45 protein-coding genes and 2 pseudogenes are annotated in these 57,546 nt (G+C 71.0%); 16 read left to right on the top strand and 31 right to left on the bottom strand.

Features of this window, described 5'->3' with window-relative positions; all coding sequences use genetic code 11:
- Positions 1-38: 38 nt before the first annotated feature.
- On the bottom strand, positions 39-1,049 hold the full coding sequence (argF, locus tag ACFV0T_RS31805; RefSeq protein ID WP_385786671.1) for an ornithine carbamoyltransferase: 1,011 nt from the start codon (positions 1,047-1,049) through the stop codon (positions 39-41).
- 299 nt (positions 1,050-1,348) lie between these two features.
- Complete coding sequence (locus tag ACFV0T_RS31800; RefSeq protein ID WP_385786668.1) at positions 1,349-2,572, bottom strand: arginine deiminase; 1,224 nt, start codon at positions 2,570-2,572, stop codon at positions 1,349-1,351.
- 178 nt (positions 2,573-2,750) lie between these two features.
- Here ACFV0T_RS31800 and ACFV0T_RS31795 point away from each other — a divergent pair, with 178 nt between their 5' ends.
- Together ACFV0T_RS31795 and ACFV0T_RS31790 are read left to right on the top strand one after the other, a co-directional pair.
- Positions 2,751-3,821, top strand: a complete 1,071-nt coding sequence (locus ACFV0T_RS31795; RefSeq protein WP_385786665.1) for an SPFH domain-containing protein — start codon at positions 2,751-2,753, stop codon at positions 3,819-3,821.
- Positions 3,818-4,717 (top strand): hypothetical protein, encoded by a 900-nt coding sequence (locus ACFV0T_RS31790; protein WP_385786662.1) that lies wholly within the window; start codon positions 3,818-3,820, stop codon positions 4,715-4,717. Before ACFV0T_RS31795 ends, ACFV0T_RS31790 begins: the two co-directional genes overlap by 4 nt.
- Positions 4,718-4,806: 89 nt before the next feature.
- Here ACFV0T_RS31790 and ACFV0T_RS31785 read toward each other — a convergent pair whose 3' ends face one another.
- The 3 genes from ACFV0T_RS31785 to ACFV0T_RS31775 all read right to left on the bottom strand — a co-directional run bounded on the left by ACFV0T_RS31785 (position 4,807) and on the right by ACFV0T_RS31775 (position 9,288).
- Positions 4,807-6,597 (bottom strand): HEXXH motif domain-containing protein, encoded by a 1,791-nt coding sequence (locus tag ACFV0T_RS31785; protein WP_385786659.1) that lies wholly within the window; start codon positions 6,595-6,597, stop codon positions 4,807-4,809.
- Between the two features lie 451 nt (positions 6,598-7,048).
- Positions 7,049-8,185, bottom strand: a complete 1,137-nt coding sequence (locus ACFV0T_RS31780) for a caspase family protein (RefSeq protein WP_385786656.1) — start codon at positions 8,183-8,185, stop codon at positions 7,049-7,051.
- Entirely contained in the window at positions 8,182-9,288 is a 1,107-nt protein-coding gene (locus tag ACFV0T_RS31775) for an alpha/beta fold hydrolase (protein WP_385786653.1), read from the bottom strand. The genes ACFV0T_RS31780 and ACFV0T_RS31775 overlap by 4 nt, the downstream gene beginning before the upstream one ends.
- A 220-nt stretch (positions 9,289-9,508) precedes the next feature.
- Between ACFV0T_RS31775 and ACFV0T_RS31770 the strand changes: the two genes are divergently transcribed.
- On the top strand, positions 9,509-10,840 hold the full coding sequence (locus ACFV0T_RS31770; RefSeq protein ID WP_385786650.1) for a cation:proton antiporter: 1,332 nt from the start codon (positions 9,509-9,511) through the stop codon (positions 10,838-10,840).
- A 51-nt stretch (positions 10,841-10,891) separates the two neighbouring features.
- On the opposite strand, the gene fxsT is transcribed toward ACFV0T_RS31770, so the two are convergent.
- The 7 genes and pseudogenes from fxsT to ACFV0T_RS31735 all read right to left on the bottom strand — a co-directional run.
- Positions 10,892-15,514, bottom strand: a complete 4,623-nt coding sequence (gene fxsT / locus ACFV0T_RS31765) for an FxSxx-COOH system tetratricopeptide repeat protein (protein WP_385786647.1) — start codon at positions 15,512-15,514, stop codon at positions 10,892-10,894.
- Positions 15,515-16,594, bottom strand: coding sequence for an AAA family ATPase (locus ACFV0T_RS31760; RefSeq protein WP_385786644.1), 1,080 nt, complete (start codon positions 16,592-16,594; stop codon positions 15,515-15,517).
- Complete coding sequence (locus tag ACFV0T_RS31755; protein ID WP_385786642.1) at positions 16,591-18,138, bottom strand: hypothetical protein; 1,548 nt, start codon at positions 18,136-18,138, stop codon at positions 16,591-16,593. Before ACFV0T_RS31755 ends, ACFV0T_RS31760 begins: the two co-directional genes overlap by 4 nt.
- Positions 18,139-18,306: 168 nt before the next feature.
- Positions 18,307-20,850, bottom strand: a complete 2,544-nt coding sequence (locus tag ACFV0T_RS31750; protein WP_385786639.1) for a polynucleotide kinase-phosphatase — start codon at positions 20,848-20,850, stop codon at positions 18,307-18,309.
- Complete coding sequence (locus ACFV0T_RS31745; protein WP_385786636.1) at positions 20,847-22,382, bottom strand: 3' terminal RNA ribose 2'-O-methyltransferase Hen1; 1,536 nt, start codon at positions 22,380-22,382, stop codon at positions 20,847-20,849. The genes ACFV0T_RS31750 and ACFV0T_RS31745 overlap by 4 nt, the downstream gene beginning before the upstream one ends.
- A gap of 236 nt (positions 22,383-22,618) precedes the next feature.
- Positions 22,619-23,500 carry a DUF4232 domain-containing protein gene (locus tag ACFV0T_RS31740; RefSeq protein WP_385786634.1) on the bottom strand — a complete coding sequence of 294 codons (882 nt, stop codon included), beginning with the start codon at positions 23,498-23,500 and terminating at the stop codon, positions 22,619-22,621.
- Between the two features lie 193 nt (positions 23,501-23,693).
- Positions 23,694-24,407: pseudogene (locus ACFV0T_RS31735) on the bottom strand (TIGR03560 family F420-dependent LLM class oxidoreductase); the annotation flags it as partial.
- Between the two features lie 523 nt (positions 24,408-24,930).
- On the opposite strand from ACFV0T_RS31735, the gene ACFV0T_RS31730 reads away from it, so the two are divergent.
- The gene (locus ACFV0T_RS31730) at positions 24,931-26,976 is read left to right on the top strand and encodes a restriction endonuclease (RefSeq protein ID WP_385786630.1); all 2,046 of its coding nucleotides are present in this window, start codon (positions 24,931-24,933) and stop codon (positions 26,974-26,976) included.
- 874 nt (positions 26,977-27,850) lie between these two features.
- Here ACFV0T_RS31730 and ACFV0T_RS31725 read toward each other — a convergent pair.
- The 3 genes from ACFV0T_RS31725 to ACFV0T_RS31715 all read right to left on the bottom strand — a co-directional run bounded on the left by ACFV0T_RS31725 (position 27,851) and on the right by ACFV0T_RS31715 (position 30,129).
- Positions 27,851-28,312 (bottom strand): DUF6099 family protein, encoded by a 462-nt coding sequence (locus ACFV0T_RS31725; RefSeq protein WP_385786721.1) that lies wholly within the window; start codon positions 28,310-28,312, stop codon positions 27,851-27,853.
- 324 nt (positions 28,313-28,636) lie between these two features.
- Positions 28,637-28,996, bottom strand: coding sequence for a nucleotide pyrophosphohydrolase (locus tag ACFV0T_RS31720; protein ID WP_385786627.1), 360 nt, complete (start codon positions 28,994-28,996; stop codon positions 28,637-28,639).
- Complete coding sequence (locus ACFV0T_RS31715; RefSeq protein ID WP_385786624.1) at positions 28,993-30,129, bottom strand: ATP-binding protein; 1,137 nt, start codon at positions 30,127-30,129, stop codon at positions 28,993-28,995. Before ACFV0T_RS31715 ends, ACFV0T_RS31720 begins: the two co-directional genes overlap by 4 nt.
- A gap of 28 nt (positions 30,130-30,157) precedes the next feature.
- Here ACFV0T_RS31715 and ACFV0T_RS31710 point away from each other — a divergent pair, with 28 nt between their 5' ends.
- Positions 30,158-30,418 carry a hypothetical protein gene (locus tag ACFV0T_RS31710; RefSeq protein ID WP_385786621.1) on the top strand — a complete coding sequence of 87 codons (261 nt, stop codon included), beginning with the start codon at positions 30,158-30,160 and terminating at the stop codon, positions 30,416-30,418.
- Positions 30,419-30,492: 74 nt separating this feature from the next.
- On the opposite strand, the gene ACFV0T_RS31705 is transcribed toward ACFV0T_RS31710, so the two are convergent.
- Entirely contained in the window at positions 30,493-30,882 is a 390-nt protein-coding gene (locus ACFV0T_RS31705; protein WP_385786618.1) for a cell division protein SepF, read from the bottom strand.
- 192 nt (positions 30,883-31,074) lie between these two features.
- Here ACFV0T_RS31705 and ACFV0T_RS31700 point away from each other — a divergent pair, with 192 nt between their 5' ends.
- On the top strand, positions 31,075-32,802 hold the full coding sequence (locus ACFV0T_RS31700) for a hypothetical protein (RefSeq protein ID WP_385786616.1): 1,728 nt from the start codon (positions 31,075-31,077) through the stop codon (positions 32,800-32,802).
- Here the strand turns inward: ACFV0T_RS31700 and ACFV0T_RS31695 are convergent.
- Positions 32,786-33,298: a YceI family protein gene (locus tag ACFV0T_RS31695; protein WP_385786613.1), complete on the bottom strand. Its 513-nt coding sequence runs from the start codon at positions 33,296-33,298 to the stop codon at positions 32,786-32,788. The two genes, ACFV0T_RS31700 and ACFV0T_RS31695, sit on opposite strands and share 17 nt — an antisense overlap.
- A 113-nt stretch (positions 33,299-33,411) precedes the next feature.
- Here ACFV0T_RS31695 and ACFV0T_RS31690 point away from each other — a divergent pair, with 113 nt between their 5' ends.
- Positions 33,412-33,924, top strand: coding sequence for a MarR family winged helix-turn-helix transcriptional regulator (locus ACFV0T_RS31690; RefSeq protein ID WP_385786610.1), 513 nt, complete (start codon positions 33,412-33,414; stop codon positions 33,922-33,924).
- A 211-nt stretch (positions 33,925-34,135) separates the two neighbouring features.
- Here ACFV0T_RS31690 and ACFV0T_RS31685 read toward each other — a convergent pair whose 3' ends face one another.
- The 4 genes from ACFV0T_RS31685 to ACFV0T_RS31670 all read right to left on the bottom strand — a co-directional run bounded on the left by ACFV0T_RS31685 (position 34,136) and on the right by ACFV0T_RS31670 (position 37,382).
- Complete coding sequence (locus ACFV0T_RS31685) at positions 34,136-34,750, bottom strand: sigma-70 family RNA polymerase sigma factor (protein WP_385786607.1); 615 nt, start codon at positions 34,748-34,750, stop codon at positions 34,136-34,138.
- 177 nt (positions 34,751-34,927) lie between these two features.
- Positions 34,928-35,683, bottom strand: a complete 756-nt coding sequence (locus ACFV0T_RS31680; protein ID WP_385786604.1) for a hypothetical protein — start codon at positions 35,681-35,683, stop codon at positions 34,928-34,930.
- A gap of 254 nt (positions 35,684-35,937) precedes the next feature.
- A complete protein-coding gene (locus ACFV0T_RS31675; protein WP_385786601.1) occupies positions 35,938-36,360 on the bottom strand; it encodes a PPOX class F420-dependent oxidoreductase in 423 nt (140 codons plus the stop codon).
- Positions 36,361-36,491: 131 nt separating this feature from the next.
- On the bottom strand, positions 36,492-37,382 hold the full coding sequence (locus ACFV0T_RS31670) for an NAD(P)-dependent oxidoreductase (protein WP_385786598.1): 891 nt from the start codon (positions 37,380-37,382) through the stop codon (positions 36,492-36,494).
- Positions 37,383-37,729: 347 nt separating this feature from the next.
- On the opposite strand from ACFV0T_RS31670, the gene ACFV0T_RS31665 reads away from it, so the two are divergent.
- The 4 genes from ACFV0T_RS31665 to ACFV0T_RS31650 all read left to right on the top strand — a co-directional run bounded on the left by ACFV0T_RS31665 (position 37,730) and on the right by ACFV0T_RS31650 (position 40,627).
- A complete protein-coding gene (locus ACFV0T_RS31665; protein WP_385786596.1) occupies positions 37,730-38,206 on the top strand; it encodes an SRPBCC family protein in 477 nt (158 codons plus the stop codon).
- A gap of 190 nt (positions 38,207-38,396) precedes the next feature.
- Entirely contained in the window at positions 38,397-38,606 is a 210-nt protein-coding gene (locus ACFV0T_RS31660; protein WP_385786593.1) for a hypothetical protein, read from the top strand.
- A 254-nt stretch (positions 38,607-38,860) separates the two neighbouring features.
- The gene (locus tag ACFV0T_RS31655; RefSeq protein ID WP_385786590.1) at positions 38,861-39,253 is read left to right on the top strand and encodes a hypothetical protein; all 393 of its coding nucleotides are present in this window, start codon (positions 38,861-38,863) and stop codon (positions 39,251-39,253) included.
- Positions 39,254-39,496: 243 nt separating this feature from the next.
- Entirely contained in the window at positions 39,497-40,627 is a 1,131-nt protein-coding gene (locus ACFV0T_RS31650) for a phosphatidylinositol-specific phospholipase C1-like protein (RefSeq protein WP_385786588.1), read from the top strand.
- A gap of 264 nt (positions 40,628-40,891) precedes the next feature.
- Here the strand turns inward: ACFV0T_RS31650 and ACFV0T_RS31645 are convergent, their stop codons facing one another.
- Positions 40,892-41,077, bottom strand: coding sequence for a hypothetical protein (locus tag ACFV0T_RS31645; RefSeq protein WP_385786586.1), 186 nt, complete (start codon positions 41,075-41,077; stop codon positions 40,892-40,894).
- 280 nt (positions 41,078-41,357) lie between these two features.
- Here ACFV0T_RS31645 and ACFV0T_RS31640 point away from each other — a divergent pair.
- Positions 41,358-41,447, top strand: a pseudogene (locus ACFV0T_RS31640) (DNA mismatch repair protein MutT); the annotation flags it as partial.
- Between the two features lie 158 nt (positions 41,448-41,605).
- On the opposite strand, the gene ACFV0T_RS31635 reads toward ACFV0T_RS31640, so the two are convergent.
- Positions 41,606-42,100 (bottom strand): DUF5994 family protein, encoded by a 495-nt coding sequence (locus ACFV0T_RS31635; protein ID WP_385786584.1) that lies wholly within the window; start codon positions 42,098-42,100, stop codon positions 41,606-41,608.
- Between the two features lie 274 nt (positions 42,101-42,374).
- On the opposite strand from ACFV0T_RS31635, the gene ACFV0T_RS31630 reads away from it, so the two are divergent.
- Both ACFV0T_RS31630 and ACFV0T_RS31625 read left to right on the top strand, forming a co-directional pair.
- The gene (locus tag ACFV0T_RS31630; protein ID WP_385786581.1) at positions 42,375-42,953 is read left to right on the top strand and encodes a DUF5994 family protein; all 579 of its coding nucleotides are present in this window, start codon (positions 42,375-42,377) and stop codon (positions 42,951-42,953) included.
- A 179-nt stretch (positions 42,954-43,132) separates the two neighbouring features.
- Positions 43,133-43,405 (top strand): hypothetical protein, encoded by a 273-nt coding sequence (locus ACFV0T_RS31625; RefSeq protein ID WP_385786578.1) that lies wholly within the window; start codon positions 43,133-43,135, stop codon positions 43,403-43,405.
- A gap of 41 nt (positions 43,406-43,446) precedes the next feature.
- Here ACFV0T_RS31625 and ACFV0T_RS31620 read toward each other — a convergent pair whose 3' ends face one another.
- The 4 genes from ACFV0T_RS31620 to ACFV0T_RS31605 form a co-directional block, all read right to left on the bottom strand.
- A complete protein-coding gene (locus ACFV0T_RS31620; RefSeq protein WP_385786718.1) occupies positions 43,447-43,779 on the bottom strand; it encodes a DUF2399 domain-containing protein in 333 nt (110 codons plus the stop codon).
- A gap of 484 nt (positions 43,780-44,263) precedes the next feature.
- Entirely contained in the window at positions 44,264-48,391 is a 4,128-nt protein-coding gene (locus tag ACFV0T_RS31615; protein WP_385786575.1) for a carboxypeptidase regulatory-like domain-containing protein, read from the bottom strand.
- A gap of 1,427 nt (positions 48,392-49,818) precedes the next feature.
- The gene (locus ACFV0T_RS31610; protein ID WP_385786573.1) at positions 49,819-51,147 is read right to left on the bottom strand and encodes a class I SAM-dependent RNA methyltransferase; all 1,329 of its coding nucleotides are present in this window, start codon (positions 51,145-51,147) and stop codon (positions 49,819-49,821) included.
- Positions 51,148-51,248: 101 nt separating this feature from the next.
- A complete protein-coding gene (locus tag ACFV0T_RS31605) occupies positions 51,249-53,312 on the bottom strand; it encodes an APC family permease (protein WP_385786571.1) in 2,064 nt (687 codons plus the stop codon).
- Between the two features lie 431 nt (positions 53,313-53,743).
- Between ACFV0T_RS31605 and ACFV0T_RS31600 the strand changes: the two genes are divergently transcribed.
- Together ACFV0T_RS31600 and ACFV0T_RS31595 are read left to right on the top strand one after the other, a co-directional pair.
- Positions 53,744-54,412, top strand: a complete 669-nt coding sequence (locus ACFV0T_RS31600) for a potassium channel family protein (RefSeq protein ID WP_385786568.1) — start codon at positions 53,744-53,746, stop codon at positions 54,410-54,412.
- The gene (locus ACFV0T_RS31595) at positions 54,412-55,089 is read left to right on the top strand and encodes a potassium channel family protein (RefSeq protein WP_385786565.1); all 678 of its coding nucleotides are present in this window, start codon (positions 54,412-54,414) and stop codon (positions 55,087-55,089) included. Before ACFV0T_RS31600 ends, ACFV0T_RS31595 begins: the two co-directional genes overlap by 1 nt.
- 188 nt (positions 55,090-55,277) lie before the next feature.
- On the opposite strand, the gene ACFV0T_RS31590 is transcribed toward ACFV0T_RS31595, so the two are convergent.
- From ACFV0T_RS31590 to ACFV0T_RS31575, 4 genes are all read right to left on the bottom strand, one after another.
- Complete coding sequence (locus tag ACFV0T_RS31590; RefSeq protein WP_385786562.1) at positions 55,278-56,033, bottom strand: DUF3159 domain-containing protein; 756 nt, start codon at positions 56,031-56,033, stop codon at positions 55,278-55,280.
- A gap of 3 nt (positions 56,034-56,036) precedes the next feature.
- Positions 56,037-56,435 (bottom strand): OB-fold nucleic acid binding domain-containing protein, encoded by a 399-nt coding sequence (locus ACFV0T_RS31585; protein WP_385786559.1) that lies wholly within the window; start codon positions 56,433-56,435, stop codon positions 56,037-56,039.
- Positions 56,436-56,652: 217 nt separating this feature from the next.
- Entirely contained in the window at positions 56,653-57,336 is a 684-nt protein-coding gene (locus tag ACFV0T_RS31580) for a response regulator (RefSeq protein WP_385786556.1), read from the bottom strand.
- A partial coding sequence (locus ACFV0T_RS31575) for an ATP-binding protein (protein ID WP_385786554.1) occupies positions 57,333-57,546 on the bottom strand: 214 nt, incomplete at its 5' end. The genes ACFV0T_RS31580 and ACFV0T_RS31575, both read right to left, overlap by 4 nt.

Here is a 57,546-nt window from a genome sequence, read left to right as displayed (position 1 = left end):
ACCAGCCGGGATCGAGATCGACTGAGGGATGACCGGGTCTATCGGGCGAGCGTCGCGACCAGGATCGCCTTGATCGTGTGCAGCCGGTTCTCGGCCTCGTCGAAGACGACGGAGTGGGCCGACTCGAAGACCTCGTCGGTCACTTCGAGGGACTCCAGGCCGTGCGCCTCGTGGATGTCGCGGCCGACCTTCGTGCCCAGGTCGTGGAACGCGGGCAGGCAGTGCAGGAACTTCACGTCCGGGTTGCCGGTGGCGCGCAGGACGTCCATGGTCACCGCGTACGGGGCGAGGGCCGCGATCCGCTCGTCCCAGACGTCCTTGGGCTCGCCCATCGAGACCCAGACGTCGGTGGCGACGAAGTCGGCGCCCAGCACACCCTCGGCGATGTCCTCGGTGAGGGTGATGCGGGCGCCGCTGGTCCCGGCGAGCGCGCGGGCCCGGTCGACGATCTCCTGGGCGGGCCAGTACGACTTCGGCGCGACGATGCGCACGTCCATGCCGAGCAGCGCGCCGGTGACCAGATAGGAGTTGCCCATGTTGAAGCGGGCGTCGCCGAGGTAGGCGAAGGCGAGCTCGCTGAGGGGCTTGTCACTGTGCTCGGTCATCGTCAGCACGTCGGCGAGCATCTGGGTGGGGTGCCAGTCGTCGGTGAGACCGTTGTAGACGGGGACTCCGGCGTACGCGGCGAGCTCTTCGGCGGCGGCCTGACTGTCGCCGCGGAACTCGATCGCGTCGAACATCCGGCCGAGGACGCGCGCGGTGTCCCGTACGGACTCCTTGTGTCCGATCTGTGAGCCGGAGGGGTCGAGGTACGTCGTCGAGGCGCCCTGGTCGGCGGCCGCGACCTCGAACGCGCAGCGGGTGCGCGTCGAGGTCTTCTCGAAGATCAGCGCGATGTTCCTGCCCCGCAGGTACCGTGTCTCGGCCCCGGCCTTCTTGGCGGCCTTCAGCTCGGCGGCCAGCTCGATCAGACCGCGGAACTCGTCCCCGGTGAAGTCCAACTCCTTGAGGAAGTGGCGGCCGGCGAGGGCGGTCGGGACTGTCGCCATGGGGGCGCTCCAACGGGGGGTACGGGGTGCAGGGGCAGAGACGCCTGGAATTCTATACGACGTTCAGCATTTCTATACACGCACCCCTCCCCCGCCCGCCCCCCGCCCCGCCGCACAAGGCCCCCCGCCCCGCCGGACGGACAGCCGCCCGGCACGCCCAGCCGACACAAAGCGGCCGTCCAGCCGACCGAACGACCGACCGCCCGCCCCGCCGCACCAGGCACCAGGCACCAGGCACCAGGCACCCACGATGCACGCCAGCCGACACAAAGCGGCTGTCTAGTCGGCCGAATGGCCGACTAGACAGCGTCCCGTTCCACCGGGCAGCTCATGCAGCGCGGCCCGCCCCTGCCCCGGCCCAGTTCGCTGCCCGGGATCTCGATCACCTCGATGCCCTGTTTGCGCAGATGCGTGTTGGTGGTGGCGTTGCGCTCGTAGGCGACGACGACACCCGGCTCGACGGCGAGGACGTTGCAGCCGTCGTCCCATTGCTCGCGTTCGGCCGCGTGCACGTCCTGGGTGGCGGTCAGGACGCGGATCTCGCTCAGCCCGAGGGCGGCGGCGATCGCGCGGTGCATGTGCTCCGGCGGGTGGTCGGTGACCTTCAGCTCCTTGTCGCCGACGCCCGGTTCGATGGTGTACGAGCGGAGCATGCCGAGCCCGGCGTACTGGGTGAAGGTGTCGCCGCCGACCATCGTCATGACGGTGTCGAGATGCATGAAGGCGCGCCGCTTCGGCATGTCCAGGGCCACGATCGTGCGGGCGGAGCCGGCCGCGAACAGCTTGTGCGCGAGCATCTCCACGGCCTGGGGCGTGGTGCGCTCACTCATGCCGATGAGGACGGCGCCGCTGCCGATGACGAGGACGTCCCCGCCCTCGATGGTGGAGGGGTAGTCGGCCTGCCCCTCGGACCAGACGTGGAACGGCTCGTCGCGGAAGAGCGGGTGGTGCCGGTAGATCGCCTCGAAGTGGACGGTCTCGCGCTGCCGCGCCGGCCAGCGCATGGCGTTGATGGCCACACCGTCGTAGATCCAGGCGGAGGTGTCCCGGGTGAAGAGGTGGTTGGGCAGGGGCCCGAGGAGGAAGTCGTCGAGTTCCATCGCGTGGAAGCGCACGGAGGTCGGCTCCTCGTGCGCCTCCAGGAACTCGCGCTTGGTCATTCCGCCGACGAGGGCCTCGGCCAGTTCGTCCGCGGGCAGGGTCTCGTAGGCGGCGCGCAGGTGGTCGGTCGCGAGCGGGCCGTACTCCTTCTCGTCGAAGACGCGGTCCAGGACCAGCGCCCGGGCCCCCGGGATCGCCAGGGTCTCGGTCAGCAGGTCGCCGAAGAGGTGGACGACGACCCCGCGGTCGCGCAGCACGTCCGCGAACCCGTCGTGCTCGGCGCGCGCCCGGCGCACCCACAGCACGTCGTCGAAGAGAAGGGCGTCCTTGTTGCTGGGGGTGAGCCTTTTGAGCTCCAGGTCCGGCCGGTGCAGGATGACGCGGCGCAGCCGCCCGGTCTCGGAGTCGACGTGGAATCCCATGCCTCCATCCTGACCATCGAGGGGCGCGTTGACCCGTCGCTCGCACATTTACCCGCCCCCTCTCCTTCTCTCGCGCCTCGTCTCACCCGGTTTCCCGAACCCCTTTCGTCCCCTTGACGATAAGCAGGTCTCCCTATTATCGTCGCAGTGACGAGAAAAATGGGGATGGGGAGCAGAGATGGCCGACATCACGCGGCGCCTGGGCTGGCGCCACCTGCGCGGCGCGCCGACGGCGCACATCCGGCACCACCGCTCGGGGCAGACCGTGCACGACGGGCCCGGACTCAGCTTCTGGTTCCGCCCGTTGAGCGCCGCGCTGTCCGAGATCCCGGTGGACGACCGGGAACTGGCCATGACGTTCCACGCCCGCACCTCCGACTTCCAGGACGTGTCGGTGCAGGCCACGGTCACCTACCGGATCGGTGACCCGGCCGTCGCCGCCGCCCGCCTGGACTTCTCGATCGACCCGGACACGGGCGTGTGGCGGGGCGCGCCGCTGGAACAGCTGGGGACGCTGCTCACCGAGACGGCCCAGCAGCACGCGCTGGACGTGCTGGCCCGCACCTCGCTGTCGTCGGCGCTGGTGGACGGGGTGGCGGCGGTACGCGAACGGATCGCGGCGGGCCTCGGCGCGGAGCCGCGGCTGCCGGCCACCGGCATCGAGGTGGTGGCCGTCCGGGTGATGGCCCTGCGCCCGGAGCCGGAGGTCGAGCGGGCGCTGCGCACCCCGGCCCGTGAACAGATCCAGCAGGAGGCCGACCGGGCGACCTACGAGCGACGGGCCGTCGCGGTCGAACGGGAACGCGCCATCGCCGAGAACGAGCTCGCCAGCCAGATCGAACTCGCCCGGAGAGAAGAGCAGTTGGTCGACCAGCGCGGGACGAACGCCCGGCGCGAGGCGGAGGAGCACGCGGCGGCCGACGCGGTACGGGCAGGGGCGGAGGCCGCCCGGGCGGTACGGCTGGCGGAGGCCGAGGCGACCCGGACGGTCAAGCTGGCGGAGGCGGAGGCGGCCCGTTCCGTACGGCTCGCCCGCGCCGAGGCCGAGGGCGCGCGCGAGGTCGGCGAGGCGCGGGCGCAGGCTCAGGCGGCCTGGCTGCGGGTGCACGCCGACGTGGACGTCGCCACGCTGCACGCGCTCACCGGGACGCGGCTGGCCGAGAACCTGCCGCGCATCGACAGCGTGACGGTGTCGCCGGACGTGCTGACGGGGCTGCTGGCCCGGCTGGGTTCGCAGGAGCGGGCGTGAGCCTCGCACCGCGCGCCGTGCTCGTCCACCGCACCACGGAGTACGAGGAACTGGTGGCCCGGCACGGCACGCACGGCCAGGCCGCCTTCTTCCTCGCCTCCCGGGGCCGCGACCTCGAGGAGGTCGCCGAGCGGCACCGCAGGACCCGGCGGGCCCTGGCCGAGGTCGCCTCGGCGGTACCGCTGACCTGGCGTCAGACCCGGGTGGAACGCGGCGACCTGGACCGCTTCCTGTTCGGCCCCGAGGACGTCGTCGTGGTGGTCGGACAGGACGGGCTGGTGGCGAACGTGGCCAAGTACCTCGCGGGGCAGCCGGTGCTGGGCATCGACACCGACCCCGGGCGCAATCCCGGCGTGCTGGTACGGCACCGGGCGCGGGACGCGGCCACGCTGCTGGCGGCCGCCCTCGCCCGGGACACCGGCACCGAGGAACTCACCATGGTCGAGGCCGTCGCGGACGACACGCAGCGCCTGGTGGCCCTGAACGAGATCTACCTGGGCGCCCCCGGTCACCAGACCGCCCGCTACCGCCTGGGCCTCGACGACGACGGGGGTGTCGTCGAGGCCCAGGCCTCCTCCGGCGTGCTCGTCGGGACGGGAACGGGGGCGACCGGATGGCTCCGCTCGGTGTGGCAGCAGCGCGGCGCGGACCTGCGCCTGCCCGGCCCCACCGAGGAACGGCTCCTGTGGTTCGTCCGCGAGGCGTGGCCCTCACCGGCCACCGGAACGTCGTTGGTCGCGGGCGAACTCACGGCCGACGGCCGGCTGCGCGTCACCGTCGAGTCCGAACGCCTGATCGCCTTCGGCGACGGAATGGAGTCGGACGCGGTGCAACTGACGTGGGGGCAGTCGGTGCGGGTGGGGGTGTGCGGGGAGCGGCTGCGGTTGGTGGGGTAGCGGCCGGCTGGGCGTGGGCCTGGAGGCGGCGGACCCGGGAGGCCTGGGGCCGAAAGCCCGGGGCGGCGGGGGCGCCTTCGTCCGCTGGGCTACGGCTGCGTCGCCGGACCCTGTTCACCAACCGGCGGGGGCCACCTGCCGGGCAATGTCTGCAGCAGTTCCGGTCGAGCCAACATTCGGCGGGTCGTGCCGCCCGGGGTGAGGGCGGCCCGGGCGACTATCCAGCCCGCCAGGGCGTGCGGTTCCGCCGGGGCGGCGGCGAGGACGTCGGCGTACTGGGCCAGGGCGGCTGCCGGATCGCCGGCGGCGAGGTGCTCGTCGGCGGTGAGAGGGGCGGCCGGGCGGGTGGCGAAGGCGTGGGTGCTGAGGTCGGGCCAGGGAGTGCGGTCGGGGCGGAACCGGGGGGCGGCGTCCGGCACGGTCGCATTGGACGGTGCGGGTGGGGCGACGTTGCGCAGCCGCCACTCCGTGCGGTGCAGGGTGGCGGCGGTGCGGGCACGGGTGAGGGCCGACGCGGGGACAGGTTCGCGCAGCCAGGTGTCCAGCGTGCTGGCGAGACCCGAGACGAGGGCGTGGCCCTGGCCGGTGAGGCGGCCGCAGGTCAGCAGGGTGCGCGCCACCAGGCGGCACTGCAGACGGCGCAGCGCGAAGTGATAGCCGGCCTGCTCAGCGGCCTCGGAGTGCGCCGCGTGGACCATGCGATCTCGCCAGAAACCCGCAACACCGGTGAACGCGTAAGCGCCGTGCAGGAGTCCGGTGAGATGGCGCGGATCAGCCCGCCAAGGGGCGTAGTAGCGCTCCGCGCGGTCGTCCTCGATGAGAGGGAAGAGGTGGAGGAGGGAGGCCAGTTTGCTGTGCTGGAACTCGTGGACGAGCGTCTCGGCGAGGGCGAGCGCGGAGCTGGGACGGGCGATCACCATCGCGCCGAAGGAGTCGCCACTGGACGCCGACATCCGGACCGTCGCCGGGGCGGGTGGCAGGACTGAGGTGCGACCCCACGGCACCACGGACCGTATCGCCGCCGGATCCAGCCGCCCGGGACCGGTCCCGCCCGGCACGCCGAGCACCGCGACAGCCTCGTCGAACAGCCGCTGCCACGCCTCGGCCTCGGCGCCGTCCAGCCGGGCGGGTGCCACGGGGTCGTCGAGGTCGCGGTAGGGGTCCAGGTCGTCGAGGGTTATCGCGACGGCTCCCGCGGGGCCGACGTGGGTGAGGCTGCGCAGCGGCAGCCACCCGGACGAGTCGTCAGGACCGGCCTCCGGCAGGGGCCACCGGGACAGCGTCTGCCTGTCGCCGACGGCCGCGGCGACCGGCGCCGCTCCCCTGCCGCGCGGCGCTGCCATGGCCAGACGGAGCGTCAAGGTCGCCGGCCTGCCGCAGCGTCCGGGGCCGGTGAGGGCCAGCTCCCCGCTGCTCGTGCGGGCCCGGCCGACCGCCAGCCCCGGTGCCGTGTCCGGAAGCCGGGCCGTGCCCAGGCCGGGGAGATACAGGTCGCCGCCGGTGAGGGGCACCCGCAGGACCGTCTCCGTCCCAGCGCGGAGACAGGCGGCGATCGCCAAGGCGCCCAGGTGGCCCGCTTCCGCCCACACGGGCGGACCCGTAGCGGCGCCGTGCACCCGGCGCAGCATATGGGCGATCCAGCCACCGGTCGCCGGGGCGAGCAGCAGCCGCTCGACCGCGCCGGGGGCCCGCTCGGCGGCGTTCTTGAGAGCGCTCCACGCCTCGGCGGGCGGGCTCAGCGGTGTGGGCAGCTCGTCCAGGCGGTCCAGCAGCGCGCGCAGGAGCAGGAGCCGGCGAGCCCGCTCCCCGCGTTCGAGGAACGCGACGGCCTCCGCCGAGCCTCCTCCGGCAGCCAGGTCGGCGAAGAGCCGATCAGGCATGCGGAGCGGAGTGAGGCGCGGCTCGCTGGACATGGCGGGGACCTCCGGGTCACGGGTGCGGGCGTACGGGGCTCCCGACGAGCCCTCGGGGACCTCGTCCGGACCGTGCCGTCGGGGCGGGGTCTATTCGGCCCGGGCGGTCCCCTCGCTGCCACCCCTGATGCTGCCGCGTGGACGCAGTACCTCTTCGAGGAGGCGGGTGGGGGGACCGGACGGAACGAGATCGTCCAGGGCAGTCAAAGTCAGCCTCGTGAGATCGGCCAGATCCGACTCCCAGCCGTTGGTACCCACAGCGGCGGCCGGTTCATTGACAGCGACTTCGGCGTGGTGCGGAGCGGGCGGCTGGTCCAAGACGTTCCCCCTTCTCACACGGTGGCACGCGATGCCCCGTGTCCCTTTCCATCATGGCCATTCCTGCCCAGGTCGAAAACCGTACGATCGCGCCACTCGATCATTTCTGATCGCGCGGCCGTCTCCCCGTGGCTTCGAACTCCCGCAGGGCCTGCGCGAGTTCCTGCCCGAGGTCGGGATCGTCGTCCACCGAAACCACGGCGTCGAACAGCTCCCACAGCGCCTCCGGACGGCGCCGGGCGAGCCCGGTGAGGATGTTGGCGATGTCCGTGCGGGCCTTGGTGTGGCGGGCCAGCATGCCGACGTCACGAGGGGCCAGTGCGCCGACCACCGTCTGCCGTTCGGCGGGGTCGCCCATCAGCGGATACGCGAGCAGGGCCTCCACGGCCCGCTGCAACGGCGAAGCCTGACGCGGTGCGGCCGGCTGTCCCGCGGGCGGAAGGACCTCGGTGCGTTCGGGGCTCTGCAGGCGGATCTCGGGATGCTGCAGAGTACGGCCCGCGTCCCTGAGGGCCGCGATGCGTGTTCGCACGGCGGGAAACAGTTCCTCCGGATCGGGCAGTTCAGGCAGTACGGCGGCACGGTCCGAGAGGAGACCCAGCAGGACGTCGGAGAAGAGACCCGTGCCGCGTGCGGGATCGTTGGCGGCGGCCCGGCCCCGGCCGGCAGCACGCAGCACGGTCTGCTGGTGGGCGAGGTTGGGCCGCCCCACGGGCAGGGCGTCCGGCGGCAGCGGCTCCCGGAAGCCGAGGACCTCCTCAAAGGTCTCGCAGGCGTCCACGATCCACAGCTGCCGGGTGAGGGCGGGCACGGCGTCGCCGGCGTACCGGGCGAGCGCAGAGTCCAGGTCGATGCTCAGCTTGTCGGCGGTGGTGGCATCCTCGCAGAACAGACGCAGCCGGCCGTCCCGGTCGAGGACGCCGTGGCCGCCCCACCACACCCACAGGATCTCGCCCTGTGCCGTGGGCAGTTCGCGGACGAGCGCGCGGCGCAGCGTGGCCTGGTCGGCGGGCGCGTAAGGGACGTCCGGGGTGTAGGGCGCCAAGGGGGCGAGGTGAAGACGGAGCCGGTCGTCCGACACACCGCTGTCGCGCAGCATCCGGTGGAAGCGCACGGCGTCCCGGGCCGGTCCCGGCAGGTCCCAGGCGGGGCCGGCGTCGTAGGCCTCGACGCCGACGATCAGGGCGTGCACACGGGCCGGGTCGACGCGGGCCGGAAGCGGCTCCGGACCCTTCACGGCAGCCGGTCCACAATGTGCCGGTAAACCGCCGGATTGGTCCAGTAGGCGCTGTGCGCGGCCGGGAACGGCTGGCGGTTGTCGACGGCCACGTCCGTGACGCGGCCCAGGAACAGGCCCGCGCCAAGGTAGCCGAGCAGGTCACGGGGGTCGTACACATTCAGCCAGTCGGGAACGTGTGGCGGCAGGAGCGCAGGGTGTTCGAGGGAGGGCAGGGAGCCCGACTCGTACAGGAATGGCCCTTGGGAGCCGACGGTCACCAGCAGCCGGACCTGGGGCAGCGGGGCGGACACCAGGGTGTCAAGGGCGATGATGCCGCCCAGGCTGTGCCCGACGAGCGCGACGGGCGGCTCCAGGCCCGCGACGATGCCGCGCAGGTCGGCGCGGACGGCCGCGCCGCGGCTGAGGTAGCGCAGGATGTCCCCGGCAGCAGGGTGGGCGGACTCGGTGAGAGCGCGGCGGCGGCGTATGACGGCACGGGAGGCGGCCGAACCCGCGGCGCGCAGCAGCAGGGAGCGCAGCCCGCGCTCCGTGCCCCGGCCCGATGCGCCGAGGGCTTCGGCGAGCTGCTCGGTGACGGCGTCCCGGGTGTCTCCGTCCGGCATGAGCGGGGCGTCCGCAGCGAGGGCGTCGGCGATCAGACGGGCGGTCAGGCTGCGGGCGGCGACGGCCGCGAGGTCGTCCGCGTCCAGGACGCCGGCGGCGAGGCCGAGCAGCGGATGGGCGGCCAGGTCGGTGGCGGCGCGAGCCAGCCCTGGGCCCAGGTCCGCAGCGGGTGTCTCGCCCCGGGCGGCGAGAGCGGCGAGCTGTGCCTGGAGCTTCTGCTGCGGCGGCACGAAGCCGGGCGGCCGCTCGGTCATCGATTCCGCGCGGGCGGCCGCGAGGGCGAGTTCGGCGTACGGGTCGGCATACAGGGCGGCCCAGGCGGCGGTCGTGTCGTCGTCGGTGCCCGGTGCCGCCGGGGTCTCGGCCAGGCCGCGGGAGGTGCCCGTCTCCGGGGGCAGGCTGGCTCCCCCAGCAGCGAGCGTGGCGCCGTGCGTGCCGCCCCAGTAATAGGGCACGATGCGAAGTCCGTCACGCAGCGTGGTCAGTCCGGACGCCACGCGCCCCGCCAGCGCAGAGAAGCCCGGTTCCCGAACCCCGGTCCCATGGATGAAGACGACCGCCGTCATATGCCCCCCGTGACACTGGTGCCGCGCCTTGTACGACTGTCGTTGCGACGTCAAGTTACCAGTATCGTAAGAAAGTTGTGGTCGAGCAAAGGTGCGAGACCACCCGTGGCCGGACGACCGGCCCCCGTCAACCGGACAACAGGGGGACACCGTGAGCCCTGATGCAATGGTCATGCATTTCGTGGGCGCCTCAGCCCTGATCCTGGTGGTCGCGCACGCTGCGGGTCATCTGGCCCGGCGGCTGAAACAGCCCTATATCGTGGGACAGTTGATGGCGGGCATAGCGCTCGGCCCCTCACTCCTGGGCGCGGTGGCACCCGGCGCCTACGAGGCGCTCTTCCCTACGGGGATCGGCCCGGCGATGACCGGTTTCGCCCAGTTCGCCCTGGTGGTGTTCCTGTTCGCGGTGGGCTACGAGCTCGATCTGAAGGTCCTGGGCGACCGGGCTCGTTCGGCGGTGACCGTGGCGGCGGCGGCGTTCGCCGTCCCGATGGCCGTGGGCTGCGGCTGTGCGCTGCTGTTCCAGGACCAGTTGCGGCACTTGGACATGCCGCGGCATCTTTCCACCCCCATGGTGGTGTTCGCCGGTGTCGCGCTGTCGATCACGGCGGTCCCGGTACTGACGGCGATAGTCCGGGAGAACGACCTGTCCCGCTCGGTGCCCGGCGTGGTAGCGGTGTCCGCGGCCGGTCTGCTCGACGTGATCGGCTGGACGGTGCTGGCCGGAACGCTGTTGGAGAGCGGTGGTGAGCAGTCGCTGAGCTGGCGGTGGCGGGCGCTGCTTGCGATCGCCTTCATCACGCTCATGCTCGTGGCGGCGCGGCCGCTGCTGCGCAGGCTGCTGTGGGGCACACGGATGGAACCCTCACTCCGGTTCGCGCTGCTCATCGGCTTCGCACTCGGTTCGGCCTGGGTGACGCACTTCCTCGGCCTGCACGTGATCTTCGGCGCGCTGCTCGCGGGTGCGGTGGTGCCGCGGGAGAAGGGCGGAACCCTCGATCCGGACCTGGTACGGCCTCTGCACGACGTCGGCTCCCTGCTGCTGCCCTTCTTCTTCGTCGTCTCGGGCCAATCCGTCGCGTTCGACAGCATGGAGGCCACGGGGTGGGTCGCCCTGCTGCTGGTGACGGTGCTGGCGGTCGCGACGAAGATCGGCAGCAGTGCGGTGGGGGCGCGGCTGAGCGGCCTGGAGCGGAACGACGCATGGACGGTCGGCATCCTGATGAGCACTCGCGGCCTCACCGAGCTGATCGCCCTCAACGCGGGGTACCAGGCACACCTGCTGAGCAAACCCCTCTATACGGTCCTGGTCTTCATGGCTCTGGCCACCACGCTCCTCACCCAGCCGTTCCTCCTGCTGGTCCAGCGACGGTCACGCCCCGGCACCGTCTCGCCGTCCCGGGACACCGAAGCCCCCCTGGTACTCCGGCACCCGCAGGACGAGGGCGGCACCGCCGCGCAGCCGGCGGCGGACGTCGGGTGACGTAGGACCGCGGCAGGAGCCACGCCCGAGCCGGGCGTGGCTCCTCGGGCACTACAGCGGCATCGGGGCCATGTCGCACTCGATGCGCCGACGCTGGCGGGCGGCCAGGAGCCAGGGGTGGTCGGCGCGGACCACCTGGGTGAAGCCGTCCACCGCCTTGCGTTGCAGCTCGTCCGCCTCGATCCCACGGCCCAGGCCGCGCAGGTCGAGGGAGAGGTTCGCGGTGCAGGACAGGGTCAGTGGATGCTGCTCGCCCGCGACCTCGGTGAGCACCCGCAGGTTGGCCTGGTCGATCTCGTGCGCCCGCTCGAAGTCCAGGCGGGCGTAAGCCGTGTTGGCCTGGCCGATCACGACGGTCAGCGCGGTGATGTGGCGCGGGCCCAGCGTGCCGGTCAACCGGCGGACCGCATCGTCCTCCAGTTCCTGCGCGGTGTCGAGGGCGCCGAGCGCGCGCAGGTTGGCGGCCAGATTGGCCTTGGTCAGCAGGGTATACGCGTGGTTCTCGCCGAGGCGCTGCACGAATCGCCGCAGGGTCGCCTCCGCAAGCTCGCGGGCCCCCTCGAGGTCTCCGGCCAGGCGCATGTCGACGGACACGTTGGCCGCCGTGGCAACGGAGTCGAAATGGTCGAGGCCGTAGCGGGCGACGAAGCGCCGCAGCGTCTCCTCGGAGAGCTTGGCGGCCTCGGAGAGTGCCCCGTCACGGCGCCGGCACACCGCGAGGTTGCGGGCGATGCGCAGGGTGAGCGGGTGCTCCTCACCCAGCGCGCTGCGCGCCCGGCGGTAAGCGTCCTCCTGGAAGTCACGGGCGTTGGGGTAGTCGCCGCTCTCCCGCATGTCGATGGCGAGGGCGTTGAGGGTGTTGAGGGTGAAAAAGCTGGCGGGGCCGAACAACAGCTCGCGTTGCCGGGCGTTCTCCTGGTCCAGCGGCAGCGCCTCCTTGAACTGCCCGCACAGCCGCAGGTCGACGCCCAGGGCGTGGGTGGCACGCAACGTCATGGGGTCGTCGGAGCCGAACAGCGACCGGGCCAGCTCGGCGGCCTCCCGGGTCAGGTCACGGGCCTCCTCGAACCGGCCCTGATAGCCGCGGGCGTCGGCCATCTCGCACAGAGAGTCGATCAGGTCCTCGGGGTCGACCTCGATCCGCCGGGAGACGTCCAGGGCCTTCTCGGTGAGCGGGATGGACTCCGGGACCTGCCCGATCTGGCGCAGCAGGAACCCCAGGCTCTTCGTCATCCGGATGACATGGAGGTTCTCCTCGCCGGAGGCAGCTAGCCAGGCGCTCCAGGCCTGCCGGGCAAAGTCCGCGGCACCTTCGTGGTCGCCCCAGTAGTAGAGGAACCACACGGTATCGAAGACCAGTTCGCGCACATAGGTGTCGGTGCTGGTCACGGCCTGCGAGGTGAGTACATGAGGCAGCAACGCCTGGTAGGCGCGCCACTCCAGCGAGGACCCGGAGGGGCCCGGCTTGGCCGCCGACAGCAATTGGTGTGCCGCGTCCCGCATGCGCTCCCGCTCCCCCGGTCCCAGCTTGGCCAGGAGCACGGTCTGGAGCAGACGGTGCATCTGCAGGGTGTCGGAACGCGGGTCCACCCTGATCAGGGAGAACTGGCTCAGGTCGCGGACAGCACGGTTCAGTTTGATCGACTCGCGCAACAGCGGATCGACCTCGGGCGTGACGTTGACGCCCCGGCTGCCCCGCAGCATGGACCGTGGGATGGGCTCAGGCGCCATGCTGGCGCAGATGTCCAGCAACTGCCGGGCGCCCGGGTTGTTCTGCTGGATCCGCTCCAGTGAGATGTCCCAGGCGGCGGCGACGGAGACCGGGTAGTCGACGTTCGGCTCGAGGTCGAGGATTTCCGGGCTTCGCTCGGTGAGCAGCTCGAGGTACTCGTCGACGAGCATGCCCGTGACGGCGTGCCAGGCGCCCGCCTGCTCCACCGCGAGCGGCAGGTCACCGAGTGCCTCGGCGAGCCGGTCGGCGTCCTCGGTCGTCAGATCGGGTGAGCGCTTCTGGAGCAGCTCGATGGACTCCTCACGGTCGAAGACGTTCACCGGCAGCGGGGTGGCGACCCGCTCCCAGGCGCGGTTCCGAGAGGTGACCATGACCTTCCCCGGCCCGTTGGTGGGGAAGTAGCTGCGTACCGCCTCGACGTCCTCGGCGTTGTCGAAGACGAGCAACCAGTTGTCGTACGGCGCTCCGGAGCGCAAGGCGTCGAGGACGGCGGGCACGGCCGTGTTGGCGGCGGGCGCGCCCAGGCTGTCCTGACCGGCCGGGGCGACGCCCAGCTGGGCGGCCAGCTGGGCCAGGGCGGCCAGGATGAGACTCTCCCGTTCAGCGGGGATCCAGCAGATCACCTTGAAATCACGCTGGTGGGTGTAGATGTACTCCAGGGCCAGCTGGGACTTGCCGACACCGCCGAGTCCGTGCAGGGCATGCGGCAGCACGGCCGCCGTGTCCTGAGATCCGAGCTGCTCCTCCACGGCCCTCAGCAACGTCTGGCGGCCGACGAACGACGTGTTCCTTAGGGGAACGTTCACCAGAAGGGCCGGCGTTGCGGTCGTGGTGCTCTGCATGAGCGGCTCAGCCTCCGGGGCTTCGTGTTGGATCTCGTCGGTTGCCAGGCTCGGCACGGGTTCTCCAGGTTTGTCGGGGACGTTCGACGGTGGGAGGCTTTCCCCTCCGCTGGGCGCGTCCCCGTTGTTCACCCCACCGGGCGTACCGGCGGGGAAACCCGCCGCCACCCGTTCGGGCCTGCGCGGCACCTGGGGAGTCGGCCCGGAGATATTCGGTTCGATGCGCTTGGCGCGTTCGGAGTACGGCCCCGAAAGCGCGCGCATCACGGCAAGTTCGCTGCGTGCCCAGCCGCGCTCGGCCGGGTCGGGCAGCGTGGCGCCCATCGGGTCGCGCAGGGCGGCGCGCAGCGCGACTCCCCGCTCGCCCGCAGCAGGCAGTTCACCCACCAGGCTGACAGTGCGAGCGAGTTGACTGCGAGTGGTGGTGGCGAGCAGCGCCTCGCGCACGCCGTCGGCAAATTCGGGTCGGCCCTCGCCTCCGCTGTCCCAGTCGATCAGGCCGCCCATGAGGATCTCGGCGAGGTGGTCGGGGCCGGTCTCCGGCATGGTGCGCCGCCGCAGTTGTTCCACGAGGTCGAACTCGAACGGGACGGCGGCGAGCTGGGTGGCGAGGCGGCGGGCGGCCGGGGTGGCGAGGGTGAAGAAGCGGCGTACGGCGGCGGTGGCGGCGCGCGGGAAGCGCGGGGCGCGCAAGCCGGGCGCGGGCGCACCCTTGGTGAGGGTGCCGGCAAGGACGACGGGCAGCGCACGCCGTACTCCGCGTTCGCCGGTGACGAGGTCGGCCCAGGCGGCGAGGGAGCCTGGCTTCAGGGACAGCACGGGCACCACGACGGCGCCGTCGTCGGTGTCGGGCAGCGGCCGCAGGGGGTCGGGACCGCCGGGCGGGGCCCAGTGTCCCAGGCCGTCGTTCGGAGCGCCGAAACCGCCGGCCTCCAGGACCGCCTGGTAGGGGTACAGCGAGGATCGGTGGCGCAGGTGGGGCGGGAGCAGGTGGACGAGAGCGGTAGGACCGGCGTGGGCAAGCCGTCCTAGCAGTTCGTCGGCGGCGGGAGCGGCCCAGCCGTGGGCGAGTCCGTCTGTGACGACCAGGAAGACACGGCCGCCGCGCCCGTCGAGCAGCTCGGCGGGGTCCGCGGCAACCTGTCCGGTGCCGCGGCGCAGGGTCGCCCGGCCGGTGCGGGGGACGTTGACCGCGACGGTGCGCACGCCGCGGAAGGCACCGCTGTGCTCGGCGGCCTGGGCAAGGCGGGCGGCGGTGTCCTCCCAGATCCGCATGGTGGGAGCGTCGTCGGTGAGCAGCACCAGATCGAAGGCGGAGGTGCGGGCGGGACGTAGGAAGGGCATCCATAGGCCGTCCGCGACGCCCTGCTCGGCGGTGGCCTCCTCGTCGAGTTCCAGGATGTCGCGGGACGGGATGCGGCGGGCGAGCTGGTGCAGGGCACGCGCGAGCAGGGCGGTACGGCGGCCGGGCCCGGGCCGCTCCGGTTCGGCGGCGGGCAGCAGCGGCGGCCCGACGTGCAGCCTGAGCCGGCCCTCGGGGTCGGGTAACAGCCGGGGCGCCGGGGCCGGTGGCACTGCGGGGGTGCGCGGTCCGGGCCGGGTGGTGTGCGTCTCGGGCGTCTCCGACGGGAACTGCACACCGGGCGGGCGCGGGTCGTCGAGCGGGGCAGGAGTGCGTACGCCCCCGGCGCTCGCGGGCGCGTCCGGCTGCCGTACGTCCTCGGTGTCCTGGATGTTCTCGGCACCCTCGGGCGCCTCGAGGCGCACGGGCCGCGGTCGGGCACGTCCGCCTCCGGGGCCCTGGGACGGGGCCTGCCGCCGGTCGCTCTGCGGGCCACCGTGGCGGGCCCAGTAGGCGGCCAACCAGACCGCGTCGGCGACCTCCTGCCAGCGGGGGCCGGCCTGTTCCCCGGAGAACTCCCGCGCACGGAAGTGGGCATCGGAGTCGGGGGCGACCGAAAGGCCCTCGGCAGGCTGCAGCGGGGCTGCGTGCTCGCTCGCGTACAGGGCGGACGCAGCGAACGCCGAAGGAGGCGACGACCCCGATACGGGATCCCCGTCGCCGAGTCCGGATGCGTGCTCCCGGGGGAAGCCGGTCATTCAGCGGCCCTTCGCGAGGTCGCGGAGGAGCATTTCCACGAGCTTACGCCCGTCACCGTCGGCCTGGAAACCACCCACGGTAGTCATCTGGACAGCGTTGAGTAGCTGATCGAGGGAGTGGGTGCCGCCGGCCTGGACGCGTTGCACGAACAGGTCCACCAGGTCTTCCGTGCCCTGCGGCCGGGCGCCGAGGTGCCCCTCCACCATGGCCAGAAGCTGCTCCCGGGTGGGGGTACGCATCTCCAGCGGCAGGCAGCGCCGCCGGAAGGCCGCGGGAAATTCGCGTTCCCCGTTACTGGTGATCACCACGACCGGGAACTCCCGGCACTCGATCCGGCCGCCCTGGACGAAGGCACGACCCCCGGGGTCGCTGGTGTGGACAAGCGCCTCGTCGGCGGCGTCGCGCACCAGTTCCGGGACGTCATAGGTTCCGTTCTCCAGGACGTGCAACAAGTCGTTCGGCAGGTCGATGTCACTCTTGTCGAGCTCGTCGACAAGAAGCACCCGGGGACGATCGTAGGGCAGCAGCGCGGTACCCAAGGGACCCAGGGTGATGAACTCACCGAGAACTGGGGATAGTTGACGACCCCGCAGAGAAACCGCCGGGTTGACGTCGGCGTCGGCGGCCCCGTCGGTCCCGTTGCGCAGCCCGGCCTGCCAGGCAGCGATGGCCTGGGCGCGCCCCATGGCGTCATGGACGTACAAGCCGTCCCGCAGGGCCGTCCGGCTGACGATGTTCCATTCCAGGACGCGGCCGAGACCCAGTTCCCGCGAGACGAGGTAGGCGAGGGTCGACTTGCCGACGCCCGGCGGGCCGGTGATCAGCAGGGGCCTGCGCAGCAGCAGGGCCGCGTTCACCGTGTCGATCTCGTCGGCGCCGAGCTGGGGGGTGATGACGTGGGGGCCCAGGCGGCGCACCGCGGCCTGCGGGTCGTCCGGCGGCGCGGACTCCGGCGGGCCGCCTCGGAACCGGCGCCAGGGCGGCGGCTCCGGCAGAGGCGGTGGGGCGCCGTCCGGTACGCGGCCGGTGGCGTGGAACACCCGCCAGCCGTTCGGGGCCGTCTGCTCCTGCGCACTCATACCGGTGCCTCCTCGCTGGCGAGATCGCCGGGGTCAGTGGTCTGGATGTCGACGAGCCGAGTTGGATCGTCCCAGAAAAAGCCGATATGTCGACCGAGTAGGAGGTGAGGGCCCCGCGCGTTGAGCTCGGCCTGGCGGCGCAGCCTGTGGATGGCCATCGGGATCTGCGCCGGAACGGGAGCGGCCGCGAACACCGCGGTCACCACTTCGCGCACTTCCTCGACGAAGATCCCTCTGCGGTCCCAGATGGCGAGCCCTATCCCTTCCGCGATGGCGGCCTTGAAGGCCTCCAGGGCGAAATCGCCCACCGGGGCGTCCAGCACCACTGCCGTATGACTTGATTCCCCGGCGAGCTCGGTAAGCCACGTGTCCAGTCGTTCGGCGTCGGTCTCGCTCCAGCCATGCACCGCGACGCCGTGCTGCCGCAGGGTGCGCCAGCGCTCCTGCCACTGGCTGCGGGCCAGTGCGTCCTTGGTGCGCATCCGCTCCAGACTGCGTAGGTGCACCCCGTACTTGAGACCGAGCGGTAATGGACGTCCGTCGCCGATTCTGAACGTCAGACCCGCCACATCGTGGTTGAGGAGTTCATATGGAAGAACGAACTCGACGTACGGCGGTTGCTGTCCGTCGCTCCTCGCCGTGTCGTGCTGATCCGCCCAGAGCCGGGCGCCCTGCCGTAACGCGCTCTCAACGGCCGGTCCGAGTCCGTCCAGAGTGGTGGTGACCGGTTCGCCGGGCTGTGGATCCCAGTGACCGGGTGCGCTGTTGAGCCAGGAGCGGACGACGACCTCGCCGGTTCCGTCGTGGGCGGGCTCGACCGCGACGATGAGGGAGCGTGGAATGTCCGAATCGCCCGCCGCAGTGGTCCGTAATGTGCGGCGCTTGCCCAACTCAAGGAGCACGTCCGCCCGTTGGGCCCAGTCGTCGACCCAGTCGGCCAGGGCCACGCGATGCCCGGGCGCCGAGGCGAGCCGGGCCGCCAGGTCGAGGAGGAGCACCGCCGGCGGCAGGCCGTCCGGCTGGGTGTTCCACTCCAGGACATGGGTGAAGAGCTGGTCGACGGAGAGCCCGGCGGGGAGGTCGAGGCCGTTGAGCTCGTCGACCAAGGCGTCCCGCAGCCGAGCTGTGGGCAGTTCGCCCCGGGCGAGCGCGATCCGAGCGTTCTTCTCGTCGTCCCTCGACAGCGGTCCCGGCGGTGTCCCCGGGCCGGCCTGCGGGGCCGCGGGGGTGATCAGCCGGTCGAGGTCGTCACCGGCCGGGGCTCCTTCGAGAATGCGAACCACGCCGATGAGTACGTGCTCCCCGCCCGCCACGCTCAGCGCCGCGCGGACCACGGCCACCACGTCCTCGCGCAGCCGCACACCGCGCACATCCACCTGGCGGTTGAGCTGATCCCCCAGCACCGCGGCGAACTGCACGCGCCCCTGAGCATCCTCCATGCAGCCCAGCTCGCACAGGGCGTCGGTCAGCTGTGACAGCAGCAGAAGGCCTCGGGTGCGCCCTGAAGCGTCCTCGGGCTCGCCGAACCCCGTGCCTGTCCCCACCGACCTTCCCCCTGAGCCGGTACATCTGCCTGACCGACCAGCGAAGTTAGCACGGCAACCAGCGGTTAACCAGGGACCAATGGGACCGGAATCATGCCGTCCGGCCAGGTTCGTCGGATGAGGGACGAACCTGGCCGGAGCTGATCGACGATCCGTCGTGACGGTGTCTCACAGACGCGGGTCCACCGGCTCCGACTCCAGTGCCAGCACCCCGAACACCGCCTCGTGCACCCGCCACAGCGGCTCGCCCTCCGCCAGCCGGTCCAGGGCTTCCAGGCCGAGCGCGTACTCACGGATCGCGAGGGAGCGCTTGTGGTTCAGGAAGCGCTGCCGCAGCCGGGCCAGGTTGTCGGGACGCGTGTACTCCGGACCGTAGATGATCCGCAGGTACTCGCGGCCCCGGCACTTGATGCCGGGCTGTACCAGACGCCCCTCCGCCGAGCGCACCACCGCGCCCAGCGGCTTGACCACCATGCCCTCGCCGCCCCGGCCCGTCATCTCCAGCCACCAGTCGACGCCGGCCCGCACCGACTCCGGGTCGCCGGTGTCGACGTACAGCCGCCGGGTCGTCCCCAGCAACCCGGTGCCGTCGTGCTCGACGAGCCGGTCGAGCAGCCCGAGCTGTTCGTCGTGGGGCAGTCCGGCAAGGCTGCGGCCCTGGACGGCGAGGATCTGGAACGGCGCCAGGCGCACGCCGTCCAGGCCGTCCGTCGGCCAGCAGTAGCGCCGGTACGCCTGGGTGAACGCGGCCGCGTCGACGGCCCGTTCACTCTGGCGGGCGAGCAGGTCCCGCACCTCCACACCCCGGGCCGCCGCGCCCTCCAGCGCGGCCAGCACGCCCGGGAACACCGCCCCGGAAGCGGCGCCCACCGCCGCGTACTGGCTGCGCAGCAGTCCCTGCGCCTTCAGCGACCACGGCATGAGTTCGGCGTCGAGCAGCAGCCAGTCGGTGTCGAGTTCCGTCCACAGCCCGGCCGCGTCGATCGCCGACCGCAGCCGGCCGAGGACCGCCTCGGTGACCGACGGGTCGTCGAAGAACGGGCGGCCGGTACGGGTGTACAGGGACCCGGTGGGGCCTGCCCCGATACCGAAGCGCCGCTGCGCCGTCCCGGCGTCCCGGCAGACCAGGGCCACCGCCCGCGAGCCCATGTGCTTCTCCTCGCACACGACCCGTTCGACGCCGTCCTCGCGGTACTGCGCGAACGCCTCCACCGGGTGCTCCAGGTAACCCTCCACGCGCGAGGTGGCGGTCGGTGCCATGGTCGGCGGGAGGTAGGGCAGCAGTCGCGGGTCCACCGCGAAGCGGCTCATGACCTCCAGAGCGGCGGCCGCGTTCTCCTCGCGGACCGCCACCCGGCCGGCGTGCCGGGTCTCCACGGCCCGGCGGCCGTACACGTCCGCCAGGTCCAGCGGACGTCCGTCGTGGCCGCCCGGCGCCTCGCTGCGCAGCGGCTTCGTCGGTTCGTACCAGACCTGTTCGGCCGGTACGTCGACCAGTTCCCGCTCCGGCCAGCGCAGCGCGGTGAGCTTGCCGCCGAAGACGGCGCCCGTGTCCAGGCAGATGGTGTTGTTGAGCCAGGTCGCCGCCGGGACGGGGGTGTGGCCGTAGACCACGGCCGCCCGGCCCCGGTAGTCCTCCGCCCACGGGTAGCGCACCGGCAGGCCGAACTCGTCGGTCTCGCCGGTGGTGTCGCCGTACAGCGCGTGCGAGCGGACCCGGCCGGAGGTGCGGCCGTGGTACTTCTCCGGCAGACCGGCGTGGCAGACGACCAGCCGGCCGCCGTCGAGGACGTAGTGGCTGACGAGCCCGTCGATGAACTCCCGTACCTGCTGCCTGAACTCCTCGCTCTCACCCTCCATCTGCTCGATCGTCTCGGCCAGGCCATGGGTGTGCTGGACCTTGCGGCCCTTGAGGTGGCGGCCGTACTTGTTCTCGTGGTTGCCGGGCACGCACAGGGCGTTGCCCGAGCCGACCATGGACATCACCCGGCGCAGCACGCCCGGGCTGTCCGGGCCGCGGTCGACGAGGTCGCCGACGAACACCGCCGTCCGCCCTTCCGGGTGGACACCGTCCTTGTAGCCCAGCCTGGCCAGGAGCGTCTCCAGCTCGGACGCGCAGCCGTGGATGTCGCCGACGATGTCGAACGGGCCGGTGAGATGGGTCAGGTCGTTGAAACGCTTCTCGGTGACGACGGTGGCGTTCTCGACCTCCGCCACGCCGCGCAGCACGTGCACCTTACGGAAGCCCTCGCGCTCCAGGTGCCGCAGCGAGCGGCGCAGCTCGCGGGTGTGGCGCTGGATCACCCGGCGCGGCATGTCCGCCCGGTCGGCACGGGCCGCGTTGCGTTCGGCGCACACCTCCTCCGGCACGTCGAGCACGATGGCGATGGGCAGCACGTCGTACTTCTTGGCGAGGTCGATCAGCTGACGGCGCGAGTCCTGCTGCACGCTGGTGGCGTCGACGACGGTGCGCCGGCCGGCCGCGAGGCGCTTGCCCGCGATGTAGTGCAGGACGTCGAAGGCGTCCCGGGTGGCGCTCTGGTCGTTCTCGTCGTCGGCGACCAGGCCGCGGCAGAAGTCCGAGGAGATGACCTCGGTGGGCTGGAAGTTGCGGCGGGCGAAGGTGGACTTGCCCGATCCGGAAGCGCCGACGAGGACGACGAGGGAGAGGTCGGTGACGGGCAGGGTGCGCCCCTTCTGGATCTCGGTCATGCCGCCTTCGCCTCCTTCTCGTTCATCTCGTTCTTCTCGTTCTTCTCGTTCGTCTCGTCGTTCTTCTTGTACTTCTCGTCCTTCTCGTTCGGCGTCGTCATCCGGAACACCGCCATCTGCGTGGGCGGCCCCACCTCGGGGTCGTCCGGTCCGACCAGCCTGAACTCCACCTCGTAGCCGTACCGTTCGGCCACGGCCATCGCCCAGGCGCGGAACTCCTCGCGCGTCCACTCGAAGCGGTGGTCGCCGTGCCGGACGTGTCCGGCGGGGAGCGTCTCCCAGCGGACGTTGTACTCGACGTTCGGGGTCGTCACGAGGACCGTGCGCGGGCGGGCGGCGCCGAACACCGCGTACTCCAGGGCGGGCAGCCGGGGCAGGTCGAGGTGCTCGATCACCTCGCTGAGCACGGCGGCGTCGTAACCCTTGAGCCGCTTGTCGGTGTACGCCAGCGAGCCCTGGAAGAGCTGGACCCGCGAGGCCTGCCGCTCTCCCATCCGGTCCAGCTTCAGCCGGCGGGCGGCGATGGTCAGCGCCCGCACCGACACGTCCACGCCCACGATCTCCGTGAACCGGACGTCCTTCAGCAACGCCTGCACCAACTGCCCCTGGCCACAACCGAGGTCGAGGACCCGGGCAGCCCCGGACTCCTGGAGCGCGGCGACGATCGCGTCCCGGCGCCGCACGGCGAGCGGGGTCGGCTTCTCCTCCGTCTCGGCCTCGGCGGCCACCGCGTTGTCGATCTCCTCGACGTCGCTGTCGTCGGTCTCCGCGAGCCGTACCAGCTCCAGCCGCTCCATCGCCTCCCGGGTCAGCGACCAGCGGCGCGACAGGTAACGGCTGGTGATCAGCTTCTGCTCCGGGTGGTCGGGCAGCCAGCCCTCACCGGCCCGCAGCAGCTTGTCGACCTCGTCGGAGGAGACCCAGTAGTGCTTGGCGTCGTCCAGGACGGGGAGCAGGACGTAGAGGTGGCGCAGGGCCTGGGCGAGAGTCAGCCGCTCCGACGTGAGGACGAGGTGCACGTACCGCGAGTCGCCCCACTCCGGGAACTCGGCGTCCAGCGCCACCGGCTCGGCGGTCACCGTCCAGCCCAGTGGCTCGAAGAGGCGCTCCACCAGGCCGGGGCCGCCGCGGGCGGGCACCGCGGGCACCTCGACCCGCAGCGGCAGCGGCTGCGCGGCCCGCTCCGGGCGCGCCTTGCACACTCCGCGCATCGCGCTGGAGAACACGGCGCTCAGCGCCACCGCGAGCAGCGAGGAGGCCGCGTACGGACGGTCGTTGACGTACTGCGCGAGGGCCGCGTCGGGCGCGCCGCCGCGCCCCTTGCCCTTGCCGCGCCGCACGAGCGCCACCGCGTCGACCTCCAGCAGCAACGCCGCCGTGCAGCGCGCGGCGTCCGCCTCGGGGTAGAGGACGTGTGCCGTGCCGTAGGAGGTGGAGAACGCCTGCGCGTTGTCGGGATGCTTGTGCAGCAGGAACCCGAGGTCGGTCGCGGGGCGCTCCTCCGTGCCGGTGGTGCTGATCGTCAGGAACATGCGTCCGAGTCTCCCGGGCGAACCGGCCGTTGACCACCGCTTTTCCCAGGTTCGGGCGCCGCGTCGTGCGTACGGTCGATCATCGTTCGGGGGCTGTGCGGTGCGTGAGACCGCTCAGCGTTCAGGCGCCGCGTCGTGCGCGCGGCCGCTCAGCGTTCGGGCGGCGCGCGGCGCGTGCGGGCCTCAGCGTTCGGGTGCCGTGCCGTGCGGTGCGTGCGGTGCGTGCGTGCGGTCGCTCAGCGTTCGGACCTCTTCCACGCGCTCACGCCCAGCTTCCCCGTGGTCCCGAGGTCGAGGTGGGGAGTCACCGTGACCGGCGCGGCGCCCGGCTTCGCCACGACCCTGGTGTAGGGGGCGTTGACGGGTGTGCCGGCCTCGGTGGTGTTGCGCCACATGAGGCTCGCCGTCGCGCTCTCGCCGTGCTTGAGGGTGACCGGCCGAGGCGGGTCGTCGAAGCCGTCCAGGAGCGAGATGCCGCCGCTGCCCCGGAAGACCTTGACGCCGTCGATCCGCTTCAGGTCCTCGTCCAGGACGGTCACCTGCGGGTAGCCGTCGACCGGGTAGTCGCGGGTTCCGCAGTTCTCCAGGTGCAGTCCCACGATCCGCAGTCCCATGGCCGCGTCACCCTCGTCGGCCCACACGCGGACCCCTGAGGACGGGCACTCCCCCGGCGCGGCCGGTGCCTCGGCCGCGGGGACCCGGGTCACCTCGGAGATCTTCACGGCCTCGGCGGTGGTCGCCAGTGCGGCATCGGCGGCGTCGACGCTTCCCTTCACCGTACGGCCGGGGCCGACCGCGTTGACCGTGCGCCGGACGTTGCCCAGCACCTCGCCGCCACTCCTCGTGAAGTCGAAGGTGATCGTGTAAGTCAAGGCCTCAGCCGCACTGTTGGTGACCTCGTAGGCGGCGGAGACGCCCCCCGAGCCGCCGCCGAGGGTCACGGAGTCGACCCGGGTGATCCGCACCCCGCCCTGCTCCGCGTCGGACCCCTGGGGCTGCGGCACTCCGCCGCCCGGCGAACCCGGCGAACCGGTGACCTCCGCTCCGCAGGCGGTGAGGACCAGAAGGGTTGCGGCCGCGACGGCGGCAGCCGGGACGAGGGAGAGGGGTCTGCGCATCGGATCACTCCATCAGGGGACGACTCCCCGAACTGTGGCGGAAGCCACAGTTCCGGCCACAGGCGTGTCACAGATGTACAGAGACCGGCTGCGGCACCAGGTCACGCCGACATCGACACCCACACCGGCGCGGGGCGCGGCGGGGCGGGGCCGCCCCGCCGCCTTCTCCTTCGTACGCCTACGCCAGTTGTGACTACGACAATTGCGACTGCACCTGGGACGAGATCGGCTCCAGGTGATCCAGATCGGCGAGGTCCAGCATCTGGAGGTAGATCCGTCGGGAGCCGACCTCCGCACAACGGCCGATCTTGTCGACGCCCTCGGCCGGGGAACCCGCCAGGCCTTTCGCCTTCAACTCGTCGGCGTACTGCGCGGCCAGCCGCGGTGTGCGGGTCGCGCCGAGGCCGCCGATCAGCACCGGGACCTCGCGCTGCGCCGGCTTGGGCAGCACGGGCGAGTCGCTGAGGTCGTGGTACTCCCCGTGGAACTCGAAGGACTTGCCGACCTCCGTCGCCCACAGCCCGGTGACGATCTCCAGTTGCTCCTCGATGCGGCCGAACTGCTCCTTCGGCAACGGGATCCCGTACGCCGCGTGCTCCTCCTCGAACCAGCCCACGCCCAGGCCGAGTTCGACGCGGCCACCCGACATCTGGTCCACCTGCGCGACCTGGATGGCGAGCACACCGGGCAGCCGGAAGGTGGCGGCCGTCATCAGCGTGCCGAGCCGGATGCGCTTGGTCTCGCGGGCGAGCCCGGCGAGGGTGATCCAGGCGTCCGCGGGGCCGAGCAGGCCGTCACCAGAGCCCATCTTCAGATAATGGTCTGACCGGAAGAAGGCGCCGAAGCCCAGGTCTTCGGTGGCCTTCGCCACGGTGAGCAGGGTGTCGTAGGTCGCCCCCTCTGCTGGGGCTCAGTCAAGCTCTGCTCATGCACCCATGGCATCGAGACGGAGGTCCCCTCCGTAGGGGTGCGACTTCTACCCGGCCGCGTGCCACCACCAGCAGCGACGGGACCGCATGACGTGGACCAAGGTGCCGTTTTTCAGGGGCGGCAGCAGCCTGGTGCGGCCGGCGTGGGAAGCGCTCAGACCGTACGGCTAACCGTCCCATCGCTGTGTTGCGTCGCGTGGCCAACTCATTCACGGAATATCCGAATGATCCATGTCAAGCCGTGTTCACAGACGTTTCCGAACCCGAAGCGCGCCACGAGACCAGCGCCAAGGATGCGACCACCGTTTGGGTACTGCAGCCGAGCACGGTCCGGGTTACCCCCCAGTCACGTTGACCTGCGGGGATGGGCCGACCGTGCTTAGTTTGACGAGTGGATATGCGAGACGGTGATTGCTGGCTAGAGTCGTCTTGTTACAGCTGGTTGTGGGGACAACCAAGGTGCCTTTCGGCTGCCGACGTCCTGGGGAGGGCCTGCAGCACATGAGTCGTCGCTCTACTGGTTTTGTCGGAGTCTGGGCTGAGATGCAACGGCAGCAGCAGCGTCAACTGGAAGCCGAAGCCAGACAGCGGAGACAGCAAGAACAGCAAGCGCGGGCCTACCAACGGCGAGCTGCCCAGAGCCACCGCGACTACCGGCAGGCAGAGGCTCTACAGCGCACAGAAGAGCTGGACGCGCAGGTTGTGTCGCTGCAAGGTCTTCTTGCCTCGGGCTGCCAGGCTCCCGCCTTCAGAGCCGCCTCCCTCATGCGACCTGAGGAGATCCAGCCCTTCGCTCCAGGACCATTGGCGCAGCCGGTGCCCATGCCGGACTTCGATCACTACCAAACGCAGAGTGGCTGGACTGCGAATCGCCGGGCCCAGGCGCAGGCCGAAGCACGAGCACGCTTCGAGCGGGACTGGCAGGCTGCCCAAGCTGCGGAGGCTCACCGACAGCAGCAGCTGGCTGCGTACCAGCGTGAGTACCAGCAGTGGGTCGATACTCAGCTGGCTGATGTACGGCGCCACAACGCTGGCGTCGTGGCGATAACCGAAGGCGTAAAGAGCCGGGATGCCGATTCCGTGATCGAGTACTTCTCTGCCGCTCTCTACGCCTCGACGGCTTGGCCCGAAGGTTTCCCACGGCAGGTGGCAGCAGCCTACGACCCTGCAGCCCGACAGTTGGTGCTGGACTGGGAGTTGCCCGCTTACAGCATCGTGCCGGAGGTCAAGGCCGTTCGATACATGTCCGGGGTCGACCAGGATAAGGAGACTCCCCGCCCGGTAGGCCAGCGCCGAGCTCTGTACAGGGAGGTTCTGGCTCAGTGCATGCTGCTCGTTCTGCACGAGCTGTTCGCCGCGGATGAGCTGGATGCGCTTGAGTCGGTGACCTTGAACGGTTTTGTCGACGGGCACGATCCCACGACGGGCCGACCGGGACACATCATCCTCGCGACCGTCATGGCCTCGCGCTCATCGGTCCGTGACTTGCACCTGGCGCAGGTGGACGCAGGTAGTTGCCTGGCTGACGCACTGCGCGGGCAACTCTCCGCTCGGCCGGACCAACTCACACCGGTACGGCCGAGCAGGCGGCCGCACGATGTCGGGAACCGCGTTGTCGCCCATGGCAGCGACGAGGAACCGGACCTGTTCGCCATGGACCCGATTGCCTTCGAGGGTCTCGTTGCCGATCTCTTCCGGGCCATGGGGATGCAGGCGGTGACCACCCAGCGTTCAAACGATGGCGGTGTGGACGTCGACGCCCTGGATCCGACACCGATTCGAGGGGGCAAGATCGTCGTGCAGGTGAAGCGCTACCGCAACACGGTGCCGCCCACCGCTGTGCGTGACCTGTACGGAACCGTGCAGGACGCCGGCGCGAACAAGGGTGTTCTCGTGACGACCTCAGGGTTCGGCCCTGGCTCACACACCTTCGCCAACGGCAAGCCGCTGGAACTCATCTCGGGGGTCGAACTCGTAGACCTGCTGCATCGCCATGGGCTGCGCGGGCGGCTCGGCGAGGGCGGTAGGCAAAGCTCATCGCAGTCGACGCCCTCTGTGCCGAACGATTACAACGTTCTGGGCATGTCGTGGACCGGGAGCGTCGCCTTGGACGTATGCGCTCTCGTCTGCCGCGGCAACAGGGTCCTCAGTGACGATCACTTCGTCTTCTTCAACAACCCGCAGTCACCGGACGGCTCGGTGCGTGCTCTCCCCGCCACTGCACCTGACAAGGCCGCAATCTGTGTCTCCTTCGACGGGTTGCCTGATGAGGCTGACCGGTTCGTTCTCGTGGCCGCCATCGATCCAGAGGTCAATCCGGATGCCGACCTCTCCGGTTTCACGGACGCTTGCATCCGCCTGCTCGACCCGGGGCTGGCTGAGCTGGGACGACTGGAAGTTTCCGACGGCCGACCGAACGAAACCGCCTTGGTGCTCGGCTCTTTCCGCCGAAGGACGAACGGAGACTGGGACTTTGTCCTAGGCGGCAAGGGCTACACAGGCGGCCTGGAGGAACTTGTTCAGGATTTCGGCATCGAGGTCGAGTAGCTCCACCTGGGGCCGGAACTGCTGACGGCTGTGAACGCGGCTTGATGGTCCATGTCAAGCCGTACTCAAAGACCGTTTCACCCTGCCACCGTGCCCGACTCCTCAGCCCAACCCTCACTTGTCGAGTCTTGAGTAGATCAATGCGGTATGGCACGCGGGGGCCGACATGCACTCGGCCTCTCCTGCGTACATGGCGACCAAGGAGTCGTTACTCCTCCACCATGTGTCCGTCATCCCCTTGACCTCTTCGACCGGCTCGAAGCCGTCAAGAGCTATTTCGCCGACGCGATCACCAGTAAGCCTGGTGACCTGCTGTGCCCACATCGGCGCATGGTGGGCAAGCGCGACGGACTCCACCCACCCCTCGACGGTTCGGTGAAGATGCGAAGATCCATACCGCCATCCTGCACTCAGGAGTGCCCGTGCACCTCACCGGTCCCACCGGCCCCTCCCGTCCCCGGTCGGGTGAAAATCGTCGACCCCGGACCGGGGGGCTGAGCAGGGCCAGTGACCCGGCCTTGCGGTGATCGTTGGCTTGGGCGGAGCCGGACCGGCCGGCGCCCGCGTCGGCCGTCACCGCTGGGGCGTCATCCGTGTCAGCCTCCGTCAGGGGCCCGGGCCGAGGAGGCCGCTTATCCGAGAAAACCGTGCCGCAGCAGAGCGGCGGCAACGCTCGGCCCAAGGGTCTTCATGGCGGCGCTGAACGCGGACCTTTCCGCCCTGACGAGGCCGCCCGCCGCGCCCCAACGCCCCAACGCCCTGAGGCCCTGAGGCCCTGAGGCCCAAGCCTGAGGGTCACGGCATGGCCCATCCCGTCGTGCGCCCGCAGCGTCGCGCCGCCGGACCCCTCAGGAACCGGGGTGTCGCGCCCGTCTCACCTCTCCGGCAGCACCTGATCCCGGTCCGCCAGTTTGCGCAGCATCTCCCGGACCCGGTCCCGGGATTCGTCCGCCGCGTCGATCGCCTCCATGCACTGCCAGTACGTCCCCTCCTCGTCCGCGCCGCTGGCGATGCCGACGAGGGCCATACCGACCTCGCCCAGCAGGCGGCCGAGGCTGAGCAGCGCCTCGCGGGCGTCGTCCAGTTCGGTGAGCTGGGCGGCGCGTAAGTCCCCGGGATCGAGGTCCGGTGCGTCCAGCACACCGCAGCCTCTGCCCGCCAGTTCGGTCAATCCCAGTGCCTCGCCGCGCAGTTCGGGCGGTCCGGAGACCGCCAGCCGGCTGCCGATCGCCTGTGCCAGTGCCTGCGCCTGCCACACCTCCGTCAAGGTCTCCGGTACTCCACTGCTCCCGGCGAGAGCGCGTCTGCCCGTCAGGATGAGCCGCACCGCTTCCATGGCCTGCCCCCGTCCGCCGGGACGTGTTCTTCGCACGTCCGCCCGAACTCCGCTGTCCACTACCCAGAGTGAAGGTCCATGGGACGAAAAGCCAGAGGAAGGCGGAAATCTGCGGACAACAAATCGATTTCGACCAGGCGAACAACTGCGGAGAGTGAAAGCGGATCGTGAGACTCCTGCGTGATCGGGTGTGCCGTCACGACCGACTGGCGTCAGGCCCCCCGGGTCGGCAGGATCTGGCGCCGGGCCACGGCCTGAGGGCGCCAAGTCCTGAGGGCGCCATGTCCTGACGGCCCCACGGCCCGACGGCAGGACCTGGCGTCGTCAGGGCGCGGCGTCGTCACGACTCCCCGGGGCCGGAAACCTCCCCTCGTTCCGGTCGATCTTCGCGTCCAGTGCCGCCAGCGCGTCGATCCCGAGTACCTCGCACAGTTGCAGCAGATAGGCGAGTACGTCGGCGACCTCGTCCGTCACCCGGTACGCGGTGTCCGGGTCGTCCATGACGCGCGCCGACTCCTCCGGCGTCAGCCACTGGAAGATCTCCACCAGTTCGGAGGCCTCTACGCTGAGCGCGGCGGCGAGGTTCTTCGGGGTGTGGTACGGCTGCCAGTTGCGCGCCGCCGCGAACTCGGCCAGGCGGCGCTGGAGTTTCGCCACGTCCAGATGCTGGGGCTCTTCGGTCACGCGTCCAGATGTACCACTGTCACTCCCTCCACCCCCGTGGCCCACGAGGCGTCGCTCACCGCGCCGACGCAGCGCAGATGCCCACGCTCACCCATCCGTGCCGCCAGCCGTAGCAGTTCGGCACGCTGCCGTACGTCAAGGCCCCGGTCGAAGCCGTCGGCGAGCACCGTCAGCGTCTGCATCGCGGCGGGCACCTCGCGGGCCGGGTCGACCTCCAGGACACCGGGTCCGGTCAGCAGCACCAGGGCGAGGGCGACGTAGCGCAGCTCGCCGTCGCCGAGCCGGCCGAGCTCGGTGCGGATGCCGTCGCCCCGGTCCAGCAGCGCGCGGACCGTTCCGCCGGGCAGCGGTTCGGCGAGCACGTCGGCGACCGGTCCCGCGCACCCGGCCCGGACGACCGCGACGAGCTGCCCGTGCCGCCGCGCGCACTCGGTCCGGGTGCGCCACAGCACGTCGGCGAGGTTGTCGCAGCCGCCGAGCAGCCGGCCGGAGCCGACCGGAACGGGGGCGCGCATCCGCTCCGGCCGGGGATCGCAGGGGAAGACGGAGCGCAGCGCGACCACCATCTGTTCGGCGGCGGCGAGCACATGCCGCTGCCCGTCCGTCTTGCCTGCCACCCGCAGCGGCAGCAGGGCGGTGCCGAGCCGGTCGTCCGGCAGCGGAGCGCGGGTCACCGGCGCCGCCCCGGCCGTGTACCAGGCGGCCTGTACGGCGCGGCGGCCGGGATCGCGCAGGGCGGTCTCCAGCAGGACCAGTCCGCCGGCCGTCAGCCGCTCGCCCACGATGCGCAGTTCGGGCTCGGCCTGGACGGCGACGTCGAGCCGCACCGGTCCCGCGGGGCCGTCCGCCGTACAGCCGATGCGGAAGCCGCGGCGGCGCTGGGCGTCGGGCCGGGCCCGTTCGGGTACGCAGGCGGCCGGGTCGGCGAACACCTCGCCGAGTTCGGCGCCGCCGCCGAGTTGGGCGAGTGCCTCGTAGGCTCGCAGCGCGCTCGACTTGCCGCCGCCACTGGGACCGGCGAAGAGGGTGAACGGTCCCAAGGGGAACCCCGCGCCCCGGTGTCCCGCGAAGGCGGACAGCCGCAGTTCGGTGAGGCGCGGCCGGTCCGGGACCGACCGACCGTCGTCCGGCACGGAGGGAACCGCGGACCCGGAGGGAACGATGGCCCCGGAGGGAACGGAGCGGACGGCGGACACGGAGGCGGCGTTGGGCGGAGAAGACGCGGAGAAAGCGGTCGACGCTGTGGACGCCGAGGAAGCAGAGGAAGCAGAGGAAGCGTTCGACGCTACGGACGCGGTGGGTGCAGCGGATGTGGCGGATGCAGTGGACGTGGCGGATGCAGTGGATGCGGCGGACGTGGACGGCGCGGAGGAGGCCGAGAGGGCCGAGGACACGAGAGGCAGGGCCATATCCGGACGGTAGGGCTCCGATGTCAGCGGAACCGTTCCGTCCGGGGAGGCTTTCCTACGATCGAGGGACCCGACCGGTGGACCACGTCAGGTGCCGGAGACCCCCGCCCCCTCCATGAGCCCGCTCACCTCGGTGCCGGGCGGGGTCAGCAGGAACACGTTCCGGTCGACCCGGTGCATCCCGCTGGCCAGTCCGAAGACCACGCCCGTACTGAAGTCCAGGACCCGCTTGGCGACCTCGGTCTCCGCGCCGGTCAGGTCGAGCAGCACCGGGATGCCCGCCATCAGTGTCTCGGCGACCTCGCGGGCGTCGGCGAAGACGTTGACCCGCAGGACGACGAACCGGCGCCGGGTCTCCGTCACCGCCTCCGGCAGCGAGCGGTGGCCCACCGCGGACGGCCAGGCGTCCCTGCCACGCAGCGGAACGACCTGGGCGAGCCCTTCCCACTGTTCATCGGTGGCGTCGTAACGGCTCACCGGCTCCCCCGATCTGACTCGTGCTCAATGCCTGCACCAGCCATTCTTACTCCAAGTCACCCGTTCGGCCCAACAGCGACACGGTGCGCGACCGGTGGAATCCCGTTCGGACCGCGCCTCTTACCCGCCTCACACCGGACTCTTCACGTCCTGCGACACCCCGCTCACCGGGTGCGACTACCGTCCCGTGCCGTGCACTTGGCAGAAACGCAGCTGGTGACACCCGGTCGGCGGACGCAGTCGGCGGTGTCCGCCGCCCCGGGAACCCCCACGCAATGGCATCGGGTACTGACCCTCCTGGCCGACATCAGCCTCTTCATCGGAACGCGCACGGTGTGGACGTCCGCGGCGAGCCACCGGCCGGCCGTGGCCGCCGCCGTCTCGGTCTGTTACGTCTCGATCCTGGTGTGCGGGGTGCTGGCCCTGGTGGTGCGCCGGACCCGGTCGCTGGCGCGCGTGGACCTCTGCGTGCTGCTGACCGCGGCGACGCTCACCCTGTGCGCGTGGAGCATGACCCACAACGGCGGCGACGAGGCGGTCCTCACCACCCAGGCCGCCAGGGAGCTGGTCGCGGGCCACGCCGTCTACGGACAGCCCTGGCCCTGGCTGTTCACCCACGGCGTCGCGGTCACGCCGACGGTGAGCGGCGGCTACGACTTCACCTACGGGTATCCGCCGCTGGCCCCGCTGCTCACGACGCCGCTGCTGTGGCTGGGGCACGCCGGCACACCCGCCACGGCGATGACCACCGGCGCGCTCGTCGTCGCCGCGGCGATGACGTGGCGGCTGCTGCCGGTGCCGTGGCGGTCGGCGGCGACCATGGTGTTCCTCGGCTTCGGCCTGCTGCCCTCGTACGCCCGGCTCGGCTATCCGGCGATCCTGGCCCTGACCCTGCTGGTGCCGGTGGTGGTGCGCTGGCCGCGGATCGGACGGGGCGGGCGGCTCGGGACGTCGGGGATCGCGCGGGCCGCGTGCCTCGGAGCGGCCTGCGCGGCGCAGCAACTTCCCTGGTTCCTGGTGCCGTTCCTGCTGGCCGGGATCTACGCCGTGCGTCGCGGCGAGCTGGGCGGTCGCGCGGCGGCGGCCGTACTGCTGCGGGTCGCCGGGGTCGCCGCCACCGTATGGCTGCTGGTCGACACGTACTTCATCGTGCACGAGCCCCGGACCTGGCTGGGCGGGATCGCGCTGCCCCTGACCCAGGGCGCGGTGCTGCACGGCCAGGGCCTGGTGGGTGTGTCGCTGTACCTGACCGACGGCAGCGACCGGATCGACTGGTACGGGCACGCGAGCCTGCTGCTGGCCGCCGCACTGCTGGCGCTGTTCGCGCTGTTCGTACGGCGGCTCGGGCCGGCGGCGACCGTGCTGCCCTGGTGTGCTTTCTATGTGGCGACGCGCTCCCAGGACGGCTACTACCTGATGATGACGCCGCTGTGGCTGGTGGCCGCGGTCACCGCTCCCCCGGCGGAGTTCGCCGGCGCGTGGCAGCCACGGCCACGCCTGGTGCGCGGTCCGCGCCGTCGGCCGGCCCTGGCCGCCACCGCCCTGCTCCTGCTGGCCCCGGCCCTGGCGAGCGCGGTGTGGGCGGTGACGGGGACACCGCCGCTGCGGATGCGGGTCACGGCGGTGCGGCAGGTCTCGGCGACGGCCGTGTCCCTGCTGAGACTGCGGGTCACCAACACCGACGACAGCGCGCTCACCCCGCACTTCACGCTCACCACGGGCCAGGGCATGAACAAGTACTGGTCGATCACGCGGGGCCCGGCGACGCTGCGCGCCCACGCCACGGCCGACTACGAAGTGCGCCCGCCCACGGGCAGGTTCACCCTTCCTCGTCCCGGCGTACGGGTCCGGCTGCGGGCCTTCACCCCCACGCCGCAGACCCTGTCGAGCACGGACGTACGGCTCACGCGGCGCGGGTGAAGCGGAGCGTGGTGGTGACCGTGGTCAGGCCGCGGAGCATGCCCAGCTGGTTCCAGCCCATCCCGAACTCCGCCCGGTCCACGACGAACTCGGCGTTCAGGGCGATCGCTCCGGCGTCCGCCCCGGTCAGCTTCGCGGGGAAGGACAGCGGGCGGCTGTTGCCGCGCACGGTCAGCAGGCCGGAGACCTGCACCGTGCCGTCCTCGCCCGGCTCGGCGCGATCCGCCACGAAGGTGATCTCGGGGTGGTTCGCGGCGTCGAAGAGATCGGCGGACCGCAGGTGGGTGTCGCGCTTGCCGTTCTTGGTGTCGAGGGAGGCGACGTCCAGGGTGATGGTGCCGCTGGCGGTGCCGTCGGAGGCGACCTCACCCTGGCCGGCCACACCGTTGAAGGTGCCCTTTACGTTGACCAGGCCCCACATCGTCCGGTGCTGGAGTACGACGGTGGAGGCGCTCGGGTCGAGCTGCCAGAGTCCGGTTTCCACGGCGACGGTCATGATCCTTCTCCAAGTGGTCCAAATTTGGATGTCCGAAGTCCGTCACACTAGTCGGAGATCCAAAATTGAACAACCTACTCGTGCAAAATTGGACAACAGGTAGAATCGAAGCCATGGCCGCCCCCGATGAGCACCCCGCCGACCTGCCTGAATGCCCGTCCGCGCAGGGCAACGGACTGCTCCCCACCGAGCTGCGCGCCTGGATGCTCCTGCTCGCCGCGACGGGGGCGGTGGAGCAGCGGCTGCGCTCCGTGGTCAAGGAACGGCTGGACGTCTCGCACGACGAGTTCCTGGTGCTGTGCCTGCTGGCGGAGCACCCGCGGGAGGGCGTGCGGATGACCCGGATCGCGGAGCTCCTGGGCCGCCCCAAGACCCGGCTCACCTATCAGATCGCCTGCCTCCAGCACACCGGGCTCGTCACCCGCCGGTCGGTCTCCGGCGACAAGCGCGGCGTCGAGGTCGCCCTCACCGACAAGGCCCGCCGCCTGCTGCGGGATGCCTCGGGCCCCCTCTCCGAAACGGTGACCGAGGCCCTCGCCGGCGTCATGGGCCCGGACCAGCGCGAGGCGGTGTGCGGGCTGCTGCCCGACCTCACGGGGAGCGAGCGCGGCGCCGCGGCGGAGTGAGCGGTCCCCGCCACAGCGGCGGGGCGGCCCCGCCACGGCGGAGCAGTCGTCCCGCCACAGCGACGTGGGCGGCCGTCCCCGCCACAGCGGCGTGGGCGGCCGTCCCCGCCACAGCGGCGTGGGCGGCCCCGCCGTGACCGGCCTGTCCAGCCCTGCCCGCTACCCCCTCCCACAGCCGCGCCCTCCTCGCTTCCGCCCCTGGCGACTCGCCTCAGGCCGCTTCGGCCAGCAGATCCAGCAGGGTGGCCCGGGCCCGCGCCACCCGGGAACGCACCGTGCCGACCGGGCAGTCGCTCAGCGCCGCCGCGTCCGCGTACGGCAGGCCCAGCAGCTGGGTGAGGACGAACGCCTCCCGCCGCTCGGCCGGCAGCAGGGCCAGCAGATCCAGCAGGGCGACTCCGTCGTCGAAGCCGGGCAGGCCGCGCGGCTGGGCTCGCTCGACCGCCGACTGCCAGTCCGGTACGTCGCACAGCCGGGGCCGGGTGGCCGCGTACCGGTAGCTGTCGATCACCGCCCGGCGGGCGATGGAGAGCAGCCAGGACCGGGCCGAGGAGCGCCCCTCGAAACGGTGCAGACTTCCGAGCGCCCGCAGAAACGTGTCCTGGGCCAGATCGTCGACCGCCTGCGGATCGGCGCAGAGATGGGCGACGTATCGCAGGACGTCACGCTGGAGCGCCCGCACCAACTGCTCGACCGCCCGCGCGTCACCGCCCCGGGCGGCGAGCGCCCAGGCGGTGATCGACTCGTCGGTCGATATCGCCCTATCGCTTTTGTCGCGGGGGTCATCCCATTTGTTGTGCGAGGCGGGCAGGGTGGAGGAGATCACCTGATGTCCTTCTCGGTCGTCCGAGGCGTCCGAGTCGTCCGGGCGCCCCGGATCCGGACCCCGGAACATGCGAGGGCACGGGCGGTCCGGTGAGCGGAAGACGGCCCTACGACGCCTGTACGGGCGTACGGCCGTGACCCGAGGCGCACAGGGGCGGCCCCGGGATACCAGCTGTCGTCAGCCGACAGCGGTGACCGCGGGCGGTCCCCGAGAGGTGATCGTGTGGACGAGAAGGAGAAGACGCGGCGCCCGGGCCGAGCGGGGGCGGCGTACGCCGATGCGCGGGCGGTCCGGGGTGGCGGGCAGGGCGAGCAGCAGCCGCAGTGGTGCCACGAGCCGGCCGGCCACGGCCCGCAGGATGCGGAAGGCGGCCTTCTCGCCGTAGGCCAGCCAGAGCCCGCACAGGAGCGCGGCCAGGAGGTGGACGGCGAGCATGCCGAGGGAGGACGAGCCACCGTCCATGGACGATCCATCCATGGACGACCCCATGTAGTCCATACGATCCACCTGGCCCATGTGATCCATGTGGTCCAGGTAATCCATGTGGTCCATACGACCGACGGAACTCATGTCCATGTGGACCGTGTGGTCCATGTCCATGTGCGCGTCCATGTCGGCCGCGTGACCCATGTTCATGTGGATCGCATGGTCCATGTCGATGTCGGCGAGGTCCCGGGACATCGGCCCCGCCAGCGAGAACGCGGAGTGCAGTGCCGCCTGAGCGGCGACGACGGCGGCCACGACCAGTGGCAGTCCTCGCTCACGGCCCCCCAGGCACCAGCCGGCGGCACCGGTCGCGGCAAAGCCGACGGCCAGCGCCCAACCGGGCACGTGCGAACCAGACATCAGGACGTGCCCCAGAGCGGCGAGCAGCACACAGACGGCCGCGAACACCGCGGCTCGTACCGTGCGAGAACACCACCCAGCAGTCATGGCGCCCCATCCTCGCATCCGTGTTCCGGTCGTCAGACGTGAGTACGCACATTCACGGCTGGGACGCGGGTCGGGTCAGTCCCAGAGCACGCCGAAGACCATCAATACCCCGATGAACAGCCAGGGAACCGAACCGACGAAGAGTACGAAGCACACGGAGAGCACGGAGAGCACGATGAGCCCTCCGAGGGGGAAACCACCCAGACCGGCGGCGGGGTGCGCGCAGACCGGCGTCCGCCGCGGGAGCCGAAGGCCTATGTGGACGCCTGGTCGTTGTCCTTCAGCGCGCCCCAGCCGTGCCAGCGCTCGACCTCGATCCAGGCGCTGACCCGAGGACGTACCCGGTCCCGGTAGGGCGTGCCGATGTAGTGGGTGGCGATGCGGTCGATGTCGGTCAGTGACTCGTCGTCGTACATCTCGACGACGCGGCCGATGAGCGTGACGTGGGTGTACCAGTCGTCCCCGGCCAGCACGGTGAGGGTCACACGCGGGTCGCGGCGCAGGTGCTTCAGGCGTACCCGGCCCGCGTCCAGGTTGATCAGCACCCGGCCGTCGTCCCAGAGGTACCAGGTGGGCGTGGAGACGGGCGTGCCGTCGGCGCGCAGGGTGGCCATGACACAGGGGTTGGGGCGCCGCAGCAGGGCGACGGCTTCGGGGGGCAGCGGCGGCTTGGACATCAGGGCTCCTCTGTCGGTCGGACTGTCGGGCTCTCGGGTTGTCGAACCCTCGGGCTGACGCGCTGTCGAACGCTCGCGCTGTCGCGCTGTCGCGCTGTCGAACTGTCGGGCTGTCGGGCTGTCACGTGGGTTCAGGTGGCGGGCTTCTCGTCGAAGCTGGCGAAGTACGCGGCGACCATGTCCTCGTCGGCGTGCCCCTGCGCGGCGGCGCGTTCCATGCGCTCGGCGCTCGCGGCGGCCACGTCGAGCCGGACCCCGTTGAGCGCGCCGGCCTCGACGATCAGCCGGGCGTCCTTCGCCGCGGTCGTCACCGCGAAGGACGCCGGGGTCAGCCGGTCCTCCAGCAGGAGTTCGGCCTTGGAACGCAGGTATCCCATGTCCAGCGGGCCGCCCGCGATCAGGTCGAAGAAGTTCTGGGGATCCACGCCCAGCGCCTTCGCCAGGGCCAGCGCCTCACCGGTCGCGGTGGTGGCCGCGATGACCCAGCTGTTGGCCACCAGCTTCAGCCGGCTGGCGCTGCCCGCCGCGCCGTCCTCGCCGGTCCACACCGTGCGGGTAGCCACCGCGTCGAACACCGGCGTCACCAGGTCGCGTGTCTCGACCGGCCCTGCGGCCAGCACGGTCAGCTGACCGGCCTCCGCGGGCTGGCGGGTGCCCAGCACGGGAGCGTCGTAGAAGTGCAGGTCGTGCTCGCGGGCGAAGGCGGCCAGGTCGCCGATCGCCCCGACGCCGGCCGTGGTCGCCTGCGCCCAGGCGGCCCCGGGACGCAGCGCGGGCGCCGCCTGGCGCATCACGTCCAGAGCCGAGGGGCCGTCGTAGAGCATGGTGAGGACGACATCGGCGCCCTGGACCGCCTCGGCGGGCGTGCCGGCGACGAAGGCACCGTCGGCGGCCAGCGGTTCGGCCTTGTCCCGGCTGCGGTTCCAGACCCGGACGGTGTGTCCGGCGCGGGCCAGGTTGCGGGCCATGGCGGCACCCATGATGCCGGTGCCCAGGACGCTCACGGTGCGGTGGTCGCTCATCGTCGTCGGTCTCCTCTGCTACGTCGTTGCCGTGGGGTGGGGCGGGGCGGGACTCGGCCCGAGTGCCCGGCGCGGACGCGAACCAGTCCGTCCAGCGAGATCTTCCACCAACCGGGCGTGCGGCACACCCAGCCGCTCCCGCGGCACGCCGTCCGCTTCGTTGTCCCGCTTCGCCGTCCTGCCGCGCCGTCCTGCCTCGCCGTCCTGCCTCGCCGTCCTGCCTCGCCGTCCACGGTGTGCGCGACCGATCGGAGGTCTTCGTTCCGCTCACTCGGGTACCCGGTGTCCCGCAGACGCGCAGTGGGCCGGACGGCCCGCTGCCGCCGATCGCTGACAAGGAGGAACAGATGAGCACGGTCAAGGAAGCGGTGGACGTCCAGGTTCCCGTCCACACGGCCTACAACCAGTGGACGCAGTTCGAGGAGTTCCCGAATTTCATGGAGGGCGTCGAGGAAGTGAGGCAGCTCGACGACCGGCACAACCACTGGACCACGAAGATCGGCGGCGTACGACGCGAGTTCGACACCGAGATCATCGACCAGATGCCGGACGACCGGATCACCTGGCGGGCCATCGACGGCGACACCCAGCAGCGGGGATCGGTCCGGTTCGAGCGCCTGGACGACTCCCACACCCGTGTGGAGCTCACGATGGACGTCGAGCCCACCGGCATGGCCGAGAAGGGTGCGGACATGCTGGGCGTCATCGACCGGCGGGTCAAGGGCGACCTGCATCGCTTCAAGGACTACATCGAGCACCGTGGTGACGAGACCGGCGCCTGGCGCGGACGCATCCGGCCCGGAAACCCCGGCTCCCCCCTCTGACTGACATCTCGGGACGCTCGTACACCCACGGGCACGCGTCCCGAGCGGCCCCCACCCCGGTGGCCGCTCGGGGCGCTCGCAGATCGGGGGCCGGGGTCCGGGGGCCCCGATCGCTAGACCTCTTCCTCCATGCCTCTTCCTCCATACCGATCGCCTTGCGCAGGTTCTGGTCGGCCTTGCGCCTGGCGGCATGTCCCTGTTCGATCAAGGCGGCCGCGATGCTGTCGAGCTTGCGCTGGAGGGCGTGCTCGGCACGACGCTCGGAGTTCTTCAGCAGGGCCAACAACAGCAGGTTGACCGCCGCCATGACGTCACCGATCAACTGCTGCCGGCTCAACACGAGGCCGGCTGCGTGGATGGGGCGACGAAGGTGGCCACGAGAGCGAGGCAGAGGCTGTAGAAGAGCATGGAACTGGTGAAGTTGGAGGCCGCCTCGGCCAACCGCTCGAAGTAGTCCCGTCCGTCGCGAGAGCGCTTCGCCGGGTGCGGCACGGCATGCCCCTCTCGAGTCGCCCTCGCTGCCGCGCGTTCAGCGCGGCCCGCCCGAGACCTGCTCAGCGGCCCCGGTAGTCACGGGCTGGGCCCAGTGTCACGTCAATGGTGATATTTTCTGCGGCCGATTGACCTTGCTCACGACACCTCAGGGGGACCCCGATGACCACTCCGCCGCCGCCCGGCCTGAACCCGTACAACCAGCCCGCCACGCCGGTCCCCGCCCGCCGCTTGAGCGTCAAGGGCGTCCTCAAGGGAGTCGTCGGCGTCGTCGTGGCCGGTGTCGTCGTGTACGGCGGTTACACGACCTGGTTCGGGGGCGCCGCGACCGCCGACGCGGGTGATTGCCTGCACGCCGCCAACACGGAGGCCACCGCGGTGATATCCGTCGGCGATCCCGAGTTCGAGATCGTGGACTGCGGCACCCCCGAAGCCCAGTTCAAGGTCGCCAGCCGCGCCTCCGGCACGGACGGAACCTGCGACAGTCAGTACCAGCGCTACACCCAGGGCGGCGCGGGCCGGGACTTCACCCTCTGCCTCGAACCCCTCAGGTGAGCCCTCGCACAACTGGCTGAGGGTTCCCGGCGCCGGCGTCCGGCCACCGACGCCGGGAACCTCCGCGGCACCGCGCCGCGCGTCGTCAGGGCCGCGAGCACGCCGGTCGGTAGTGACGCCCCGTCCACCCAACCGGGCGCCGGCGTGCCCTCGTCGGGCTCGGCAAGGCTGTTGGGAAGGCATTCGCCGTCAGGTCGGCCCGGTGTCGCCTGATGACAACGATCACCGGCGACTGTGCGGCCCATGCATCTCCGTCACCTCGCCCTCGTCAGCGCGGCAGCCATCCTCGGTGTGACCTCACTCGTCACGGCCGCGGAAGCCAGCGACAGCCACCACACGCCTGTCCGGATGAATCAGATCCAACTGTTGGGCACGCACAACAGCTACCACCGCGAACTGTCCTTCGCGGAGAAGAAGATCCAGGGCGAGTCCGACCCCGACAACCTGTGGTACTCGCACCCGTCCCTCCCTGTGCAGCTCGGCCAGGAGCCGGTGCGCCAGCTCGAGCTCGACGTGATGCCCGACAGCGACCAGGGCGGCCTCTACACCAAGCCGCTGATCCGGCAGCAGGCCGGACTCCCGCCGCTCGCGGACCCCGACCTGGCGGGCCCCGGCTTGAAGGTCATGCACTGGGCCGACCACGACTACAACACCACGTGCTCGACGCTGGTGAAGTGCCTGCGGCAGGTGAAGACCTGGTCGGACGCGAACCCGGACCACGTGCCGGTCCCGATCCTGCTGGAGCTGAAGTCGACCGACCCGAAGATGGAGGCGCAGGGCGGCCCCAAGAGCCCGCCGTGGGACGCCAGGCAGTTCGACCGGCTCGACGCCGAGATCCGCTCCGTCTTCGGCGCCGAGGACCTGATCACGCCCGACACGATCCGCCGCCCGGGCCTGACCCTGGAGCAGTCCGTGCTGCGCCACGGCTGGCCGAGCCTGGACCGCTCGCGCGGCAAGGTCATGTTCCTGATGGACAACAAGGACACCACGCTGCAGGCCCCTTACCTCGCGGGGCGGCCGAGCCTGGAGGGCCGCGTGCTGTTCACCGACTCCGCCCCGGGCCGCCCGGACGCCGCTTTCCTGGAGGAGAACGACCCGACCGGCGCGAACACCGCGAAGATCCAGGACTGGGTCCGCAAGGGCTACTTCGTCCGCACCCGCAGCGACGTACCCTTCGGCGCCGCCAAGTCCGGTGACACGACCCAGCTCAAGGCCGCCCTGGCCAGCGGCGCGCAGATCGTCAGCACCGACTTCCCCGTGCCCGGCCTCGCCGCCCGCTACGGCAGCGACTACGTCGCCCAGCTCCCGGGCGGCGGCCCCGCCCGCTGCAACCCGGTGATCGCCCCGAAGTCCTGCCACTCCGTCGCGGGCTGACGTCACGCGCCGACCGACAACGTCGCGAAGGGGGCCGGACGCCACGCGTCCGGCCCCCTTCGCACGGTCCACGACGAGCGGGGTGATCAACTGCGGCGGCATCTCGTGAGCCCGATCAAGCAGCAGACCCAGCAACCACTCACCGAGCCTCCGACCGGTCCACCCTGGACTTTCCCGGCTTCGCCCGCCTTCGGACACACGGCTCCTCGCACGAAAGTGATCAACCCCGTGAAGCCCGACGCCGCCAACGGGCCAACGAGCCGATCACTTCTGAAGAGGCATGTCGCACCCGGTCACCAACAGGCGGCACGCATCGCCTCCTGCGCCAACGGGTCCTCGTCCCGTGACGATCAGCCCGTCGTCGAATCCGCCCTCGATGGTCAGCGCGGCACGTACCCGCAACGGAATCCGCTCGTCTCTCAGGAACATCAGGACCGGGGTGGCGTCCATGGGCATCACGACGGCGGGGGCCACGGCCAGGAGCCACCAGTTCGTGCCGGGGAAGAGAGAGCACCGAAGAGAACGGCGAGGACGATGGAGCCCGGCGGAACGAAACCCGGCAAACGACCCTCGCCCACCGAACTACCCAGCGTTCGTAGTTTCTGGCCTCGATGGCGCCGGTGAACAGCATCACGGCGAGCATGAGTTCGACGCACACCTGGATGGTGTGCCCCTGCCTGTCGAGTGAGGCGACCGGACGGTCACTACCGGCCAGTACGACGGATGACCGGTGCAGCCGACAACCGACGACCGACCGAAGGCCCTCAAGGCCGCCCTGGAGTCCCTGACCCTGCTGGGCGCCGCCGTCGGCGTCCACGACACGCCATCCCCGGGAACTTCGTGCGCCGAGCCACATGGTCTACCGACAGCGAGGCGAAGCGAGGGCGCTTGACCTGCGACAGAGCGCTTCGGCGACAGCCGGGAACCCGCAGACACAAACGTGGTCAACCCGCCACTCGCGGATGTCCACTGTCTGGATCATGCTGGGCCCTTAATGTCGCCAGCTGGTTCGGGAAGCATGGCGACAAGGATCTCGGCGGCCTGGGCGACGTTGCCGATGTCGACTGCACGGGCCATGGCGTCACGTGCCGCGTCGGGCGTCGTGTCCGGCGGCACCACCATCAGGGCGAAGTGGTCGTTGTCGCCGCGGGTGACGAGGACGGTGTCGTCGCCGACGGGGAACGAGTCGAGGTGCACGACACCGCCGTCGACGACCACACGAGTCGGGATCTTCTCCCAGGCGGCGGTGTCGAGGCCGACCCTCGTGATGGGGCCGAGGTGCACGGTGAGCGCCCGGATCAGGGCGGGCAGTTCGGTCGCGACATCCCGGGAGCGGGGCCACCACGCGCCGTCGAGGAGCCCTTCACGGGACTGCCTCGTCTGCAGCCGGAGCACCGCCATGCCAGGTTCCACGGATCGGTGGATCTCGTCCGGAAGAAGCTTGTACGGGATGGGAGTATCGGATTCGGCCATGATGGTCCGCCTGCCCGCGCGGGGCCGCCGACACCTCATGGCCGACGAAATACCGCCGTGACCTCACGGTACTCCGCTTGCCTGTGGTCATGCCCGCGAGCATCACCGGGCAACGGGTCGGAAATCGCCTGGCCGGAAGCACTCGTCCGACCACCGGCCGGAGTAGACTGAGGTTACCGGGAGTAACTCGTACACCCGCTCCCACGCGGACGTCGTTTCCGGCGATCAAGACACTGGGCCGCCCTGCAGGGCGGCCCGGAGACGGGTCCGCATCATGACCACGACCGTCGATCGCGGTGTGGCACAGGCGCTTGTTCATCCCCTCCCGCCGCGTTTTTCCCTTACTCCGAAGTCCTCCCTCAACGGTCTACTGGACGGCGCCTGGTGGCCGTACTCGCGCGACCTCGCAGCCGAGCTTCCGCCCCTGGTCGAAGAGATGGATGGCCGCCTAGGACGCATCACACGCGTCATGGTGAACCCCACCCACTGGCCCGTCGTCCCGCACAAGGTTCCCGCCACCGGGCACACCGTGCATGTCGGATGGTTCACCGAACAGGATCCCGACAAGGTGATCCTGCTCTCCTACACCGCCGGCCGCTGCGACCTGCTGGTGGTTCCGCCCGACACCGAACCCGCCGCAGCCGCCCGGCTCATGGCTGCCGCCGCCGTCCCCGGCAGCGTACTCACCGCCGGTGTGCTGATGTCCGACGAAGCCGCGACCGGCCGCCGCATGCGGGACGCGCGAAGCAGCGAGGACGCCTGGGAGACCGACGGTGGAGCCGCCCTGCCGTCCCTCCGGCACCCGGTCGTCGGGGCACGGATGATCCCCCTGCCGGGGTGCATGCGGAGATGACGACATGGAGAGCTGGATCGCCCTCGCCTCGGGCGCCCTCCTGCTCGCGCTCGGTATGCGCCTGACACACCGGCTCAACGCCCAGCACGACGCACGCATCGCGGCCTACCAGTTCAGCGCCCCCTACCCGGCCATCGCCCGTCCACCCGGCCACAGCCACGACACGAAAGGACGCGGTCATGGCGACTCTCCGCGAGCGACAGGTCTACCGCGAGCGGGTCCTGACCGCCCTGTACGAAGCGACCGAAGGCAACCGCCTCCTCGGAGTCCCTGGGCGGAAGCTGCGGAACGACCTGCGCATCCCGGAAGAGGATCTGGCCGCCGCATGCACGTACCTGGCCGGCGAGGGCCTGATCACCGTCGACTGGGAACCGGGCAACACGCCCGCGATGGTCTCCCTCACCCACCAGGGAATCCGCCGCATGGAGGCCGAAGAGGAAGAGCAAGGCTGAATTCCTCCCTTGGGTGATGCCAACCTGTTCTTCCGCTCCCGTCAGGCCGCGCGTGGATGGCGCCTGCGGACCGACTCCTGCACGAGCCAGGACGTCAGATGCGGGCGAACTCCTCGGTCTGGTGGACGAACTGCCACCACCCTCGCCCAGCCGGGCCGCGTCACGATCCTGAGCGGTGACGGCGGAGGGAAGGCGCAGCGGGACACGGCGGCACGGCAGTCCGCAGCCGTATGGCGCCAGGGCCGCCACGGAACGCGACGGTGAAGAACGCCGACGATTCGGAGCCCGCCCCAGTCGACGTCGCCGTGGGCCCGGGGCGTCGGCGGCCGCGGCCGCGGCGAGAACGGTCGGGTTCTCGCAGCTTCATGGGGCACGGCCCAGGCGTCGCGCGAGGCATCGGCCCAGGCGTACTGCGCCGCTCGGGCGCCGGCCCTGATGGCCTCGCCGTCGCCGTCGAAGCGTTCATCGGCCCCGTCACCCCGCTCGCCCAGGCCCAGCACGAGGAGGAGGGACTTGGGAGCGGGCGCACGCCCCCCTCGACGAGCTCACCGCGCCAGTCCCTCCGCCGGTGGACTGGGGTGCCCGGGTCGACCGCGTCCAGTCGTACGGTCAGAGACCTGCCGCCACCGGGGGCTCGGGCGAGAAGTCGTTCGACCGCCGCCCGCTGGGCCGGAGTGGGATCGGCCAGGGACACGGAACCGGTCAGGGGTTGCCCGGTCACCAGACGTCGGCGCGCGGAGCCGGCGACCGCCCCGCGGACCGCGCTCGGATGTGTTCCGGCGGCGAAGGAGACGTCCCCGCCGCCGGAGGGCACCGGCGGCGGGGACGTCTCGGGTGTATGCCGGAGCGCCGACGGGGTCAGCTCGTCAGCAGGGTGAAGTCGTGAACCGTCGTAGCTCCCTTCTTGATCTTCACCGTGACCGCGAGCGGCTGGTAGCCGTCCTTGGCCGCGATGACCTGGAGCGGGTTGTTGCGGGCGTCCAGCCACAGTGCGTAGCTGCCGTCCGCGGCGGTCTTGAGCGTGTAGTGCGTGGCCCAGGTGGAGACCTGCACGGTCGCGCCGGCGATCGGGGTGCCGCCGGTCGCCGTCACCGTGCCGGCGATCTTGCCCCAGGTGGCGGGCGGTTTCACGGTCAGTGCGACGCCGACCGGGTCGAGCCGGTAGGGGGTGTCGCTGCGCGGGATCAGCGAGGCGGTGTAGGTACCGGGCTGGGTGATCTCGGGCACGGAGGCGTCGAGCGTGATCGTGACCGTTGTGGAGGCTCCCGGCTGGACGGTGACCTTGTTCGCGGTCTCGGTCAGCCAGGTGACGTCGGCGGCTTGCTCCTGGTCGTAGCCGGGCAGGACCTCGGAGGTCTTGACCGGAGTGCCCTGGCCGGTGAGACCGCCGATCGCGTAGAAGCCCAGGGCGCCGCCGCCGCGGTAAACGGAGGTGTTGGCGTTGGGCAGGGCGGTCCAGGTGTTCTCGTTCGGCTCGTAGGCCCAGACCTGGTTGGTCAGCGCGGTGCCGTTGCCGACCGAGCCGCCCCGGATCAGCAGCAGGCCGTTGGCCGAGGCGTAGGACGCGCCCCAGGCGTCGGTCGGCTGGTCCGCCACCGGCGACCAGGTGTCGGTGGCGGGGTCGTACACGTAGGCGTGCTTGGTGGTCACGTGCTGGGCCTCGCCGCCGGAGCAGTAGAGCTTGTCCGCGATGGCGCCGCAGGACTCCCAGGACACGGGCTGCGGGTAGGGGGCCGCCATCGACCAGGTGTCGGTGTCCGGGTCGTAGACGGAGACGTCCGTGGAACCGCAGCCGATGGTGAAGCAGCCGCCGACGGAGTACAGCTTGCCGTCGAGTACCGCGCTGCCCGCGCCGGCGTACGGCTTGGGCATGCCGGCGCCCGTGCTCCAGGTGTTGGTGGCGATGTCGTAGATCTCCAGCTTGCCGTCCGGGCTGCCGGCGGAGCCCCAGCCACCCGCCGCGTAGATCTTGCCGTCGATGACGCCGTGGACCGGGGCGTCGCGGGGGTCGGCGGCGGCGGCGAGCTTGGTCCAGCTGCCGTTGTACGCGTACAGGTCCTTGGTGCCGTGGCCTCCGGTGGAGCCGAACGCGGAGTAGACGGTGCCCTGGTAGGTGTCGACCGCGTTGTCGCCGGTGGCCGTGGGCAGGTCGGCGACGGGCTGCCAGGCGGTGCCCGGGGTGCCCATGGCGCGATCCGTCGCGTGGGTCTGGCCGGACCTGGATGCGGCTGCGGACGAGGTGAGCCGCAGGGGCGAGTAGGAGCCCTTGACCAGGTGCAGGGGGGCGCCCGCCTGCTGCCGCGACGCGGCTGCCCGCTGTACGGTGAATCCTCCGGTCTTCTCGGTGAGGTCGAGGGTGGCCGGCGCGGTGCCGTCGTTGGTGACGGTCACGGTCTGGCCGGCGCTCTTGCCCCAGGCCACGTTCTTGGCGATGGACGCCGGCGTCAGTTTGAGCCGGCCGGCCTTGAGCGGGAGGTCGTGCTTGACAGTGGCATCCGGGGTGATGTTCACGGTGGCGGTGGCCGTGGTGTAGCGGGACAGCACGGCGGCTACCGGGTGATTGCCCGTCAGGTGCGAGAACATCCAGTAGAAGCCGTCACCGACCTGCGGGTCGTCGGGCGTGGCCGTGCTGGTGGTGTGGTCTCCGGGTGCTGGTGCGTCGGTGCTGGTGACGGTGGCGCCGTTGACGCCCGCGCGGGTGTTGGCGTCCGTCACGTGGCCGACGAGGAGTGCGCCGGGCACCGGGTCGTAGGTGCGCTGCCCGAGGAAGACGTCGTCGAGCTGCCACCACATCCCCCAGTCACTGGTGGTGTAGTGGAAGCGCACCCGGACGTCGCTCTTGCCCGCATAGGCGTCGAGCGGCAGTTCGATGTGAGCCGGACCGGGTACCCAGAGCGAGCTCTTCTCCCACAGCGTTGTCCAGGTGGTGCCGCCGTCGGACGAGACGTCCACGTCCGCCGTGTTGCCCGCCCAGCCGGCGTAGTCGGTGTCGAAGGCCAGGATGGGGGTGGTCGCCGAGGTGAGATCGTGCGACGGCGAGACCAGCGAGGAGTTCTGCACCTGGATGCCGCTGAAGTCGCTGTCCACGATCGCGAAGCCGCCGCTGCCTCCGGTGCGGTTGTCGCGGCTGCCCGGGTTGTCGAAGGCCCAGCCGCCGTCGGTGCCGTCGGCGTTGGCCACGCTCCAGCCGTCGGTGGGCCCGGTGGTGGAGTCGAAGGCCTCGGTCGGCCCGTGCAGGTGCACGGCGTAGCCCGGGGCCCGGGCGGCGTCCGAGTCCACGGGTACGGCGATGTTCAGCTTCTTGTCGGCGGTCGCGACCTGAACGGTCTTGTCGACCGCCCGGTAGCCGGGGTAGTTGGCGGTGACGTGCAGGGTGTACGAGGCACCCTGCGGGAGCCGCAGGGAGTAGGCGCCGGTGGCGGGGTCGGTGAAGACCGGTCCGCCGGGCACACGGTCGGCGGTGATCTTCGCGTAGAGCGGCCAGCCGTGGCCGGAGCCGTCCGTGACCTTGCCGGAGATCTTCTGTGTGGGCAGGGCGTCGAGGCTGAAGGACTCGGCGACGGTCCCGCCGTCGGCCAGGACGACGCTGCCGACACGGCCGGTGGCGTAGCCGTACACGCTCGCGGTCATGTCGTAGGTGCCGGCCGGGATGTCCAGCCGGTACGCGCCGGACGCGTTCGAGATGGCGGTGTTGTCACCCGCCTTGACGGTCACTCCGGCGATCGGGCTGCCGGTGGCACGGTCGGTGACCGTGCCGCTGATCACGCCGTGCGGGCCGGTGCGGAAGGCGTTGATACCGCGGGGGGTGCCGAGCCCGGTGGGTCCGTCGTAGCCGGGGCCCGCGGTGCACAACAGCGTCGGGGCGCAGGTGCCGTTGCTGCCGGTGGTCACGTCGTTGAGCGAGCCGGCCTGGGCGTACGGGTAGGCGTTGGGGTACGTTCCCGCGGCCGGGGTGCCGGCGTCCGCGTAGGCGCCGGCGATGAGCGGGGCGGATGCGCTCGTTCCGCCGAACACCGACCAGCCGTTGCCGCCGTAGGTCTGGTAGACCGAGACGCCGGTCGCCGGGTCGGCGACCGCGGAGACGTCGGCGACGGTGCGGTTCGCGCACGCGGTGTCGGTCTGGAACGCGGGCTTGGGCTCGTAGAGCGAGCAGCCGGAACCGGGGCCGCCGCCGCTGGGGCCGTGCCACACCGACTCGCTCCAGCCGCGACTGGTACCGGAGTTCCTGGTCAGCGCGGTACCGCCGACGGAAGTGACGTACTGAGAGGCCGCCGGATAGGAGACGCCGTAACTGCTGTCACCGGAGGACGCGACGACCGCCACGCCGGGGTGGTTGTAGTAGGGGTCCATGGCGGTGAGTTCCGACGGGTCCTCGCCGCTGCCCGGCGTGCTGTCGTAGAAGGTGCCGTAGGAGTTGGAGACGTACTTCGCGCCGAGCGCGACCGCCTGGTCGACCGCGGCACCGAGGTCGGCGAAGCCGGGGCTGTCCGCCTCGATGAGCAGTATGTGGGCGTTGGGGGCGGCGGCGGACACCATGTCCACGTCGAGGGATATCTCGCCGGCCCATCCCGGGTCGGCGGTCGGGTAGTTCGTGCCGCCGCGCTGGTCGACCTTGGTGAAGCAGCCATTGGCCGTGGTGCACGCGGGCAGACCGTACTGCTGGCGGTAGACCGCCAGGTCGGCCTCGACGGTCGGGGCGTCGAAGGCGTCCACGATCGCGACGGTCTGGCCGGCGCCGCCGTCGGCGGGCAGCGCGTAGGCGCTCTGCAGATCGGCGGCGCCGAAGCCGGCCGGGGTGGCGGAGAGCGGCTGCACACCCCTGCGAGCGGCCACGTCGGTGCGGCGCATCGCCATGCAGGCGAACTGCCCGGGTTCGGGGTCACCGCACTGCCGGACGGCTGTGGCCGCGGCCTTGGCGGAGGGCGCGGCAACCGCCGTTGCTGCGGTGGGCAGTTGGAGTCCGACGACGGCGAGCGCTGCCGACATGAGGCCGGCGACTGCGGCGGCGGCTCGCCCCGCACGTCCACCGCTCTGTCTGAGACGGGCTGTACGCAAGGAGTTTCTCCTGGAGCGGAGGTGGTCGGGGGATGACGGCGTCCTCGCCCGATCGCGGGCCGATCAAGACCGCTGGCGTATTCAATTGCCGCACCCGCATCAGTCGGAACCCCCGGTGGCTGTCGCAAAGGTGACATGGCGTCTGCCCGACAGACTCGGCTTTCCCGCCGTTCGGAACGGCAGTGGCCCCGGCGTCCCAGGTGTGGGGGTTCAAGGGGTGTGCCGGCCGATGTCGGCCGACGATGCCGGTCGGGGGGAGCAGGTGCGCGCGTGCTTGTGTCCGCTGCTGAGCCTGCCCCAAGGGGATCTCCACGCCGGGTATGGGTGTCGTCGGTGCGGGCGGCGTGCGTCAGCGCCCGTTGAGCGCCTTGTGGATGGTCCACCGGTGTCCGGACCCTGCCGGCATCCGCCCCTGAGCCCGCGGGCGTGGGGAGCGGTTCGGTGGTGGGCAGGGGTATCGCCCTGCCGTCCCCAGGGGGTGGGATGGCCGCGGGCCCACGACACTCACCCCGCCAGTTCCGCCGGCCGCGGACGCCGACCTCGCACATGTCGGATGGCATCCCTCCGACTGGGCGCGCGTCATGCTCCACCGAGGATGCAAAACCGTCGTGTCCTGCGACACCTGCCACGACCGCATCCACTCAGAACGGCCGGCCAGACCACTCACGCAGTGGTCACTGGAGTGCTGTATGACCGGGAAGCCGTCATGCGCGGTTCGGCGGGCGGACGCGCGGAACAGGACTCGTCCCTACGACGAACACCTCGCCGGGCGGCCGGCCCGACGAGCCGGCTGATGCGCTCGCGCCGCCTGGTGCGTTACTACGAGACGCTGCCGCCATGCACGAGGCCATGGTGCTGTGGTCGATGACCATGCTCATGAACGGCCGCCTGGCCTGACGCCGCCCAGCCGCTTTCAGCCGGCCGGTCTCGCGAGTGCGGTGAACACCCCCGGCCGCACCTACTGTGCCCCCCACTCCACCAGGCGTTTCGCCGTCGACCGCAGCCCTCCGACCCTCGCCGGAACGCCTGAAGGCCCAGGGCCGCGGCCAGTTGCCGGCAGCGCATGCGCTGCCGGCCCGCTTGCGTCTCGAGCGCCGACACGATGGCCTGCCGGCCCCGTCCGGACAGTGGCCTGATGGTCCATCAGAACGGGCGTCGAGCAAGCGTCACGGCCTCCTGGGAGACGCCCTGTCACCAACACGGCCCACCGCTGTGCGCCTCACCCGTCGTCCCGGGAAGCAGCAGGTCAGTCAGTCCCCGAGGGAGTAGTCGAAGGCCCTGGCGCCATCCACATGATTGCTGTGCGGAAACAGGCGGAGATGCAGCCCGACAAGCCTCTCCCCCGACAGACCCGCGGGTCAGAGCCCCTTCGTGGCCGGCTCCAGGATCGCCACGCACTCCACGTGATGCGTCATCGGAAAGAGATCGAACGCCCGCAGCGTCCGCACCTTGTACCCGCCGTCGCGGAAGTACCCGAGGTCGCGCGCCAGTGCCGCCGGGTCGCAGGCCACGTACGCGATGCGGCGCGCGCCCAGGGACGACAGGTGTTCGACCGTCTTCTTGCCGGCGCCCGCGCGCGGCGGGTCGAGGACGATGAGGTCGACCTCCGTGATGCCGGTGCGCGGGAGGACGGATTCGACCTTGCCCTGTTCGATGCGGACGCGGTCGAAGGCGGCGAGGTTGTGGCGGGCGTCCTCGACCGCGCGCTTGCCGGACTCGATGCCCAGCACCGCGCCCTGGTCGCCGAGGCGGTCGGCGAGGGCGCCGGCGAAGAGGCCGACGCCGCAGTACAGGTCGAGCGCCATCTCGCCCTTGCGCGGCAGCAGGCCCTGCATGACGGCCTTGACCAGGGTGTCGGCGGCCATCGGGTGGACCTGCCAGAAGCCGCCGCTGCCGACGCGGTAGGTGCGGCCGTCGGCGCGCTCGCGGACGAACGCGCGGCCGTGGACGCGGTGGATGCCGCCGTCCTTCTCCTCGACACGCATGACGGAGACGGGCTTGTCGAGCTCGACGAGGGGCAGCCGGGCGCCGGGGCGGGGCTCCAGGATCACCATGCGGTCCTGGGAGCCCGTCGCGGCGATCGCCTCGACGGAGGCCATGCCGGCCCAGTCGCGCTCCTCGATGCCCAGTTCGTCGACGCCCGGCGCCGCGATCATGCAGTGCTCGATCGGCTCGACCTCGTGCGAGCGGTGGCGGCGCAGTCCGGCGTTGCCGTCGGCGTCCACCGCGTACTGCACGCGCGTGCGCCACTGCGGCACCTGGCCGGCGGGCAGCTTGTCGCCCTCGGCGGGCATCACCGTGCCGTCCCAGCCGGCCTCCTCGGGCGTGAGGCCCGCGAGCCGCTGGAGCTGCTCGGCGATGACCTCGCCCTTGAGGCGGCGCTGGGCGCCGGGCTTGGCGTGCTGCCAGTCGCAGCCGCCGCAGCGGCCGGGGCCGGCGTAGGGACAGGGTGCCTCGACCCGGTCCTTGGCGGCCTCCAGCACCTCCACCGCGTCCGCGCGCAGGAAGCGGGCCCCCTCCTCGCCCTCGGTCACCCGGGCCACGACCCGCTCGCCGGGCAGCGCGTGCCGGACGAACAGCACCTGGCCGGCGTCCGTGCGGGCGATGCAGTGACCGCCATGGGCGACGGGGCCGATCTCGACCTCGTACTCCTCCCCCACCAGCGATTTCTTCGGTTCTGCCTGCATGGCGGGGTGACTCCACAACATCGAGAGAGGTACGGCCGGACAACAGCCCACCAGTCTACGTGGGTGTCGTCCGGCCGTTCACCACATGACGACGGGCGGTATTACTTCTTGGCGGTCGACGACTCCTTGGACGACTCCTTCGGCCGCTCCTGCGCCGGACCGCGTCGCACCGCGCCCGGAGCGCTCCACTCCTGCCGCTTGCGGGCCCGGTTGCGCGCCGCCTCGGAGGACTCCAGCTGGTACGGCACCGAGGTCACCATCACGCCCGGCGTGAACAGCAGGCGGCCCTTGAGCCGGAGCGCGCTCTGGTTGTGCAGCAGGTGCTCGTACCAGTGGCCGACCACGTACTCGGGGATGATCACGGAGACCACGTCGCGTGGGGACTCCTTGCGCAGGCCCTTGACGTACTCGATTATCGGCCGCGTGATCTCGCGGTACGGCGAGTCGAGCACCTTCAGAGGCACGTCTATGCCGCGCCGCTCCCACTCCTCCCGCAGGGCCCTCGTCTCCGCCGGGTCGACGTTGACGGTGAGCGCCTCCAGGGTGTCCGAGCGCATCAGCTTGGCGTACGCCAGGGCGCGCAGCGTGGGCCGGTGGATCTTGGAGATCAGGACGACCGAGTGCACCCGGGACGGCCGTACGCTGTCGTCGTTCGGGCCCTCGGGAGCCGCGATCTCCTCGGCGACCCGGTCGTAGTGGCGGCGGATCGCCGTCATCGTCACGTAGAAGATGCACATGCCGAGCAGCGCGACCCAGGCACCGTGCGTGAACTTGGTGACCAGGACCACGACCAGGACCAGGCCGGTGAAGAAGGCGCCGAAGGTGTTGATGGCGCGCGAGCGGACCATGTGGCGGCGCTTGGCGGGGTCCCGCTCGGTGGCCAGGTGCCGGTTCCAGTGCCGGACCATGCCGGTCTGGCTGAGCGTGAAGGACACGAACACACCGACGATGTAGAGCTGGATCAGCCGGGTGGAGTCGGCGCCGTAGATCACGACCAGGAGGGTCGCCGCGCCGGCCAGCAGCACGATGCCGTTGGAGAAGGTCAGGCGGTCGCCGCGAGTGTGCAGCTGGCGCGGGAGGTAGCGGTCCTGGGCGAGGATCGAGCCGAGCAGCGGGAAGCCGTTGTACGCGGTGTTCGCGGCCAGGAACAGGACCAGGGCGGTCGCCGCGGCCAGCACGACGAACAGGAAGCTGTCCTTGCCGAACACGGCCTCGGCGACCTGGGAGATCACCGGGTTCTGGACGTAGCCGGAGCCGACGGGGGTGCCGTTGTGCAGGAGGTCGGCGGCCGGGTTCTCGGCCATGCGGACCTTGGTCGTCATGGCCAGCCCGATGATGCCGCAGAACATGGTGACCGCGAGCAGACCCATCATCGCCAGCGTGGTCGCCGCGTTCTTCGACTTGGGCTTGCGGAAGGCGGGGACGCCGTTGGAGATCGCCTCGACGCCGGTGAGCGCGGCACAGCCGGAGGAGAAGGCGCGCAGCATGAGGAAGACGAGCGCGAAGCCGGCGAGGCCCTGGTGCTCGGCCTTGATGTGGTACGCCGCCGTGGGCGCCCGCATGGTGTCGTCGAGGACGAGACCGCGGAACGCGCCCCAGGCGATCATGATGAAGACGCCGCCGACGAAGACGTAGGTCGGGATCGCGAAGAGCTTGCCCGACTCCTTCACGCCACGCAGGTTCATCAGGGTCAGCAGCACGATCACGGCGACCGCGCAGGACACCTTGTGCTCGACGACGAAGGGGATGGCGGAGCCGAGGTTCTCGATGCCGGAGGCGATCGACACGGCGACGGTGAGGACGTAGTCCACGAGCAGCGCGCTGGCGACCGTGAGGCCCGCCCGGGGCCCCAGGTTGGTGGTCGCCACCTCGTAGTCGCCGCCGCCGCTCGGGTAGGCGTGGACGTTCTGCCGGTAGGAGGCGACCACGGTGAACATCAGCACCACGACCGCGACGGCGATCCAGGGGCTGAAGTGGTACGCCGACACGCCCGCGATGGACAGGACCAGCAGTACCTCTCCGGGCGCGTACGCGACGGAGGACAGCGGGTCGGAGGCGAAGACGGGGAGGGCGATGCGCTTCGGCAGGAGCGTTTCTCCGAGCCGATCACTGCGCAAGGCGCGCCCGATCAGAATCCGTTTGGGCACGTCGGTCAGTTTGGACACAACAGAGCATCGTAGGCCTTCGAACAGAAGCTCGCCCACCTGCCACCCCAGTTCTGCCTCACGAGTGAAATCGGGGCCGCTGTGGGCAACGGATTCCGCAGGTGGCGCGGCCACCGTGCCTAGATGTCTGCACCCCCGCCGTCGCCGCCCTCGGAGGTTCCATGTCCATGACCGCAGAGCTGATCGGCGCCGCCGTGACCCTTGTCGGCCTCGGAATCCTGACCCTGCGCAGCGTGCGCAGCATCACGCGTCGCTGACCCGCGCCGCCCGCCGCCCGCCGCCGACCGCCGTCGCCCTGCTTCGCGCGCCCCAGACTCCGGTGATCGTGCACGGGGGTGCCCAGCGCACACCGCGCGTGTGTAGCTTGGGCGGCGGTCTGAGACCCTGTTCAGGCCAAGTCAACAAACCTTGACCACCTCGGAAGGACGGTCGTGCACATCGTCATCATGGGCTGCGGCAGAGTGGGCTCCGCTCTCGCGCAGACCTTGGAGCAACAGGGGCATACGGTCGCCGTGATCGACCAGGACCCCACCGCCTTCCGACGACTGGGCTCCTCTTTCGGCGGCCGTAGGGTCACCGGCGTCGGCTTCGACCAGGACACCCTGCGCGAAGCCGGCATCGAGGAGGCCGGCGCCTTCGCAGCCGTGTCCAGCGGCGACAACTCGAACATCATCGCGGCCCGCGTGGCCCGTGAGATGTTCGGCATCGAGAACGTCGCGGCCCGCATCTACGACCCCCGTCGTGCCGAGGTCTACCAGCGTCTGGGCATCCCGACGGTCGCCACCGTCCGCTGGACGGCCGACCAGATGCTGCGCCGTCTGCTGCCGTCCGGCGCCGAGCCGCTCTGGCGCGATCCCACCGGCGGTGTGCAGCTCGCCGAGGTGCACGCCTCCAGCGCCTGGGTGGGCCACCGGATCAGTGAGCTCCAGGAGGAGACGGGCGTCCGTGTGGCGTTCCTGACCCGGCTCGGCGAGGCGATGCTGCCCACCTCGCTGACCGTGCTGCAAGAGGGCGACCTGGTGCACGTGATGATGCGCACCGACGACGTCGAGAAGGTCGAGGCGGCGTTCGCCGAGGGCCCGAAGGAGGGCGGGCACTGATGAGGGTCGCCATTGCCGGTGCCGGTGCGGTCGGCCGTTCGATCGCGGGCGAGCTGCTGGAGAACGGTCACGAGGTCCTGCTCATCGACAAGGCGCCGACCGCCATCTCGGTCGAGCGCGTCCCGCAGGCGGAGTGGCTGCTCGCCGACGCCTGCGAGATCACGTCCCTGGACGAGGCGGCGCTCCAGCGCTGCAACGTCGTGATCGCCGCGACGGGTGACGACAAGGTCAACCTGGTCGTCTCGCTCCTGGCCAAGACGGAGTACGGCGTTCCGCGCGTCGTCGCCCGGGTCAACAACCCGAAGAACGAGTGGCTCTTCAACGAGTCGTGGGGCGTGGACGTGGCCGTCTCCACCCCGCGTCTGATGTCGGCCCTGGTCGAGGAGGCGGTGAGCGTCGGCGATCTGGTCAGGCTGCTGCGCTTCAGCCACGGCGACGCCAACCTCGTCGAGCTGACCCTGCCGGAGGAGTCGGCCCTGGCCGGCACTCAGGTCGGCGATGTGGAGTGGCCCGAGGACACCTCCCTGGTCACCATCATCCGCGGTACCCGCGTCCTCACCCCGTCCCAGGAGGACTCCCTGGAGGCGGGAGACGAACTGCTGTTCGTGGCCGCGCAGGCCCGTGAGGAGCAGCTGGAGGACCTGCTGTCGGTGCGCCGCGAGGACACCTCGAGCTAGTCGCCCTGACCCCTGGCCCCTAGGGGTACGACGAGGGGGCGCCCGGAGATTCCCGGGCGCCCCCTTCGCGTGCTTGTGGTGCCGGGCGGCCGCGTACCTGTCGGTGCCCGACGGCCGCGTACCTGTCGGCGCCCAGCGGTCGCGCGCACGCCGGTCGCGTGCCGGCCGGCGCCGATGCCTTCCGGCGCCTACCGGCGGTGGCGTCCGCCCGTCGTCTCGTCGTGCTCCTCCGCGGCCAGGGCGGCCTTCCGCTCCTCCTCGGCCTTCTCCTCGGCCTCCATCTCGGCGAAGACGTCGATCGGCGCGGGCGCCTTCGCGAGGACGAGCCAGGTGATCCAGACCGCGAGCAGGAACGGCGGGATCTTCAGCGCGATCAGGACCCAGCCGAGCTGGGCGGTGTCGGCCCACCAGTACAGCGGGAAGAGGATCGCGCACTTGGCGAGCAGGATCAGGCCCCAGGCCCAGCTGGCCTTGGCGTACGCCTTCTTGCGGCCCGGGTTACGGGTGCGCCAGGAGAGGTTCTCCTTGAAGACCGGGCCGAGGATCAGGCCGATCAACGGCACGCCGCACAGCGTGCTGATGATGTACGCCAGGGCCAGTCCCAGCGTGTAGAGCATGCCGGGCAGGTAGAAGTCCTTGGCGTTGCCCGTCATCATCGCGAACACGACACCGAAGGCGACGCCGAAGACACCGCTGAAGGCGTGCTTGACGGTGTCCTTCATGACGAGCCGGACCACGACCAGGACGAGCGAGACGGCCAGTGCGGCGATCGCCGACCAGTGCAGGTCCTTGTTGATCGTGAAGATGGTGACGAAGAGCAGGCCGGGCAGCACCGTCTCGACCATGCCCCGCACCCCGCCGAACGCCTCGAAGAGCGCGGCCTCCGTCACCGCCCGGGCGTCGTCCTGCTGGGTGTCCTGGGTCGGCTTGTCGAGCGACGTCACCGGCTACTCCCGTCCGAGGGGTCTCAGTTCGTACTTGGGATTGAACAGCACCCGGCGGCCCCGGCTCATCGAGATCCGGCCGGACGCGAGCAGTTTGCGCCCCGGTTCTATGCCCACGATGGAGCGCCTGCCGAGCCACACCACGTCCAGCGCGGCGGAGCCGTCGAAGAGCTCGGCCTCCAGGGCCGGGACTCCCGCGCGCGGCCGCAGGGTGACCGTGCGCAAGGTACCAGTAACCGTCACGATCTGTCGGTCGTGGCAGTCACCGATCCGCACGCAGCCGGCGGTCTCGGCGTCCTCACGCAGCTCCTCGGACTCCAGGTCCTCCTGCGACGAGGAGAGCCGGTCGAGCATGCGCCGGAACCGGCCCACCGGCTTTTCGGAACGAGGAACAGCACTCATGTCTGAAGCGTACCGGGGTGCACTGTCGGCAACGTACCCATGGTGCGGGCGCTCGAACCGGGGGCGGCACCGGGGCCGCGCCAGGGCCGCTCGGGCTGCCGCCTCACCGCTCGGCCGGTTCCCGGTCCCGCACTCGGTCGGGCCGCTCGGCCGGTTCCCGGTCCCGCACTCGGTCGGGCCGCCCGCCCGCCCCTGCGTCAGACCGCCCGCCCACCGCTCACTTCTCGAACCGGTATCCCATTCCGGGCTCGGTGATGAAGTGCTTCGGGTGCGAGGGGTCCGTCTCCAGTTTCCGGCGCAGCTGGGCCATGTACACCCGCAGGTAGTTCGTCTCGGTCCCGTAGGAGGGGCCCCACACCTCCTGGAGCAGCTGCTTCTGGCTGACCAGCCGGCCGGTGTTGCGCACCAGCACCTCCAGCAGATGCCACTCCGTGGGCGTCAGGCGTACGTCCCTGCCGTCCCGGTTGACCTTCTTCGCGGCCAGGTCGACGGTGAACCCCTCCGTCTCCACCAGCACCTCGTCCTCGCCGGCCCCGGTGGGCTCGGCCCGGCGGACGGCGGCCCGCAGCCGGGCCAGCAGCTCGTCCATGCCGAAGGGCTTGGTGACGTAGTCGTCGGCGCCCGCGTCGAGCGCCTCGACCTTCTCGTCGGAGGAGTGCCGCGCGGACAGCACCAGGATCGGCACCCGGGTCCAGCCGCGCAGCCCTCTGATCACCTCGACGCCGTCCATGTCGGGCAGGCCCAGGTCGAGGACGACGACGTCCGGGTGACGGGCCGCGGCGAGCTGGAGCGCGGAGGCCCCGTCGTGGGCCGCGTCGACCTCGTACTTACGGGCCTTGAGGTTGATCACGAGGGCGCGCACGATCTGCGGCTCGTCGTCGATCACGAGCACCCGGGTCATAGGACCTGCCTTTGCGGTTGTGCGGGGTGGAGAAGCTCAGGGCGCGATCCTGCCGCGCGCAGGCTGAGAACCATGGTGAGGCCGCCGCCGGGCGTGTCCTCGGCGTCGAGGGTGGCGCCCATCGCCTCGGCGAAGCCGCGTGCGACCGCGAGGCCGAGGCCGACACCGGCCCCGCGCGGAGCGTCACCGTAACGCTGGAACGGTTCGAAG

Source organism: Streptomyces sp. NPDC059582 (genome assembly GCF_042735715.1).
GTDB lineage: Bacteria > Actinomycetota > Actinomycetes > Streptomycetales > Streptomycetaceae > Streptomyces.
Note: the sequence above shows the minus strand (reverse complement) of the source record. Positions and strands in the feature narration are given on the sequence as shown.

Excerpts from the sequence above, each read along its gene's own strand:
- ACFV0T_RS31675 (WP_385786601.1), bottom strand. The coding sequence starts at position 36,360 with ATGTCCAAGCCGCCGCTGCCCCCCGAAGCCGTCGCCCTGCTGCGGCGC.
- ACFV0T_RS31710 (WP_385786621.1), top strand. The coding sequence starts at position 30,158 with ATGGCCCCGGAGGGAACGGAGCGGACGGCGGACACGGAGGCGGCGTTG.
- ACFV0T_RS31725 (WP_385786721.1), bottom strand. The coding sequence starts at position 28,312 with ATGGAAGCGGTGCGGCTCATCCTGACGGGCAGACGCGCTCTCGCCGGG.
- ACFV0T_RS31615 (WP_385786575.1), bottom strand. The coding sequence starts at position 48,391 with ATGTCGGCAGCGCTCGCCGTCGTCGGACTCCAACTGCCCACCGCAGCA.
- ACFV0T_RS31750 (WP_385786639.1), bottom strand. The coding sequence starts at position 20,850 with ATGACCGAGATCCAGAAGGGGCGCACCCTGCCCGTCACCGACCTCTCC.
- ACFV0T_RS31760 (WP_385786644.1), bottom strand. The coding sequence starts at position 16,594 with ATGAGTGCGCAGGAGCAGACGGCCCCGAACGGCTGGCGGGTGTTCCAC.
- ACFV0T_RS31730 (WP_385786630.1), top strand. The coding sequence starts at position 24,931 with ATGAGTCGTCGCTCTACTGGTTTTGTCGGAGTCTGGGCTGAGATGCAA.
- ACFV0T_RS31650 (WP_385786588.1), top strand. The coding sequence starts at position 39,497 with ATGCATCTCCGTCACCTCGCCCTCGTCAGCGCGGCAGCCATCCTCGGT.
- argF (WP_385786671.1), bottom strand. The coding sequence starts at position 1,049 with ATGGCGACAGTCCCGACCGCCCTCGCCGGCCGCCACTTCCTCAAGGAG.
- ACFV0T_RS31690 (WP_385786610.1), top strand. The coding sequence starts at position 33,412 with ATGGCCGCCCCCGATGAGCACCCCGCCGACCTGCCTGAATGCCCGTCC.
- ACFV0T_RS31625 (WP_385786578.1), top strand. The coding sequence starts at position 43,133 with ATGGCGACTCTCCGCGAGCGACAGGTCTACCGCGAGCGGGTCCTGACC.
- ACFV0T_RS31785 (WP_385786659.1), bottom strand. The coding sequence starts at position 6,597 with ATGCCTGATCGGCTCTTCGCCGACCTGGCTGCCGGAGGAGGCTCGGCG.
- fxsT (WP_385786647.1), bottom strand. The coding sequence starts at position 15,514 with ATGACCGGCTTCCCCCGGGAGCACGCATCCGGACTCGGCGACGGGGAT.
- ACFV0T_RS31695 (WP_385786613.1), bottom strand. The coding sequence starts at position 33,298 with ATGACCGTCGCCGTGGAAACCGGACTCTGGCAGCTCGACCCGAGCGCC.
- ACFV0T_RS31660 (WP_385786593.1), top strand. The coding sequence starts at position 38,397 with ATGTCCCTGTTCGATCAAGGCGGCCGCGATGCTGTCGAGCTTGCGCTG.
- ACFV0T_RS31585 (WP_385786559.1), bottom strand. The coding sequence starts at position 56,435 with ATGAGTGCTGTTCCTCGTTCCGAAAAGCCGGTGGGCCGGTTCCGGCGC.
- ACFV0T_RS31610 (WP_385786573.1), bottom strand. The coding sequence starts at position 51,147 with ATGCAGGCAGAACCGAAGAAATCGCTGGTGGGGGAGGAGTACGAGGTC.
- ACFV0T_RS31740 (WP_385786634.1), bottom strand. The coding sequence starts at position 23,500 with ATGCGCAGACCCCTCTCCCTCGTCCCGGCTGCCGCCGTCGCGGCCGCA.
- ACFV0T_RS31680 (WP_385786604.1), bottom strand. The coding sequence starts at position 35,683 with ATGACTGCTGGGTGGTGTTCTCGCACGGTACGAGCCGCGGTGTTCGCG.
- ACFV0T_RS31795 (WP_385786665.1), top strand. The coding sequence starts at position 2,751 with ATGGCCGACATCACGCGGCGCCTGGGCTGGCGCCACCTGCGCGGCGCG.
- ACFV0T_RS31580 (WP_385786556.1), bottom strand. The coding sequence starts at position 57,336 with ATGACCCGGGTGCTCGTGATCGACGACGAGCCGCAGATCGTGCGCGCC.
- ACFV0T_RS31635 (WP_385786584.1), bottom strand. The coding sequence starts at position 42,100 with ATGGCCGAATCCGATACTCCCATCCCGTACAAGCTTCTTCCGGACGAG.
- ACFV0T_RS31630 (WP_385786581.1), top strand. The coding sequence starts at position 42,375 with ATGACCACGACCGTCGATCGCGGTGTGGCACAGGCGCTTGTTCATCCC.
- ACFV0T_RS31645 (WP_385786586.1), bottom strand. The coding sequence starts at position 41,077 with ATGGACGCCACCCCGGTCCTGATGTTCCTGAGAGACGAGCGGATTCCG.
- ACFV0T_RS31665 (WP_385786596.1), top strand. The coding sequence starts at position 37,730 with ATGAGCACGGTCAAGGAAGCGGTGGACGTCCAGGTTCCCGTCCACACG.
- ACFV0T_RS31595 (WP_385786565.1), top strand. The coding sequence starts at position 54,412 with ATGAGGGTCGCCATTGCCGGTGCCGGTGCGGTCGGCCGTTCGATCGCG.
- ACFV0T_RS31670 (WP_385786598.1), bottom strand. The coding sequence starts at position 37,382 with ATGAGCGACCACCGCACCGTGAGCGTCCTGGGCACCGGCATCATGGGT.
- ACFV0T_RS31745 (WP_385786636.1), bottom strand. The coding sequence starts at position 22,382 with ATGTTCCTGACGATCAGCACCACCGGCACGGAGGAGCGCCCCGCGACC.
- ACFV0T_RS31800 (WP_385786668.1), bottom strand. The coding sequence starts at position 2,572 with ATGGGATTCCACGTCGACTCCGAGACCGGGCGGCTGCGCCGCGTCATC.
- ACFV0T_RS31655 (WP_385786590.1), top strand. The coding sequence starts at position 38,861 with ATGACCACTCCGCCGCCGCCCGGCCTGAACCCGTACAACCAGCCCGCC.